Here is a 57,671-nt window from a genome sequence, read left to right as displayed (position 1 = left end):
CCGCAGCCGTTGCGCATCTCGCCAATATGGTGGCTGATCCCGACGCCGGCGTGCGCCAGCAGGTGGCGATGGCACTCGGGGAGTTCGATGGACCGGAAGCGGCAAGTGCGCTGGTGAAGCTGTTGGTCGATCCGGAAAGGATCGTCGCGGCGGCGGCCGCCGACAGCATGGCCGAGTTCAAGGATACCGCCTGCGCCAATGTCATCCTGCCGCTCGTCAAGCATGCCCACGCCTTCGTGCGCATGGGCGCATTGCGTGCGCTGAAGGAGTTGCGCTGCAAGGATACGCTCAAGCCCGCGCTGGAAGCGCTTCAGGACCCGGATGCTGCCGTTCGCGTGCAGGCGATCGGCGTGATCGGCTTTCTAAAGTTGGAAGAATCCATCCCCGCGCTGACGGCATTGATCAACGATACCGACGCGCATGTGCGCCGCGCTGCGGTGAGCGCGCTGGCGTTCTCGCAGATGAAGCCTGCTGCCGAGATGATCACTCGCGCACTGAAGGACTCGGACTGGATGGTGCGCGAGATGGCGGCCGAGACTTTGGGTCTCAACACCAATGGTTCGCTCGCAGCAGACCAGCTCGTTGGCGCGCTCGGCGACGAGTTCTGGCAGGTGCGGCTGAAGGCGATCCGCAGCCTCGGCAGGATGAAGGTCGAGCGCGCGGTGCGTCCGATCGGCAATTGCGTCAATCATGACCAGGCGAATTTGCGGAAAGAGGCGGCCGCCGCGCTCGGCGAGATCGCCCATCCCGACGGTGAGGCCTTTTTGGCCGTCATCGCCGACGATGCGGATCCTGATGTCCGCAAGAACGCACGCTGGGCACTGCAGCAGATCGCGGCCCGCAAGGCGCGCGCAGGCGCATAAAAGGCGAGGGCAGGGACATAGCGGCGGGGCACCTGCCGCTATGGACTTCCCCCGCCAGACGTTTATTTGTCTTCGCCAATGGGATCGGCCACTTGCGAAAGTGACCGATCCGAAAAACAGCGAGGACGCCGGCCATGACGAATTTGACGGTTAAAGACCTTCTCCCCGAGGATGGAACGAAGGGAACGCTGGTCGGCCGCGTCTGGCTGCCGCAGGCGAACGGTCCGGCCGTGGTCGCGGTGCGCGCTGACGGCGTCTTCGACGTCACCGCAAAATTTCCGACCGTCAGCGCCCTCTGCGAGGAGGACGATCCGGCCAAGGCGCTTGCCGCGACCAAGGGCGAGCGGATCGGCGATCTCGAAGCCATCGTCGCCAATACAGCGCCTGATGGACGCGATTCAAAGAAGCCCTGGCTGCTCGCGCCTGTCGATCTCCAGACCCTGAAGGCGGCCGGTGTCACCTTCGCGATCTCGATGTTGGAACGCGTGATCGAGGAGCGCGCCAAGGGCAACCCGGCCTCGGCCGAAGCCATTCGCAAGGAAGTGACGCGGCTGATCGGCGACGATCTATCGAAGCTCAAGCCTGGCTCTGACCAGGCGATGCATCTAAAGCAGGTGCTGATCGACCAGAACGCCTGGAGCCAATATCTCGAAGTCGGCATCGGCCCGGATGCCGAAGTCTTCACCAAGGCGCCGACCATGTCTTCCGTCGGCACCGGCATGGATGCCGGCCTGCATCCGAAGTCGACCTGGAACAATCCCGAGCCGGAGCTCGTGGTGTTCGTCTCGAGCCGCGGCAAGATTGTCGGTGGCGCGCTCGGCAACGACGTGAACCTGCGCGACTTTGAGGGCCGCTCGGCGCTGCTGCTATCGAAGGCCAAGGACAACAACGCCTCGTGCTCCATCGGTCCGCTGCTCCGTCTGTTCGACGACACCTTCACGCTCGATGACGCGCGCAAGCTCGACATCAGCCTGAACGTGACCGGCACGGACGGTTTCGTCCTCGATGGCCATTCCTCGATCAGCAAGATCAGTCGCGATCCGACCGATCTCGTCGCGCAGACCATCGGCAAGGTGCATCAATATCCCGATGGTTTCGTGCTGTTCCTCGGCACGATGTTCGCGCCGGTCAAGGATCGCGATGCGCCGGGGCAGGGGTTCACCCACAAGCGCGACGACATCGTTACCATTGCCGCTCCCCAACTCGGCAAGCTCGTCAACCGCATGCGGACCAGCGACGAGTGCGAGCCCTGGACCTTCGGCATCGGGGCGCTGATGAAGAACCTCGCGCAGCGGAAGCTGATCTAGCCTTTTCGCTTGCCTGCTGCCCGCGGCGACCGATCGCAGACGCGAATTTCCATGAAATCGTCATGCCGGGACGGGCCCGGCCATGACAACGCCGCCCTGTCAAAAGGATGTCGTCTTTAGATTGTATAACATAATATAATATCGCAGGACGTGTAGCTCTCTTGCATCCACATCATTCCTCCAAATAGTCAAATAATATGACTATACGGACGCCGGCTTCCGTGAAATAGTCCCTCCCGCCGCGCTAAAGGCCGGCCTGAGGGTGTCATGATACCGTGGACGCCCCTGATAACACTTGGGAGACACACGCCTCATGACCCTCAAAGCCCTTTTTGCGGCCAGCGCCACCGCCGCGTTGTTGCTTGCACTGCCGGCGAATGCCGCAGAACTGACCGTCGGCTTCTCGCAGATCGGATCTGAATCCGGCTGGCGCGCAGCCGAGACCTCGGTCTCCAAGCAGGAGGCCACCAAGCGCAAGGTCAATCTCAAGATTGCCGACGCGCAGCAGAAGCAGGAAAACCAGATCAAGGCGATCCGCTCGTTCATCGCGCAGAATGTCGATGCGATCTTCCTCGCCCCTGTCGTCTCGACCGGTTGGGACGCGGTGCTGAAGGAAGCCAAGGAAGCCAAGATTCCGGTCGTGCTGCTCGACCGCGACATCGATCCCTCGGGCAAGGACCTCTATCTCACCGCCGTCACCTCGGACAGCGTCCATGAAGGCGCGGTCGCTGGCGACTGGCTGGCCAAGACTGTCGGCGACAAGGCCTGTAACATCGTCGAATTGCAGGGCACGGTCGGCGCCAGCGTCGCCGCCAACCGCAAGAAGGGCTTTGACACCGCGATCGCCAAGCACGCCAATCTGAAGATTGTGCGTAGCCAGACCGGTGACTTCACCCGCGCCAAGGGCAAGGAAGTCATGGAGAGCTTCATCAAGGCCGAGGGCGGTGGCAAGAACATCTGCGCGGTCTACGCCCACAATGACGACATGATGGTCGGCGCGATCCAGGCGATGAAGGAAGCGGGCCTCAAGCCGGGCAAGGACATCCTCACGGTGTCGATCGACGCAGTGCCTGACATCTTCAAAGCGATGGTTGCCGGTGAGGCCAATGCCACCGTCGAGTTGACGCCGAACATGGCCGGCCCGGCCTTCGACGCCGTCGCGGCCTTCAAGGAGAAGGGCACGGTTCCGCCGAAGTGGATCCAGACCGAATCCAGGCTGCTTACCGCCACCGACAATCCCCAGAAGGAATACGACAGCAAGAAGGGCCTCGGTTACTGAGGCGGGCGTCTTGCCGGACCACACGTTGTGGTCCGGCAACCCCCTTCGCAACCGTCGCGCGAACGAATAGGCTGGGCGTCCGCAACATAAGCGGGCGCCGGTGGGAGTGACGTCGTTATGGAGAACAGCCTTGATCCTGCTCCGCCCCTCCTGGAGGTGCGCGGGATCAGCAAGAGCTTTGGTGCGGTGCGCGCGTTGCAGGAGGTCGACTTCACGCTTCGCGCCGGGGAGATTCATGCGCTGCTCGGTGAGAACGGCGCCGGCAAATCCACGCTGATCAAGGTCGTTACCGGCGTGTTCCCGCGCGATGCCGGTGTTGTCAGGCTGGGCGGCGACGAGGTTGCGCCGCGTTCGTCCAAGGCAGCACTCGAGGCCGGCATTGCCACCGTCTATCAGGAAGTCAATCTGTTGCCGAACCTGTCGGTGGCGCAGAACCTGTTTCTCGACCGCCAGCCGATGCGCTTCGGCATCGTGCGCGAAGGCGAGATGCGTCGCCGCGCCAAAGCGCTGCTGACCGAGTTCGGCCTCGACATCGATGTCGCAGCGCCGCTCGGCAATTATTCGGTGGCCATCCAACATGTCACCGCGATTGCGCGCGCCGTCGATCTTTCCGCACGCGTGCTGATTCTGGACGAGCCGACCGCGAGCCTCGACCGTCACGAGGTCGAGATCCTCTTCGGCATCATGCGCCAGCTTGCCAAGCGCGGCATCGGCATTGTCTTCGTCAGCCATTTCCTCGATCAGGTTTACGAGATCTCCGATCGGATCACGGTGCTGCGCAACGGCCGCCTGGTCGGCGAGCGCGAGACGGCCTCGCTGCCGCGGCTCGAGCTGATCCGGATGATGCTCGGGCGCGAGCTCGCCGAGACCACCGGCGCGCGGGCGACGGCGAGCGACCGTCCGCCACGCGAGGTCTGTGCGAGTTTCGAGAATTACGGCAAGGCCGGCTATGTCGCGCCGTTCAATCTCGAGCTGCGCCATGGCGAGGTCGTCGGCCTTGCCGGGCTGCTCGGATCGGGCCGCACCGAGACGGCGCGGCTGGTGTTCGGCGCCGAGCGCTCCGATGGCGGGCAGGCGAGGGTGGAGGGCGCCCCCGTGCGACTGCAGTCGCCGCGTGACGGCGTACGTCACGGCTTTGGCTATTGCCCGGAGGAGCGCAAGACCGACGGCATCGTCGCCGAGCTCACCGTGCGCGAGAACATCGTGCTCGCGCTTCAGGCCAAGCGCGGCCTGCATCGGCCGCTGTCGCGCCGTGAGCAGGACGAGATCGCGAAACGCTACGTCAAAATGCTCGACATCCGCCCGCCCGATCCCGAGCGCCCGGTGGGCCTGCTCTCCGGCGGCAATCAGCAAAAGGCGCTACTGGCGCGCTGGCTCGCGACTTCGCCGCGGCTCCTCGTGCTGGACGAACCTACGCGCGGCATCGATGTCGGCGCGCATGCCGAGATCATCCGCCTGATCCGCGAGCTCTGCGACGACGGGCTGGCGCTGCTCGTGATCTCCTCCGAGCTCGACGAGATCGTGACCTATTCCGATCGCGTAGTCGTGCTGCGCGATCGCGCCCATGTCGAGGAGCTCGCGGGCGAGACCATCGACGTCACCAATATCCTCGCGGCCATCGCCGCCGATGGCGCAGCGATGCAAGAGGCTCGGGCATGACGATGCTGTTGCCGCGTCGCGGCCTGGCCCAGATCCTCGCGCTGATCGTCATCCTCGCGGTCGACCGCGTGGTATCGCCGCAATTCTTCGACCTCCGTCTCCAGGACGGCCGCCTGTTCGGCAGCCTGATCGACGTGCTCAATCGCGGCACGCCGGTGGCGTTGCTCTCGCTCGGCATGGTGCTCGTGATCGCAACGCGTGGCATCGATCTCTCTGTCGGCGCGGTCATGGCCATCTGCGGAGCGATCGCCGCGAGCCTTGCCGACAGTCACAGCCTGCCGGTCGTGCTGGCGGCCGCGCTCGGCGCCGGCCTCGTCTGCGGATTGTGGAATGGTTTCCTTGTCGCCGTGCTCGGCATGCAGCCGATCGTGGCGACGCTGATCCTGATGGTGGCAGGGCGAGGGATTGCCCAGCTCATCACCGAGGGACGGATCGTGACCTTTACCTCACCGGACCTGGTCTGGCTCGGTAACGGCGCCATTCTCGGCGTCCCGGTCCCGATCGCGATTGCGCTCGGCATGCTGATCCTCACTGGCGCGGTGGTCCGCGGCTCGGCGCTCGGCCTCCTGATCGAGGCAACGGGCGGCAATGCGCGGGCGAGCGAGCTTGCCGGCGTTGGCACCCGTGCGATGATCTTGGCGGTCTATGTCTGGTGCGGCGTCTGCGCCGCGCTCGCGGGCGTGATCGCCGCGGCCGACATCATGGGGGCAGATGCGAACAATGCCGGCCTCTGGCTCGAGCTCGATGCGATTCTTGCGGTCGTGATCGGCGGCACCTCGCTGTTCGGCGGCCGCTTCAGCCTCGTTTTGGCCGTGTTGGGTGCGCTGATCATCCAGACCATGAATACCGGCATCTTGCTGTCGGGCTATCCGCCGGAGTTCAATTTGCTGGTCAAGGCCGTGGTGGTGCTCGCGGTGCTGCTGCTGCAATCGCCAAAGCTGCCCGGCTTTGCCGGCATCATGGCGCGGCTGCGGAGGACGAAACCATGAAAGGCCTCCCGCCCGTCCTGATCACGGCCATTGTGCTCGTCGTGGGCTTCGCGCTCTGCGCGGTGCAATTTCCCAACATTGCCTCCACGCGCGTGGTCGGCAATCTCCTCACCGACAATGCCTTCCTCGGCATCGTCGCGACCGGCATGACTTTCGTCATTATCTCCGGCGGCATCGATCTCTCGGTCGGCTCCGTGATCGGCTTCACCACTGTGTTCGTCGCGCTGGCGATCGAACGCTGGGGCGTGCCGCCGCTGGTCGCATTCGTCGCCATCCTCGTGCTCTCGGCGGCCTTCGGAGCGGCGATGGGAGCGGTCATCCACGTTTTCGACCTGCCGCCCTTCATCGTGACGTTGGCCGGCATGTTCTTGGCGCGGGGTGCCAGCTTCCTGCTCTCGACGGAATCGGTGCCGATCACCGCGCCTGTCTATTCGACCGTGTCAGACTTTGCGTTGCGGATGCCTGGGGGCGGACGGCTGAGCGCGATCGCGATCATCATGCTCGTGATTTTGATCGGCGGCATCCTGTTGCTGCGTCTCACCCGGTTCGGTGCCAATGTCTATGCACTCGGGGGCGGCCGGGCGACCGCGAGCCTGATGGGCGTTGCGGTCGGCAAGATGACGATAAAGATCTACATGCTCTCGAGCCTGCTCGCAGGCACTGCCGGCATCGTGTTCTCGTTCTACACCAGCGCTGGCTATTCGCTCTCCGCTGTCGGCGTGGAGCTCGACAGCATCGCTGCCGTGGTGATCGGCGGCACGCTGCTCACGGGCGGGCAGGGCTCGGTGATCGGTACCTTCCTCGGCGTGCTGATCCAGGGCATGATCCAGACCTACATCAATTTCGACGGCACGCTGTCGAGCTGGTGGACCAAGATCGCGACCGGCATTCTGCTGTTCGCCTTCATCGCTCTTCAACAGGGCCTTGTCGCGCTGGCGCGCCGGCCGACGGCAGCGCGCGCGGGAGTAGCCTCATGACCTCGCGCATCGTCGTCATCCCGACACGACGGGCCCATTCCAACCACGCGGAGGTGTCCCGCTCGATCGGCGTCGACATCATCGCCGGCCGATATGCGGAAGGGGTGCGGCTTCCGGGCGATGCCGAGCTGACGGCGATGTTCGGCGTGTCGCGGCCGGTGTTGCGCGAAAGCGTGAAGACGCTGGTCGCCAAGGGCCTGCTCACGACCAAGGCGCGGGTTGGCACCGTCGTGCGCGGGCGCGCCGCCTGGAACATGTTCGACGCCGATGTGCTGGCCTGGCATCTCGACGCCGGCATCGACCGGCGCTTTCTCAACGACCTCGCGGAGATACGTCTTGCGGTCGAACCGCGCGCGGCGGCGCTCGCGGCCAGGCGCCGTTCAGAAGAAGACATCGCCGAGCTTCAGCGCAGCATGGACCGCATGCGGCAGGAGACGTCCGAGTCCGTCGACTTTGCCGAAGCGGACCTCGCCTTGCACCTTGCGGTGGCGCGCGCATCCGGCAATCCGTTCATGCGCTCCATCGGTCACGTGATCGAGGCTGCCTTGCGTACGGCGTTCATGCTCAGTGCACCTGCGGGGACGGAAGACCGCGAGATTACCTTGCTCTGGCACCAGAAGATCGTCGATTCGATCGCAGAAGGTGACGCCGACGCGGCGGCCGAGGCCATGGCCTTCGTCATTCACAACGGCATGCGCCGGCATAAGGGCACGGCGGCCGAGACAGCACCGGCCGCGCCTGCAGAATCTGGAGAACATCCGTGACAGCTCTTCGTATTGCCATCGTCGGCTTCGGCAAGATCGCGCGCGACCAGCATGTCGGCGCGATCGCCGCGACGCCGGGCGCCGTGCTTGCCGCCGTGGCCAGTCGTAACGCCTCGCTGCCGGGTTTGCCGCATTTTGCGACCGTCGAGGAACTGCTGGAGAAGGGTCCGGAGATCGACGCGGTGTCGCTCTGCACACCGCCGCAGGTGCGCCGCGCCCAGGCTGCGGCGGCGCTCGCCGCCGGCAAGCATGTCATGCTGGAGAAGCCGCCCGGCATCGGCGTTGCCGAACTCGATCCGTTGGTCTCAATGGCGGCCGATGCAAAGCGGACCTTGTTTGCGACCTGGCATTCGCGCCACGCCCCGGCGGTCGAGCCCGCCCGCGAATGGCTGGCGACGCGCCGGATCAAGTCCGTTCACATCATCTGGAAGGAAGACGTCCGCGTTTGGCATCCCGGCCAGACCTGGATCTGGGAGCCAGGCGGGCTCGGCGTGTTCGATCCCGGCATCAATGCGCTCTCGATCCTGACCCGCATCCTGCCAAGGCCGGTATTCGTCACCGCGGCCGAGCTTGCCTTCCCGGCCAATTGCCAGTCACCGATTGCGGCGAACCTGACGCTGACCGACATCGGCGGTCTGCCTATCAGGGCCGAGTTCGATTTTCGTCAGACCGGGCCGCAGAGCTGGGATATCGTCGCGGAAACCGATCAGGGCCAGATGACTTTGTCCCGCGGTGGAAGGATCATGGCGGTGGACGGCAAGGTTGTTGCCGACGCGCCCGATGAGGAATATCGAGAGCTCTACCGTCACTTCGTCAAGCTCGCGGCATCAGGCGCGAGCGACGTCGACCTGGCACCGCTTCGCCTCGTCGCCGACTCTTTCCTGCTCGGCAAGCGTAGTATCGTCGAACCGTTTGTGGACTAGATATGGCTGGTGCGAAAATAGCGAAGGACGTGTTCGGAACACTGCCGGATGGACGCAGTGTCGAGCGTGTCGTGCTGCGTGGGGAGGGCGGGTTTGAGGTCCGCATCATCACCCATGGCGCCGTGATCCAGACGCTGATCGCACCGGATGCCAAAGGCGGCACCGACGACATCGTGCTCGGCCATGACACCTTTGCCGGCTATCTCGCCGAACGGAAGTTCTTTGGCGCCACCGTGGGCCGCTACGCCAACCGCATCGCCAACGGCCGGTTTTCGTTGGACGGCGAGGCCTTCCAGCTTCCCGTCAACAACGGCCCCAATGCGTTGCATGGCGGCCTCGATGGTTTCGACCGCAAGCTCTGGGACATTGCTGAGATCGACGACGGCGCCAGCCCTGCGGTCACGCTGACCTATACGAGTCCGCATGGCGAGGAGAAGTACCCCGGCAAACTCGATGTGCGCCTGACCTATCGCGTCACAGGCCCGACCGAGCTGTCGCTGATCATGGAGGCACGAACCGACCGGTCGACAATCGTGAACCTCACCAATCACAGCTTCTTCAATCTGGAAGGCGCGACCTCGGGTGCGTCCACTCTGGATCACAAGCTAACGGTCAATGCCGACCACTTCCTCGCTATCGATCCCACCGCCATCCCGCTGCCGGAGCCGCCGCGCAGCGTGGCCGGCACGCCCTTTGATTTCCGCGAGGCTCACGCCGTCGGTGCGCGCATCCGCGAAGGCGATCAGCAATTGCAGAACGGCAGGGGCTACGATCACACTTATTGCCTCGCGCGCGACGGCAAGCTCGCGCTTGCTGCCCGGCTGGAAGCGCCGCTTTCAGGACGGATCATGGAGCTGTTCACCGACCAGCCCGGCCTGCAAGTCTATTCCGGCAACTATCTCGACGGCACGATCTCGGGCAAGGGCGGCAAGCTGATCCGGCAATCGGACGCGTTGTGCCTGGAGCCGCATATGTGGCCCGACTCGCCGAACCGGCCGGATTTTCCGAGCCCGCGCCTCGATCCCGGCAGCGTCTATCGACATCACACCGTCTATCGCTTCGCGGTGGGGGCGCCATGATGGAAGAGGTGCCGACGACCGTTCTCTCCGGCGAGCAGTGTCATCTCGGTGAAGGCCCGACCTATGACGCGGCCACCGACACCGCCTGGTGGTTTGACATTCGCGAGGGGAAGCTCTTCGAGGCTCACCTCGGCAGCGGCGCGATCCGAATCCACGCGCTGGGCCGGATGGCGAGCGCGCTGGGGCGGATCGATGCCGAGCGCCAGCTCGTTGTCGCGGAGGATGGCTGTTACATCCGCACACTCGCCGATGGCGCCATGACGTTGTTCTGCCCGCTCGAACCGGACAATCCCGCGACACGCTCCAATGATTGCCGGGTGCATCAATCCGGCACGTTCTGGATCGGGACGATGGGACGCAATGCCGAACGAGGTCTGGGGGCGATCTATGCGCTCCACCGCGGCAAGATCTCGACGCTGTTTCCGGGCATCAGCATCCCGAACTCGATCTGCTTCTCGCCGGATGGCGCCATGGGATATTTCACCGACACCGCGCGCGCCGTGCTCTATGCGGTGCCGCTCAATCCCGACACGGGCTTGCCGCGCGGCGAGCCTGAGGTGTTGCTGCGCCACTCCGGCGTCGGCGGCCTTGACGGCTCGGTGTGCGATGCGGATGGACAGATCTGGAATGCCTGTTGGGGCGCCAGTCGCGTCGATGTCTATTCTCCGCAAGGCGAGCGCGTGCGCTCGCTGCATGTGCCGGCCAAGCAGGCAAGCTGCCCTGCTTTCGTCGGTCCTGATCTATCGCGCCTGCTGGTCACTTCGGCCTGGCAGGACATGGACGCAGAGGCGCGCGCCGCCGACCCACAGGCCGGCTGCACTTTTGTGTTACAAGCATCCGCGCGCGGTCGCGCGGAGCCCGACGTCAAGCTCGCATAGGAGACCCGAAACCGACCTTTACCGATGTACTGCACGACACTAACAAACAGTCTGACACCCAAAGGGAGTGAAGCATGTTGAAATTGAAGACGACATTTCTTGCGATAGCACTGGCCGGCGCCGCCACGATGGTTACAGGTCTCACCGCCTCCGCACAGGACAAGAAGACCGTTGGTATCGCCATGCCGACGAAATCCTCGGCGCGCTGGATTGCAGACGGCGACAACATGGTGAAGGTGCTGAAGGAGCGTGGCTACAACACCGACCTGCAATATGCCGAGGACGATATTCCGAACCAGCTCTCGCAGGTCGAGAACATGGTGACGAAGGGAGCTAACGCGCTGGTGATCGCCGCGATCGACGGCACCACGCTGTCCGACGTGCTCAAGCAGGCCAAGGCGAAAGGCATCACCGTGATCGCCTATGACCGCCTGATCCGCGGTACGCCGAACGTTGACTATTACGCGACTTTCGACAATTTCCAGGTCGGCGTGCTCCAGGCGCAATCGATCGAGAAGGGGCTTGGCCTGAAGGAAGGCAAGGGTCCGTTCAACATCGAGCTATTCGGCGGCTCGCCCGACGACAACAACGCCTTCTTCTTCTACAACGGCGCGATGAGCGTGCTGAAGCCGTATATCGACAGCGGCAAGCTGGTCGTCGCCTCCGGTCAAATGGGCATGGACAAGGTTGCAACCCTGCGCTGGGACGGTGCCACCGCCCAGGCCCGCATGGACAATCTGCTCAGCGCCTACTACGGCAACAAGAAGGTCAATGCGGTGCTGTCGCCCTATGACGGCATCTCCATCGGTATCATCTCCTCGCTGAAGGGCGTAGGCTATGGTAGCGCCGACCAGCCGATGCCGATCATCTCGGGACAGGACGCCGAAGTGCCGTCGATCAAGGCGATGCTGCGGGGCGACCAGTATTCGACCATCTTCAAGGACACCCGCGATCTCGCCAAGGTGACCGCCGACATGGTCGATGCCGCGCTGGCCGGCAAGCAGGTCACGGTCAACGACACCAAGACCTACGAGAACGGCGCCAAGACCGTACCCTCCTATCTGCTGAAGCCGGTCGTGGTGTATAAGGACAATTGGGAGAAGACCCTGATTGACAGCGGCTACTACAAGAAGTCGCAGTTCCAGTAAGACTCTCAAGTTTCCCTCTCCCCGTTCGCGGGGGGAGGGACGTAACGGATGGGACGCAATGCGATGACCGCCATGCTGGAAATGCGCAACGTCAGCAAGAGCTTTGCCGGTGTGCAGGCGCTGCGTGACGTCAATTTCTCGGTCGAAGCCGGGCAGATCCATGCCCTCGTCGGCGAGAATGGCGCCGGCAAATCAACCTTGATGAAGGTGCTGAGCGGGGTTTATCCGGCGGGCAGCTACGAAGGCACCATTGTCTTCGAGGGCGAGGAGCGCCGGTTCCGCGACATCAACGATTCCGAGGCGCTCGGGATCATCATCATCCATCAGGAATTGGCGCTGATTCCGCTGATGTCGATCGCGGAGAATATTTTTCTCTCGCATCCGCCGTCAAAATTCGGCGTGATCGATCGCGACGAGGTCTACCGGCGCACGCGCGAGCTGCTCGCGCAGGTCGGCCTGAAGGAATCGCCGGATACGCTGATCACCGATCTCGGCGTCGGCAAGCAGCAGCTGGTCGAGATTGCCAAGGCGTTGTCCAAGCGCGTCAGGATGCTGATCCTGGACGAGCCGACCGCGAGCCTGAACGAAGCCGATAGCGCGGCACTGCTCGAGCGCCTGATGAAGTTCCGCGATCAGGGCATCGGCTCTATCCTGATCTCGCACAAGCTCAATGAGGTCGCTCGCGTCGCCGACCACATCACCGTGCTGCGCGACGGACGCACCGTCGACGGTATCGACTGCCGCGCCGAGCCGATCCAGGAAGACCGCATCATCCGCAGCATGGTCAACCGTGACCTTGCCCATCGTTTCCCCGAGCGCAGCGCCAAGATCGGCGAGCCCGTGCTCCAGGTTTCGAACTGGTCAGTCTATCACCCCATCCATCCGGAACGGCAGGTGATCAAGAACGTCAACTTCGGCGTCAAGCGCGGCGAGGTCGTCGGCATCGCCGGGCTGATGGGGGCCGGTCGCACCGAGTTCGCCATGAGCCTGTTCGGTCGCTCCTGGGGTACCAATATCAGCGGCCGCATTGCCCTTGAGGGTCATGAGATCGTGCTGCCGAGCGTCGCCGCCGCGATCGACGCCGGCCTTGCCTATGTCACCGAGGACCGCAAGCAGCTCGGCCTGATCCTGGCCGACGACGTCCGCAAGAACATTACACTGGCAAGCCTGGACCAGGTCGCGCCCGGGCGGGTGATCGACGACATCGCCGAGCTGAAGGTCGCCAGCGACTACCGCAACCGGATGCGGATTCGCTGCTCCGACGTCTACCAGGAGACCGGCCAGCTTTCCGGCGGGAACCAGCAGAAGGTCGTCCTGTCGAAATGGCTGATGACCGACCCAAAGGTGCTAATCCTGGACGAGCCGACAAGGGGCATCGACGTCGGTGCCAAATACGAGATTTACTGTATTATCAACGAACTGGCGGAGGCCGGCCGCGGCGTCGTGGTGATCTCTTCGGAGATGCCCGAGCTACTCGGCATCTGCGACCGTATCTGCGTCATGAACGACGGCGCCTTCGTCGGCGAGTTCCCGGGCGCTGAGGCGACACAAGAAAGCATCATGCGCGCTATCATGCGCAACGAACGAAGCAACGGAAACGGCGCGGCCAAGGCCGCTGAGATGGGAGGATCGCAGCTATGACCGACAAGACGGTGTCGCTGCCTGAGGAGCGCCGGCACGGCAGCTTCATCAAAAACAATTTGCGCAACTACGGCATGCTGATGTCGCTGATTGCGATCATGCTGTTCTTCCAGGTCATGACCAGCGGCACGCTGTTGCAGCCGTTGAACCTGACGAACCTGGTGCTCCAGAACAGCTACATCGTCATCATGGCGTTGGGCATGCTGCTGGTGATCGTCACCGGCCATATCGACCTCTCGGTCGGATCGGTCGCGGGCTTCGTCGGTGCGGTCGCCGCTCTTCTGATGGTGACATACAAGGTCGACTACACGCTCGCCTTCCTTATCTGTCTCGCGGTCGGGGCGGCTATCGGCGCGGCGCAGGGCTATTGGGTCGCCTATTTCAAGATCCCATCCTTCATCGTGACCCTGGCGGGCATGCTGGTGTTCAAGGGCCTCGCGCTTGCCGTGTTGCAGGGCCAGTCGCTCGGGCCGTTCCCGTCGACCTTCCAAAAGCTGTCGTCGGGCTTCATTCCGGAGGTGCTGCCGGAGGCCGGCACGCTGCATCCCACCTCGATGCTGATCGGTGCGGTGCTGGCACTCGGTCTGGTCTACGCCAGCGCCAAGAGCCGCGCGCGCGAGGTGTCGCATGGCATCGAGGTTGAGCCCTACGCGTTCTTCCTCGGCAAGAGTGTCGTGCTCGCCTGTGCCGTGCTTTATTTCACCTATTTGATCGCGACCTATCGCGGCCTGCCCAACGTGCTCGTGATCATGAGCGTCCTGATCGCGCTCTATGGTTTCGTCACCCGCCGTACCGTGATTGGCCGCCAGATCTATGCCGTGGGTGGCAATGCGAAGGCGGCAGGCCTGTCGGGCATCAAGACCGAGCGGCTGACGTTCTTCACCTTCGTCAACATGGGCGTGCTCGCCGCGCTCGCCGGTCTCGTCTTCGCTGCGCGCCTCAACACCGCGACCCCGAAGGCCGGCCTCGGCTTCGAGCTCGACGTCATCGCCGCTTGCTTCATCGGTGGCGCTTCGGCCTATGGCGGCGTCGGCCGTGTCGGCGGTGCCGTGGTCGGCGCCATGATCATGGGCGTGATGAACAATGGCATGTCCATCCTCGGCATCGGCATCGACTACCAGCAGGTCATCAAGGGCCTGGTGCTGCTCGGAGCCGTGTGCATCGACGTCTATAACCAGCGGCGGTAGGCGCAAAATCACCTCGCGGGGGGAGGCTCCGGCGCCGCTACAATTTTCGTCAATTTCGATCACGGCGTCGCGATTAGAACCAGTGCCTCGCGATGACCATGATTTGGAGTCTAAATCCGGGGGGTGCCGAGCAGGGCACGGGCAGGGCAGCACCAGTGGCGGCTCATATCCACGAGATGACAGACGATGAATTTGAGGGGCGGCTTCGCATCCTCTTGCGCATCGTTTCCGTCTGCACCTTAGGGCTCTGCTCCTTCGCTGCAGGTTTGTTGATCGGCGCCTTTGTTCTGTTTTGAGCGAGGCGATTCACGCCAGAGCCATTAACACGATGACGCATGCCTTCTCTGGTGGCGGAACAGGGAAGATCGATGTCTCGCTCCGCGCAGCAGGCCATGGACATATCGAGCTGCTGTTCGCCGACGACGGTTGTGGCATGGCGCCCGACGTGGACCGGCGGGCCTTCGATCCCTTCTTTACCACGCGCCGGCATGACGGCGCGAGTGGCCTTGGCCTGCACATCGTGCACAGCATCGTCGTGGATCGATTGGGCGGACAGCTCCGACTCGAAAGCAAGCCCGGTGAAGGCTCGCGGTTTCAGTTAGTCCTGCCGAAACGGCGCCCGATCGGCGATCCCGGGCGAGCTGATCGCGCCCCCCGATCCGCGGCGTCCGGATTATTGTGTCGTGAACAGCACTGTCGCGATCGCGACGGAAAGGCTCACCGCCGATATGGTCGCAACGGTCGATAGCACCCCCATGCGCCGCAGCGCGATGGCAAAGACGATGATGATCGGCGTCGCGGTCACCAGTCCGAGTTGTGCTTCACTCATGTCATCATCAGCCGTTGTTCGGAGCCGTCATATCGATTCACGATATTATGGAGGGACCCGCGCAACGTTGCGGTAGCGCAAACGCGGCTCCGGCTGGTTGCACTGTTTGTGCGGCGACAAAGTCGGACCCGCGCCGGTGAGATATCGATTCGGCGTCTTGATGCGGAAATCAGATGTCGACGACGGATTGCGAGCAAGGAGAGACCGGCTGGGGCATCCTGGAAGGTCTTCCCGGGGATCCCATGATTTGGGTGTTGATCTTCAGCGAGCTCGCCGCCTTCGGCTTGTTTCTCGGCGCCTTCGTGGTCGCCCGGGCGATCCATCCCGCGATGTTTGCGGCGGGGCAGGCCACTCTTGATTCCCATCTCGCCGGGCTCAATACGCTGGTTCTGGTGACCAGCGGCTGGGCCGCAGCGCGTGCCACGGCCGCCGCGCGCGCTTCCCGCAGGCAGGCTGCGCGCGGTTGGCTGTTCGCAGCCATGGCGCTTGGCGCTTTCTTCATCGCGACCAAGCTGTTCGAATATGCCGGCGAGATCGTGCTCGGAAATGGTCTGGAGACCAGCCCGTTCTTCACGCTGTATTTTCTCCTGACCGGCTTCCATCTCATGCATGTCTGCCTCGGCATCGTGATTCTGGCCTTGGTTTCCCGGAGCGCCAGCGTGACCGGCGTAGAGACGGGAGCCGCCTTCTGGCACATGGTCGATCTGCTGTGGATCGTCATGTTCCCGATCATCTATCTGGTGCAGCAGTGATTCCGGATCGCATCGACATCGCCTGGATTGTGCTGCTCGGCCTCGCGCTTGCAACCCTTCTGGTTCCGCCGCTCGTCGCACGCCCGCTGCTCGGCAATGCCCTTCTGCTGATCTTCGCTGCGCTCAAGGGACGCCGTATCGTGCTCGACTTCTTCGATCTTCGAGCTGCGCCGGCGCTCTGGCGCGGTCTCGTCAGCGCCTGGGTCCTCATCGTCGTGCTGTTCGCCTGGCTCGCATCCGCGATCGTCGCCCTGGTTTGACCGCGATGCCGCGCATCGACGCGCTACTTGCTCTTCGTCAAAGAGCGATCGGTGGCAATTGGCAATAAATCACACGATCGCATTTCTTCAGGACTCAAACGGAAAGGATTGGCAATGGCTGAACGCCTGACCAAGTCGGCCGCTCGAAACGTCTTTTACGGCGGCTCGGCCTTTTTCTTCGCCATCTTCATCGGACTGACGGCGCACAGCCATTACTACATGACCACGACCTCTACGGACGCGACGACGCTGACGGCGTCGGTCGCCCGCGGCAAGCACGTCTGGGAGCGCAATTCCTGCATCAACTGCCACACGCTGCTGGGCGAGGGTGCCTATTTCGCTCCTGAAGTCGGCAACGTCTGGGATCGTTGGGGCGGCAAGGAGGATCCGGCCGCCGCCCGCGAGACGCTGAAGGCCTGGATGCAGTCGCAGCCCTCGGGCGCGCCGGGGCGGCGGCAAATGCCGCAGTTCAATCTCACCGACCAGGAGCTCAACGATCTCGCCGACTTCCTGCAATGGACCTCGACGATCAAGCGTCAGAGCTGGCCGCCGAACCAGGCCGGCTGAGCGCGCTGCTTCTTCTTTCAAGACAGAGAGAACCCGAGATGAAATATCAGACCCAGAAAGTCGCGATGCTGTATTTCTACGGCGCGCTGACCCTGTTCATGGCCCAGGTGCTGTTCGGCCTGCTCGCCGGGACGATCTATGTCCTGCCCAATACGCTGTCGGTGCTGCTGCCGTTCAACATCGTCAGGATGATCCACACCAACGCGCTGATCGTGTGGTCGTTGATCGGCTTCATGGGCGCGACCTACTATCTGCTGCCGGAGGAGACCGAGACCGAGCTGTACAGCCCGCTGCTGGCGAAGATCCAGTTCTGGATGTTCTTCGGCGCCGCAGGCGTGGCGGTTGTCGGTTATCTCTTCCACTATCATGAGGGCCGCGAATTCCTCGAACAGCCCTTCATCATCAAGGTCGGCATCGTCGTGGTCTGCCTGATGTTCCTGTTCAACGTGACCATGACGGCGCTCAAGGGCCGCAAGACCACGGTGACCAACATCCTGCTGTTCGGCCTGTGGGGGGTCGCGATCTTCTTCCTGTTCGCCTTCTACAACCCGGCCAATCTCGCGGTCGACAAGATGTACTGGTGGTACGTCGTCCATCTCTGGGTGGAGGGCGTCTGGGAGTTGATCATGGCCTCCGTCCTCGCTTATCTGATGATCAAGCTGAACGGCATCGATCGCGAGGTCGTGGAGAAGTGGCTCTATGTCATCATCGGCCTTGCGCTGTTCTCCGGCATCCTTGGCACCGGCCACCACTTCTATTGGATCGGCGCCCCTGGCTACTGGCAGTGGATCGGCTCGCTGTTCTCGACGCTCGAGGTCGCACCGTTCTTCACCATGGTGATCTTCACGGTGCAGATGACCTGGAAGGCCGGCCGCAAGCATCCGAACCGCGCTGCGCTGTTGTGGTCGGTCGGCTGTTCGGTGATGGCGTTCCTGGGCGCAGGCGTCTGGGGCTTCCTGCACACGCTGTCCTCGGTGAACTACTACACCCATGGTACGCAGGTGACCGCTGCGCACGGCCATCTCGCCTTCTTCGGCGCCTATGTGATGCTGAACCTGTCGGTGATGGCCTACGCGATCCCGCAGATCAAGGGACGTGCGCCCTATAACCAGTGGCTGTCCATGACGAGCTTCTGGATCATGTGCACGGCCATGATGGTGATGACCTTTGCGCTGACCTTCGCCGGCGTGGTCCAGGTTCATCTGCAGCGGGTGCTCGGCCAGAGCTACATGGACGTGCAGGACCAGCTCGCGATGTTCTACTGGGTCCGGCTCGGCTCCGGTGTGTTCGTCGCCATCTCCGCGCTGATGTTCGTCTGGGCGGTGCTGGTGCCCGGTCGCGAGAAGCGGGCGGTCATTCCGGCTGCGCTGCAACCGGCTGAATAAACGAGAAACGGCGGCCGCAGTTCGCCGCGGCCGCCCACTTCCTGGAAAGCCCGGAGAGACGTCATGAAACCTGCCCTTCACACCGTAAGCTCGGTCCCCGTGCTCCCGGCCTATGTCGCCAGCGGCAACGAATGTGCATTGTTCGAGCATGCCTGGCGAAATCAGCTTCCGGTACTGTTGAAGGGGCCGACCGGCTGCGGCAAGACGCGCTTCGTCGCGCACATGGCAGCGCGCCTCGGGCTGCCGCTGCACACCGTCGCCTGCCACGACGATCTCACCGCTGCCGATCTCACCGGGCGCTATCTGCTGAAGGGCGGCGACACCGTGTGGACCGACGGTCCGCTGACGCGCGCGGTGCGCGAGGGCGGCATCTGCTATCTCGACGAAGTCGTTGAAGCGCGCAAGGATGTCACCGTGGTGCTGCATCCGCTGACTGACGACCGGCGCATCCTGCCGCTGGAGCGCACCGGCGAGGAGCTTGCGGCCTCCAAAAGCTTCATGCTCGTGGTCTCCTACAATCCCGGCTATCAGACCTTGCTCAAGGCGCTGAAGCCGTCGACGCGGCAGCGCTTCGTCGCCATCGAGTTCGGCTTCCTGCCGGCCGAGCAGGAGATTGCCGTGGTCTCCGCCGAGAGCGGGCTGCCGCTGGATCGCATACGGCCATTGGTCACGCTGGCCGGGCGGCTGCGTGCGCTCAAGGGCCATGATCTGGAAGAGGGCGTCTCGACCCGGCTCGTTATCTATTGCGCGACCCTGATCGCCGCAGGCACGCCGGTCGCCGACGCGGTCCTTGCCGGCATGATCGAGCCTTTGACCGATGACGCCGACGTCAAGGCGGCACTGCTGGACGTCGCGCGTGCCGTGATCGGGTGACTCATGCTCGACTTCCTCGAACTGGAGGAGACGGTCGGCCGTGCCTGGCACCGGATGGTCGGCGGCACCGCAAGCTATCCAGTCCACGATGATGATGCGGTCTCGCTCAGCGAGGTGAGGGGCCGGATCGCGGTCATGTTCCGCGCGCTCGGCGGAGAAACGGGCGTGCAGATCGCGAGCGCCGGTGCGCGCAAGTCCGGGCATCGGCTCGGCTGGCGGCAACGCATCGGCCTCGGCGATGAGCGTCTGGAGCAGCCGGGCCGCGACGCCGCAACCATCTTCCTGCCCGATCGCATCGCGATCTTTGCCGACCGCGCGCTGAACGCCGTGCTCTATCGCTGGCTCGCTGTATGGTTCGCCGCCGCGCCGGTCGAGGTGATTGCGGAGGACGATCTGCTGCGGCGGGATCTTCTGGTGCTGCGTCGGGCGAGCGAGACGGCTGTCTGGGTGCTCACGCAATTTCCCGGGCTCATCGCCGACTATGCGCAACTCGCCGCGGCAACCGCGGCTGCCCGGCCGAAGCGCCCCCTGCCGCGCGTCGAGCAGGAGGTCGAGCAGATCGTGCTGGCCCTGCTCGGGGCCGGAAAGGCACCCGCAGGCAGATTGTGGCCGGCGATGATGGGAACTGGCCCGCTGCCGGACAAAGCGCCGCCGGGCTATCGTTCAATTCTGCCGTGTCCGCTCTGGGGCGATTGCTGGACGCGCGAGCTCTCGCCCGTGCATTCCGGAGACGACGAGTGCGCAGCTGCCTCGGAGGCCGCAACCCAGGACAATCGCAGGCGCTTTGCCGTGCGCGAACGCGAGGACAATACCACCCGCCGCGATCCCTTCGTGCTCAACCGCTTCGAGAAGATCCTGGCGATGGCCGAGATGGTCAACGTCGACCGTCCGGACGACGATAACGACGACGAGGACGCGCAAAAGGCTGCCGACGACCTCGAGGAAATCATGCTCAGCCGCCGCAGCGGCAAGCCGGCAAGCCGCTTCAAATTCGATCTCGACCTGCCGCCGGAAGCGCTTGATGCGTTGCCATTGAGCGCTGACTTGACCTATCCCGAATGGGATTATCGCAGCGGATCCTATCTGCCCGATCATTGCCGCGTGCTCGCGGGGACGGCCTCCGAGCAAGGCGAAAGCTGGGCGCCGGATGATGCCATGCGCCGGCGCGTCCGCCAGGTGCGTCGCCATTTCGAAGTGTTGCGGCCGCGTCATGAATTGTTGCGCGCCCAGACCGACGGATACGACCTCGATCTCGATGCGCTCGTGCGCGCGCGGTGCGACCTGCGTGCGGGCAGCAGCAATGGTGGTATGGATCGCGTCCACATGGCGATGCGACCGCAGGGCCATGATCTCGCCGTTACGCTGCTCGTCGACGTCTCGCTATCGACGGATGCCTGGGTCGACGGGTACCGCGTGCTCGACGTTGAGAAGGAGGCACTCCTGGTGCTCGCCCATGGGCTGTCGGCCTGCGGCGACCACCACAGCATTCTCACCTTCACTTCGCGCCGTCGCAATTGGGTGCGGCTCGAGACGGTCAAGGCCTTTGGCGAGCCGATGAGCGGGACAGTGGAGCGCCGCATCGGCGCACTGAAGCCCGGCTATTACACCCGGATCGGCGCCGCGGTGCGCCATGCCTCGGCCGAGTTAGCCCGTCAGCCGCAGCGCAAGAAGTTGCTGCTCGTCCTCACCGACGGCAAGCCGAACGACGTCGACCACTATGAGGGGCGCTTTGCGCTCGAGGATACCCGCAAATCCGTGCAGGAAGCGCGCCGGCTTGGCAGCTCTGTTTTCGGCGTGACGGTGGATGCCACGGCACAATCTTATTTCCCGACGCTGTTCGGCCGTGGCGGCTACGCCATCGTCGGCAACATCAGGCGGCTGCCCGCCGCGCTGCCGGCAATCTACCGGCAGGTGGTGTCCTGAGGTCGCAGGACAACCATCGAGGCATCATGTTCCCTCTGTGAACTATTGCTCATCTATTGGGTATATGATCGAATGACCGGATGGACCTGGGCCGCCCAAAACCCGATCTGATCATCTTCGATTGCGACGGCGTGCTCGTCGACAGTGAGCTGCTGAGCTGTCGCTGCCTGTCCGAGGTGCTGGCGGAGTTCGGCCTTCAGCTCAGTGTGGAGCAGGCGCTCCAGCTCTTTCTCGGACGCAGCACGAGGGCGATCGAGCAGCATTATCGCGACCTCGGCCAAGTTCTGCCCAGCGAATTCCTCCTCCGACTGAAGGCGCGCGTGCTTGAGACGTTTGCCGAGGCACTGCAGCCGATCCCCGGCGTCGGCACAGTGCTGTCCGAATTGAAGACGCCAAGCTGTGTCGCTTCGTCGAGCGACCTCGACCGGGTCTCGCTGTCGCTGGATGTTACCGGTCTCGCGCCGCATTTCAGTGACCGGCTGTACACCGCGCAGATGGTCAGGCACGGCAAGCCGGCTCCGGATCTCTTTCTCCATGCGGCGGGCAAGATGCAGGCCAGCCCTTCTCGCACGCTGGTAATCGAGGACAGTGTCAGCGGCGTCCAGGCCGCCAAGGCAGCCGGGATGATGGTCTGGGGATTTGTCGGCGGTGCCCATTATCGGAGCCGCGACGGTCGCGCTATATTGTCCGCCGCCGGGGCCGATCGGGTCTTCGCGCAGATGAGCGATTTCTAGGGGGCGTGAGGCCGCATGGCCGCCGAGAACGAAAAATCCAGGCTCGACGACGCCGCGCGCGCCGGCTGGCTCTATTTCATTGCCGGCCACACCCAGGACGAGATCGCAAAGATGCTTCAGGTGTCGCGCGCCTCGGCGCAGCGGCTGGTCTCGCTGTGCCTCGCCGAGCGTCTGATTACCTTCCGGCTCGAACATCCGATCGCGGCCTGCATGGAGCTGGCGGCGCGCCTGAAGGAGCGCTTTGATCTCGGCCACTGCGAGGTCGTGCCTACAGATCTAGCCGCGCCGCAGTCCAACGCCGGCATTGCCGAGCGTTGTGCCAATCTGCTCGATGCGACGCTGCGCTCGGAGACGCCCGTGATCGTTGCGCTCGGCACGGGGCGGGCAGTGCGCGCCGCGGTCGAGCGCGTCACCCCGATCGACCGGCCCAACCACCAGATTGTTTCGCTGGTCGGCAACATCTCCGCCGACGGCTCGGCGAGCTTCTACGACACCGTCGGCCGGCTCGCCGACCGCACCGGCGCACGGCACTATCCGATGCCGCTGCCGTTCCTGATGTCGTCGGAGGACGAGCGCAATAAGATGGTTCGCATCGAGCCGATCGCGAAGGTCAAGGCGGTCGCCGCCAAGGCGGATCTGCGTCTCGTCGGTATCGGCCAGATGGACCAGAAGGCTCAGGTCCATGTCGATGGTTTCGTCACGCGCGATGAATTGTTCGAGATGATGCGGCAGGGCGCGATCGGCGAGATCACCGGCTGGGCCTATGATTCCAAGGGCCGCCTGCTCAAGGCCGGCACCAACAAGCGCCTCACCAGTATCCCGCCGGAGGTGCCGGCGAAGACCACGACCATCGGAGCGGCGGTCGGTGCGGCCAAAGTGTCCGCGATCGCAGCGGCGCTGAACGGGCGCCTGATCAACGGCCTGATCACGGACGAGGCCACCGCAAGGGCGATTCTGGAGCGGTAGGGCGCCCGATCTCGCTACTTGCGCCGCTGTCATCGTCCGCGAAAGCGGACGATCCAGTACGCCGCGGCCCCCCTTAAGGCAAACCAGCCGATTGACGGAGTACTGGATGCCCCGCTTTCGCGGGGCATGATGGGGAAGGTTTGTCGCACCGCAACACTCATAAGTTGCCAAAACGCCCGCGGGCCTGCTTGACAAGCGCGGCACCTCAGCCGAACATACGCCCAACGCGTGGGCATATGCTCAACACGCGAGTTGAGGGAGGACACCGTGAAACGATTTCTGGGCGCCGTCTGCGGCGCGTCCGTACTGCTTGCCGTCCCTGCGATGGCCGAAACGACCCTGACGATCGCCACCGTCAACAATGGCGACATGATCCGCATGCAGGGGCTGACCGGTGAATTCACCAAGGCAAACCCTGATATCTCAGTGAAATGGGTGACGCTGGAGGAGAACGTGCTGCGCCAGCGGGTCACCACCGATATCGCCACCAAGGGCGGCCAATTCGACGTGCTGACCATAGGCACCTACGAGGTGCCGATCTGGGCCAAGAAGGGCTGGCTGGTGCCGCTCGCCAATCTCGGCGCCGATTATGACGTTGCCGACCTCCTGCCCAAGATCAGGGACGCGGTCTCCGTCGACGGCAAGCTCTATGCCGCGCCATTCTACGGCGAGAGCTCGATGGTGATGTACCGCACCGATCTTTTCGACAAGGCCGGCCTGAAGATGCCGGAAAAGCCGACCTGGGATTTCATCATCGATGCCGCCAAGAAGCTCACCGACAAGAACGGTGGTGTCTACGGCATCTGCCTGCGCGGCAAGGCCGGCTGGGGCGAGAACATGGCGTTCCTCTCGGCAATGGCCAATTCATATGGCGCGCGCTGGTTCGACGAGAAATGGGAGCCGCAGTTCAACACGCCGGAATGGAAGACCACGCTCACGACCTACGTCAATCTGATGAAGGACGCCGGCCCTCCCGGCGCGAGTTCGAACGGTTTTAACGAGAACCTCGCGCTGTTCAACGCCGGCAAGTGCGGCATGTGGATCGACGCGACGGTCGCGGCGTCCTTCGTCACCAACCCGAAGGACTCGAAGGTTGCGGACAAGGTCGGCTTTGCGCTGGCGCCCAACACCGGGCTCGGCAAGAACGCCAATTGGCTGTGGGCTTGGAGTCTGGCTATTCCCGCAGGCTCCAAGAAGGCCGACGCCGCCGAGAAGTTCATCGCCTGGGCAACGAGCAAGGACTACACCAAGCTCGTGGCCTCGAAGGAGGGCTGGGCCAACGTGCCGCCGGGTACGCGTACCTCGCTCTACCAGAACCCCGAGTATGTGAAGGCGGCGCCCTTCGCCAAGATGACCCTGGCCTCGATCGACGCTGCCGACCCGAACAAGCCGACCGTGAAGCCGGTGCCCTATGTCGGCGTGCAATATGCCGCGATCCCCGAATTCCAGGGCATCGGCACGCAAGTCGGGCAGCAGTTCTCGGCTGCGCTTGCGGGATCGATGACGGTCGACGCGGCGTTGGCTGCGGCCCAATCTGCCACCGAGCGCGAGATGAAGCGCGCCGGTTACATCAAGTGAACCCGAGCTCTCCCTGAGCTCAAACTTGCGGCCATCCACTCCTTGCGCGATGGATGGCCGCCTTCTTCCCGAAGTTTTATTTTGACGCGTTTTCTTTCCGCGAAGCCGCCGCCACTTCGCTCGAAAGCGCTCTGAGGGAGATCCCGAGGATGGCAACCCGGCAGACGCAGTTTCTTGCGCGATCGCTCCTGACCCCGGCCGTCGGACTGCTCTTCATCTGGATGATCGTTCCGCTCGCGCTGACGATCTATTTCTCGACGCTGCATTACAGCCTGCTCGATCCCGGTTCGGAATCGTTCGTCGGGCTTGAAAACTTCCGCTACTTCCTCACCGATCCGGCCTTTCTCGCCTCGCTCCAGAACACGCTGGTGCTGGTCGGCTCGGTGCTGGCGCTGACGATCCTGCTCGGGATTCCCCTGGCGCTGCTGATGGACCAGCCTGTGGTCGGTCGCAACTTCGTGCGCCTGATGGTGATCGCGCCGTTCTTCGTGATGCCGACGGTGAGCGCGCTGGTCTGGAAGAACCTGTTGATGCATCCGGTCTCCGGCCTGTTCGCCTGGCTCGCAAAACTGGTCGGGCTGATGCCGGTTGACTGGTTCAACGACGTGCCGCTGTTCTCGGTGATCCTGATCGTGGCTTGGCAATGGCTGCCGTTTGCGACGCTGATTCTGCTGACCGCGCTGCAATCGCTCGACGAAGAGCAGAAGGAAGCGGCCGAGATGGATGGTGCCAGCGCCATCTCGACCTTCATCTACATCACGTTGCCGCATCTGGCCCGCCCGATCACCGTGGTGATCCTGATCGAGACCATCTTCCTACTGACGGTGTTTGCCGAAATCTTCGTCACCACCGGCGGCGGACCGGGCCTGCAAACCACCAATATCGCCTTCCTGATCTATTCGCAGGCGCTGATCCAGTTCGACGTCGGCAGCGCCTCGGCGGGCGGCCTCGTCGCGGTGGTCATCGCCAATATCGTCGCCTTCTTCCTGGTCCGCATCGTCGGCCGCAACCTGGAAGCCTGAAATCATGGCGCGCAAGTCAACAACGCAGCGGGTGGTGATCTCGACGATCGGGGCGTGGTTCTTCGGCTTTCTGATCTTCTTCCCGATCTTGTGGATGGTGCTGGCGAGCTTCAAGACCGAGCTGGAAGCCTTCGCGATCCCGCCATCCTTCCTGTTCTTCCATTGGACCACGGAAAACTATGCGACCGTGCAGGAGCGCAGCGACTATTTCCACCATGCGATGAACTCGATCATCATCGCCGGCGGCTCGACGCTGATTGCGCTCCTGATCGCAGTCCCCGCTGCCTGGTCGATGGCGTTCTCGCCGACCAAGCGTACCAAGGACATCCTGCTCTGGATGCTTTCGACCAAGATGATGCCGCCGGTCGGCGTGCTGGTGCCGATCTACCTGATCTACAAGACCTTTGGCTTGCTCGATTCCCGCATCGGCCTCGTCTTCATCCTCTGCCTCGGCAATTTGCCGATCGTGATCTGGATGCTGTTCACCTATTTCAAGGAAATCCCGCGCGACATCCTGGAAGCCGCGCGCATGGACGGCGCTACGATCGGCCGCGAGCTCATCTACGTGCTGACGCCGATGGCGATCCCGGGGTTGGCCTCGACCATGCTACTCAATCTTATCCTGGCCTGGAACGAAGCGTTCTGGACGCTCAACCTGTCCACTTCGGAGGCCGCACCGCTGACGGTGTTCATTGCCTCCTATTCAAGTCCGGAAGGATTGTTCTGGGCAAAGCTGTCGGCGGCCTCGACGCTGGCGATCGCGCCCATTCTCGTCCTCGGTTGGTTCAGCCAGAAGCAGCTCGTGCGCGGGCTCACCTTCGGCGCGGTGAAATAAAGGGGCTGCCGGATCATGGGTCAGATCACACTTCAGGGCGTGCAGAAATCCTTCGGCCCCGTGCATATCATCAAGGGCGCCGATCTCGACATCGCCGACGGCTCCTTCGTCGTCTTCGTCGGCCCATCCGGCTGTGGCAAGACCACGCTGCTGCGGCTGATCGCCGGCCTCGAGGACGTCACCGGCGGCGCCATCCTGATTGACGGCAAGAACGTCGTCGACACGCCGCCGGCCAAGCGCGGGCTGTCGATGGTGTTCCAGTCCTACGCGCTCTATCCGCACATGAGCGTGCGCGGCAATATCGGCTTCGGCCTGAAGATGGCAGGTTTGCGCAAGGACGAGATCAACCGCAAGGTCGAGGCGGCCGCTGCGACGCTGAACCTGACGCCTTATCTTGACCGCAAGCCGCGCGAGCTTTCCGGCGGCCAGCGCCAGCGCGTTGCGATCGGACGCGCCATCGTCCGCGAGCCCAAGGGGTTCCTGTTCGACGAGCCGCTCTCCAATCTCGACGCCGCGCTGCGCGTGCAGATGCGCATCGAGGTGACGCGGCTGCAGAAGCAGCTCGGCACCACGGCGATCTACGTGACGCACGACCAGGTCGAGGCGATGACCATGGCCGACAAGATCGTCGTGCTCAACGCCGGCAAGATCGAGCAATATGGCTCGCCGCTGGAGCTCTATGAGCGGCCTGCCAATCTTTTCGTTGCCGGCTTCATCGGCTCGCCCAAGATGAATTTTGTCACCGGCGACAGTGCCGCGCAGAGGGGCGCCGCTACGATCGGCGTACGGCCGGAGCATCTCAAGATCGAGCGCGACGGCGGTGGCGGCTGGCAGGGCACGATCGCGGTCGCCGAGCACCTCGGCAGCGACACATTTCTTTATGTCGATGCCGGGCCGCTCGGGATGCTGACCGCGCGCTACATCGGCGAATTGAGCCTGCATGCCGGCGACCGCGTGTCGCTGGTGCCGGACCCCGCGCGCATCCACCGCTTCGACGCGAGCGACAATGCGATCAGGAACTGACAAGAAACGGGAATACGACCATGTACCTGGAAAAATTCAAGCTGAGCGGCAAGACCGCGTTCATCACCGGCGGAGGGCAGGGCATTGGGCTCGCCTGCGCGGAAGCGCTGGCCGAGGCCGGCGCCAAGGTGATCATCGGCGACCGCGATAGCAAGGTCGCTGGCGACGCCAGGGCCAGCCTGAAGGCGAAGGGTTTTGACGTCGAGACCGCCATCATGGACGTCACCGATACCAAGCGCGTCGCGGAGGTGGCGAACGATCTCGTCGCCCGGCACGGCAAGGTCGACGTCCTCGTCAACAACGCCGGCATTGCGCGTAGCGAAACCCCGGCCGAGACCGTGACCGACGAGCACTGGCTCAACGTCATCGACGTCAACCTTAACGGCACCTTCTGGTGCTGCCGCGAGTTCGGCAAGCACATGCTCAAGGTCAAGCGCGGCGCCATCGTCAATGTCGGATCGATGTCCGGCTTCATCGTCAACAAGCCGCAGGAGCAGTGCTTCTACAATGCCTCCAAGGCCGGCGTGCACCATCTGACCAAGTCGCTGGCCGCTGAATGGGGCGCGCGCGGCATCCGCGTCAATGCGGTCGCGCCGACCTACATTGACACGCCGCTCAACGCCTTCGTGAAGAGCACCCCGAAAATGTACGACGCCTGGATCGGTGGAACCCCGATGGCGCGGATGGGGCAGGTCGAGGAGATCGCCTCGGTCGTCCTGTTCCTGGCATCCGAGGCCGCGAGCCTGATGACCGGCAGCATCGTGCTGGTGGATGGCGGCTACACTTGCTGGTAGGCTTGCCGTCAAAACTGACGGAAGCCACCGGGAGCGACAATGCCGCGAGCGTATATCGGCGTCGATGTAGGGACCACGAGCACGCGGGCAGGGGTGTTTGACGAGGCGGGAACGCTGCTTGCGACCGCCAAGCACCCGATTCGGATCTGGCATGAGGCCGGCGACATCGTCGAGCAGTCGTCTCAGGACATCTGGGAGGCCTGTGTCAAATCTGTGCGGGCGGCGATGGCGGAGGCGGCCATCGCACCCGACAGTGTCGGCGGTATCGGTTTCGACGCGACCTGTTCCCTGGTGGTGCTCGACCGCGAGGGCGAGCCGGTCACGGTCAGTGCCTCCGGCGAAAAGCAGCGTAACGTCATTGTCTGGATGGATCATCGTGCCGTCGCCGAAGCGCGTCTTATCAACCAGACCGCCGATGATGTGCTGCGTTACGTGGGCGGCTCCATCTCACCCGAGATGGAAATGCCTAAGCTGTTGTGGCTCAAGCGTCATCTGCGCGCGAGCTTCGATGCCGCCGGGCATTTCTTCGATCTGGCAGACTATCTGACTTGGCGCGCGACCGGATCGCTCCAGCGCTCGACCTGCACCGTCACCTGCAAATGGAACTATCTCGCGCATGACGGCGGCGGCTGGAGCGCGCCGTTCTTCAAGCGTATCGGCCTCTCCGACTTCGTTAACGAAAGATACGCCCGCATCGGCACCGAGATCGTCGCCCCCGGCACGCGGCTCGGCGCCGGCCTCACCCGCGCGGCTGCCGCCGATCTCGGCCTGCCACCGGGGATTCCGGTCGGCGCCTCCCTGATCGACGCCCATGCCGGCGGCATCGGCGCGATTGGCGGACGCGACGGACCGGGCGGAACGACTGACGTCACCGATCGCATGGCCTACATCATGGGAACGTCGGCCTGCATCATGGCGACGACGAAGGAGCCGTGCTTCGTCCCTGGCGTCTGGGGTCCCTACTACTCCGGCATGGTGCCGAACTTCTGGCTCAACGAGGGCGGCCAATCGGCCGCGGGCGCGGCGATCGACCATCTGCTCAAATCGCATCCAGGCCACGCCGAGGCGAGTGTGGCGGCGCGCAGCGAGGGCGTTGACCTCATCGAGTTCCTCGAGCGCCGCATCATCGCGCGCGCCGGCGATGCCAGCCGCGCAGCGCTGCTCGCCCGCGACGTTCACGTGCTCCCCGAATTTATCGGTAACCGCTCGCCTTACGCCGATCCCGATACACGCGCCGTGATCGCCGGCCTCGATCTCGACACCGATGTCGGCTCGATGGAGCGGTTATTCGTCGCCGGCCTGTGCGGACTCGCTTATGGGCTCGCCGAGGTGATCGAAGCCTTTGCCGCGCATGGCGTTCATGCCGGCATCATGATCATGGGCGGCGGCGCTAGCCGCAGCCCATTGGTGCGGCAGATCATGGCTGATACCACTGGCCTCACCGTCGCGTTGCCGCAAACCAGGGAGCCGGTGCTCTTGGGCGCCGCGATGCTCGGTGCAGTCGCCGGCGGCGCCTATGCCTCGATTGGCGAGACCATGGCAAAGATGTCGGCGCTGGGACGTAAGAGCGAACCGACTGCGCCCGACATGGCCGCATTTCACATCAGGAAGCGTGAAGTGTACAAGCTGCTGCGCGAGGTCGATCGCGGCAGCCGGGCGGTGATGCGCGACATCGCCAGAAGTTAGAAGGACGCGTTGAGAGACATGCTGATTTCTTGCGGCGATGCACTGATCGATTTTGTGCCAACGAAAAATGCCGACGGCCGCGAAGCGGTGATGCCAGCGGTCGGCGGCTCCTGTCTCAACGTCGCGATCGGGATCGCGCGGCTCGGCGCCCCGACCGGTTTTGTCGGTGGCATCTCGAACGACATGTTCGGGCGTATGATCGCCGACCATGCGGCCGGGTCGAATGTCGAGCTTGGTTTCGCCACGCGCAGCGATCACCAGACCACTCTCGCTTTTGTCCGCATCGTCGCCGGCGAGTCGCACTATGCCTTCTACGACGCCGAGACCGCGACGCGGAATTGGACGTTTCGGCGCGCGACCATTCCGTTCGACACGGTGGAAGCTGTTCATGTCGGCTCAACCACGCTTGTCAACGATCGGGGCGCCGCCGAGACCAAAGCTTTAATTGCGGACGCGAGGGCGACGTCGACGATCTCCTTCGATCCGAACTGCCGGCCCAATCTGGTCAAGGATAAACCGGCCTATCTCGCCCGCATGGCGGAGTTCGCAGGCAGCGCCGATCTCATCAAGATGTCGGATGTCGACTTCTCCTATCTCTTCGGCGAGGAGCCGTATCAGCAGCGCGCGGGCGCGATGCTGGGGCAGGGCCCGAGCCTTGTCGTCATCACCCGCGGCAACAACGGCGCTATCGCCTGGCATGCGAAGACGGGTCAGATCGAGGTCGAGGCGCCGAAGGTCGTGGTCGCCGATACCATCGGCGCCGGTGACAGCTTTCAAGCCGCATTGCTGTTCGCGCTGTACAAACAGGGCCGTCTCGCCAGACAGCAACTCAAGGACATCAGCACCGACGAGCTTCGTCGGGCGTTGTCCTTTGCCGCCAGGTGCGCCGGCCTGACCTGCACCCGTCCGGGCGCCGATCCGCCCTGGAGCCACGAGATCAGCTGGAGTTGATTAGTCCGCGTTACAGGCGCGCGACGACCTTCTCCGCACATTTCAGAAACCTTGGGATCAGCGGGCTCTGCGAATCCCGCCGCCAGCACGCGGCGATGTCGATGGTATCTGTGGCATCGCGCAGCGGCCGGAACACAATGCCGCGCGGCGCGCCGAGCTTGGCGCAGGCCGGCAGGATCGCAAGACCTTCACCGGCGAGAACCAGACTCATTGCCGAATTCACCGTCTCTACCCGGCTTGCGATCGGCATTACGATTTGATGCCGCCGGAGCAGGGCTGCGACTGCGGAGGAGGCGGGATCGCGCTCCGGCGGCGGCAGCGCAATCAGCGGACGGCCCTGCAATCGTGCCATCGGCACGGCGCCGATCCGCGCAAGCGGCGAGCGGTTCGGCAGCGCAAGCATGAAGCGCTGGGCACCGATCCGTGCAACCTGGATTTCGGGATGGTGGATCGCTGGCATGCACAGTGCGACCGTGGCGCTGCGATCCAGTAGCCGCGCCTCGCGCGTCGATGCGGTGAGGTCGACGAAGTCGAGATCGACGCCGGGCATGGATCGCCGCAACTCCGGGATCAGCCGCGGCAGCACAGCGTTGGCCAGCACGAACATGTAACCCACCGAGATCCTGCCGCGTCGGCCGGCCGCGACCGCGCGCGCGGCTTCGATGCCGTCGGCCGCAAGCGCCAGCGCCTCGCCGGCCCGCGTCAGCAGGGCCTGGCCCGCCTCTGTCAGGTCCATGCCGCGCGTGCCGCGGTGGAATAGCGGCGCGCCGATTTCGGCTTCGAGCTTGCGGATCTGGACCGAGAGTGGCGGCTGCGCCATCCGCAGCCGTTCAGCGGCCTTGCCGACGCTGCGCGCCTCGGCCACGGCGACGAAATAGCGGAGCCGGCGAAGATCCATAGGCATACCGAAATCGTATGGGTTGACCACCAAAAACGTATTGGACCTCGAGTTAACAAAACTGTCATTCTCAATGTCAATGCATTGGGCCAACGGCGGTCCGCTTCGGAGCATGATGTGACGATGAACGGCGATCCCTGCCTGCTGTCCGCAAGCGAATTGCGTCCGCTGATTGCGAATAAGCAGATTTCCCCCGTCGAGGTCGCCCGCGCCGTGCTTGCGCGCGCCGAGGCGCTCCAGCCCAAGTTGAACTGCTTCATCACGCTATGCGGCGACGAAGCGATGGAAGCAGCCCGCCAGGCCGAGCGCAAGGTCATGTCAGGCGAGCCGCTTGGCCTGCTTCATGGTATCCCTGTTACTGTCAAGGACATCGTCAACACCAAGGGCGTGAAGACCACCTTCGGCGCTGTTCCTTACAAAGACAATGTGCCCGCCGAGGATGCCGTCGCGGTGGCAAAGCTGCGCAGCGAAGGCGCGATCTTGGTCGGCAAGACGACGACGCCAGAGTTCGGCAGCAAGTGCCTGACCGATTCCCCCCTGTTCGGCCGCACCCGCAACGCCTGGAGCGCGGAGCGCTCGTCCGGCGGCTCCAGCGGCGGCGCGGCTGTGGCGGTCGCGAGTGGCATCGCGCCCTTGGCGATCGCGACCGATGGCGGCGGCTCGACGCGGATTCCCGCCGCCTGCAACGGCGTGGTCGGCCTGAAGCAGAGCAACGGCGTGATCGCGCACAGCCAGGCGCTGGACGTGTTCAGTAACCAGACCTATGTCACGCCGACCACGCACACGGTCGCCGACACCGCCCTGATGATGCAGGCGATGGCCGGTGAGGATGCTTGCGATCCCTGGTCGATCGGCATGCCCGCGCCCGATTTCATCGGCTCCGCTGCCCCGCGCGGCGATTTGCGCGGACAGAAGATCCTGTTCTGCGCTTCGCCGCCCGGACGTCCAGTATCCATCGATGTCGCCGCCGCCTTCAAGGCCAGCCTCGACCGACTCGCTGGCCTCGGGGCTGAACTTGAGGAATTCTCCGGCGCGGGCTTTGATATCGAGCCGATCTGGCGTGCCATCAACCACACGGTCTGGCGCACGCGTTTCGCCAAGCTCGTGGCCGAGCATGGCGAAGTGCTCAGCGAGGCCTTCGTCAGGCAGGTCGCACTTGCCACCAATGTCAGCGGCGTCGCCTATCAGGAGGCGATGTTCGCGCGCACGGCGCTGTTCCGCCGGGTGCAATCCCTGCTTGCGCGCGGGCATCTGCTGGCGATGCCGACGATCACCCGCACCGCGCTGCCGATCGACCAGGACCTGTTCGGCAAAATCGAGATCGATGGGGTGCAATTTGACAGCGTCCGGCCGCACTGGTTCCCCTGGACCATGCCGTTCAACATGACCGGCCACCCAGCGATCAGTCTGCCCTGCGGCTTCGGCCGCGACGGGCTGCCGATCGGGCTTCAGCTCGTCGGCCGCTTCCGGGACGATGCGGAATTGCTGCGGGCGAGCGCGCTGTTCGAGGCCTCGCACGATCTTCTCGCCCGCCGGCCGAAATGACGGCATGCGCCGGCCAGCAAAGGACTTGCGTCCGGCGTCCGGACATGTTGATCGTGCCCGCTGATGAGCCCTGAGCCCGACCGCGCATGAGCGTATTTGTCCTCCGACGTGTCCTGACGCTGCTGGCGACGCTGGTCGGCGCATCCGTGATCATTTTCCTGGTGCTGGATGCGCTGCCGGGCAATGCCGCGCAGATGCTGATGGGCGCAGATGCGTCGGCCGACGCGGTCCGCGCGCTCACTGTCAAGTTCGGGCTCGACCAGCCGCTGGCGGTCCGCTACCTGCAATGGATCAAAGGGCTCGTCGTCGGCGATCTCGGCAATTCCTATGTCTACGGCACACCGGTCGCCAGCCTGATCGCTGAGCGGCTGGTGCTGACCATTCCGCTCGCGATCATGTCGATGCTGATCACGGTGGTGCTGGCGCTCTCGGCCGGCATCTACACCGCCGCCAATCACAACAAGCTCGGCGATGTCGGTGTGATGTCGTTGACCCAGATCGGCATCGCGCTGCCGAATTTCTGGTTCGCGATCCTTCTGGTGCTGCTGTTCGCTGTGCGGCTGCAATGGCTCTCCGCAGGCGGCTTTGCCGGCTGGGACGACGGCATCTGGCTTGGCGTCAAATCGCTGCTGCTGCCGTCGATCTCGCTGGCCGTGGTGCAGGCCGCAATCCTTGCCCGCGTCACCCGCTCAGCCGTGCTCGAAGTGTTGCGCGAAGATTTCGTCCGAACGGCACGTGCGAAGGGACTCGGCAAGCGCGAGGTGCTGTGGAGCCACGTGCTGCGCAATGCCATGATCCCCGTGATGACGGTGATGGGCTTGCAATTCGCCAACCTGCTGGCCGGCACCATTGTGATCGAGAACGTGTTCTACCTGCCGGGCCTCGGCCGGCTGATCTTCCAGTCGATCGCCAACCGCGACCTCATCGTGGTGCGCAATTGCGTTATGCTGCTGGCGGCCATGGTGGTCATCGTCAATTTCGTGGTTGACGTGCTCTATGCCTTTATCGATCCCCGCATCAAGGTGCACGACCTGTGAGCTCGCCCCTGACCACATCCATTGATGCGCCGGTCGCAACGCGCCCCTTGGCGGCGAGGGGCTTCTGGGGTCGTGCGCTGCGCCATCGCAGCTTCGTGCTGGGCGGAGCGCTCAGCCTCCTGGTAGTCGTATCGGCGCTGCTCTCGCTGGTGTGGACGCCGTGGTCGCCGTACGAGATCGACATCGCCTCGAAGCTCCGGCCGCCGTCGTCGGCGCACTGGCTCGGCACCGATTCCTTCGGCCGCGATATCGTCTCGCTGCTGCTCGCAGGCGCCCGCTCGACCATCCTGGTCGGCATCATCGCGGTCAGTATCGGTCTTTCCTTCGGCGTCTGTCTCGGCCTGATGGCCTCGGCCAAGCGTGGATGGACCGAAGAGATCATCATGCGCTTCTCCGACTTCACCTTTGCCTTTCCGGCAGTGCTTTCGGCGATCATGCTCGCCGCCGTCGCAGGGCCGGGCATGGTGACCTCGATCATCGCGATCGGCATCTTCCAGATCCCGACCTTGACCCGGCTGACGCGCGGCTCGGCGAATGCGATCTGGGCGCGCGAATTCGTGCTGGCCGCGCGCGCCTCAGGGAAGGGGGCGTTCCGCATCACCATCGAGCATGTGTTGCCGAATATTCTCTCGATCCTGATCGTGCAGGCGACCATCCAGTTCGCGCTCGCGATCCTTGCTGAAGCCGCTTTGTCCTATCTCGGCCTCGGCACGCAGCCGCCGCAGCCGTCCTGGGGCCGCATGCTGAACGATGCGCAGACCATGCTGTTCCAGTCGCCGATGCTGGCGGTCTATCCGGGCGCGGCGATCGCAATCGCGGTGCTCGGCCTCAATCTGCTCGGCGATGGATTGCGCGATCTGCTCGATCCCCGGCTGGCGCGGGAGCGGTGACGATGGCTGATCCCGCAAGCCTGATCGAGGTCGACAATCTCGGCGTCCGCCTCAACACCAGCCGCGGCCCGGCACAGGCCGTGCGCGGTGTCAGCTTTGCGCTGAAACGCGGCGAGACGCTCGGGCTTGTCGGCGAATCCGGCTGCGGCAAATCGGTGACGGCGCTGTCGCTGATGGGATTGCTGCCTGAGAGTGCAGTTGTCACCGGCAGCGTCAAGCTTGATGGTAACGAGCTCGCGCGGCTGCCGGATGCGGATTATTGCAAGTTGCGCGGCAATCGCATCAGCATGATTTTCCAGGAGCCGATGACGGCGCTCAACCCGATGCACACGATCGGCCATCAGGTTGCAGAACCTTTGCGGCGGCACAAGAGATATTCCGCCGCGCAGGCGCGCAAGGAAGTGATCGCGTTGCTCGACCGCGTCGGGCTGCCCGATCCCGCAAAACGCATCGATGCCTATCCGCACCAGTTCTCCGGCGGCCAGCGCCAGCGTGTCACCATCGCGATGGCGCTCGCGTGCGAGCCCGATCTGTTGATCGCGGACGAGCCAACCACCGCGCTCGACGTCACCATCCAGGGCCAGATCCTCGACCTCATCGCCGACCTCGTCGAGGAGCGGGGCATGTCGATGATCCTGATCTCGCACGATCTCGGCGTCATCGCCGAGAACGTGCAGCGCATGATGGTGATGTATGGCGGCACGGTCGTCGAGAGCGGGCCGACCGACGAGGTGTTCCGCCGCATGGGCCATCCCTACACGCAGGGCCTGTTCCGCGCCCGCCCAAAGCTCGGCGCGCGCAAGGGGACAAGGCTGACGACGATCTCGGGCACGGTGCCGGAGCTCGCCGATCTGCCTGTCGGCTGCGCCTTCGCTGATCGCTGTCCACTGGCAATCGATCAGTGTCGCGCCGCGATGCCGCCGATGATTAAGGTCGGGGCCGGTCACGTCGTGCGCTGCACCAGGACTGATGTCTCCATGGCTGCGAATGTCGGGGCGCTCTCCGCATGACCGCCGCACCGCTTCTTGATGTCAAGGATCTCGAGCAGCGCTACACGCTGCCGCGTGAAAGCCTGTTCCGTCCGCCCGGCCAAGTGCGTGCGCTCAACGGCGTCAGCGTGCAGGTCCAGGCCGGCAGGAGCCTCGGCATTGTCGGCGAATCCGGCTCGGGCAAGTCGACCTTCGCGCGGGTGGTGATGGCGCTCGAGCGGCCGACTGCGGGCGAGGTCACGCTGCTCGGTCGCGATCTCAACCGCATCTCTCCTGACGAGTTGCGCCGTGCCCGGCGCGATTTCCAGATGGTGTTCCAGGACCCTTACGGATCGCTCGACCCGCGGCAGACCATTGCGCGCATCGTCGCCGAGCCGCTTACGGTGCTCGACGATGCCGACCGCACGACGTTCCGCGCCCGCGTTGCCGCGGTGTTGAAGCAGGTAGGTTTGCGCGATGCGGACATGGACAAATATCCGCACGAATTCTCCGGCGGCCAGCGCCAGCGCATCGCCATTGCGCGGGCGCTGATCACGCAACCCAAGCTGATTGTCGCCGACGAGCCGGTCTCCGCGCTCGACGTCTCCGTGCAGGCACAGGTCCTCAACCTGATGCAGGACCTGCAGGAGCAGTTCGGCCTCAGCTACATCCTGATCAGCCACGACCTCGCCGTGGTCGATTATCTCTGCGACGAGGTCGCGGTGATGTATCTCGGCCGGGTCGTCGAGCAGGGGCGGCCGGAGGATCTGTTCGAGCGCTGCGCCCATCCCTATACGCGGGCGCTGCTGGATGCCGTGCCGCGGGCACGACCCGGTGGCGGCCGGCGGCGGCGCGGCGCCCAGGCGATCGCCTCGCAATCGGCGGCTGCGACCGGATGCCCCTATGTGGCGCGCTGTCCGCTCGCGGACCAGCATTGCCGCGAGGTTCCGCCCTTGCTACGCAGGGTGGGCGAGGGACATCTCGCCGCCTGCCACAAGGCGGAGGCCGTGATGGCATTGCCGCAGGCGGCCATGGAAGGTTAGTGTCGGCTACGGAATTGGCGTAGTCTCAAAAGCACAGAAGAAGGCCGGGGAGTTGGGCATGTTGAAGAAGCTATCGATCGTCGCATTTGCCGCAGCGTTGGCTGCGGCGCCGCTGCCGGTGCTGGCGCAGAGCAAGAAGGACAGCGTCGTTATGGGCATGACGCTGGAGCCGCCGGGGCTCGATCCCACCAACGCGGCCGCCGCCGCGATCGCCGAGGTCACGCTCTACAACATCTACGAGACCCTGACCAAGATCAACGAGGACGGCTCGGTCTCGCCGCTGCTCGCCGAGAGCTGGACCGCATCGCCCGACCTGAAGACCTATACGTTCAAGCTGCGCAAGGGCGTCAAATTCCAGAACGGCGAGGCCTTCGATTCCGCCGCGGTGAAGTTCTCGTTCGAGCGCAACGCGGCCGCGAACAGCACCAACAAGGACAAGAGCCTGTTCCAGGCGATCGAGAAGATCGACGCGCCTGACGCCAACACCGTCGCGCTCACGCTGAAATATCCCGAGCCGAACCTGCCGTTCCTGATGGGGCAGGCGAGCGCCTCCATCGTCGAGCCGAAGAGCGCGGCCACCAACGTGACGCAGCCGATCGGCACCGGGCCGTATCAGTTGGGCGCATGGGTCAAGGGCTCCTCGCTCACGCTGAACAAATGGGCCGATTATCGCAACGCCTCGGCGATCAAGCTGTCCAAGGTGACGATCCGCTTTATCGGCGATCCCGCCGCGCAGATCGCTGCGCTGCTGTCCGGTGACGTCGATGCGTTCCCGCGCGTCACCACCCGCGGCGTTGCGCAATTCAAGAGCGATCCGCGCTTCACCGTGCTGATCGGCGGCTCCAAGGCCAAGACCATCGTCGCCATCAACGAGAAGAAGAAGCCGCTCGACGACGTCCGCGTGCGCCGCGCGATCCTCGCCGCCATCGATCGCAAGGCGATGATCGACGGCGCAGTCGAAGGTTTCGGCACGCCGATCGGCAGCTTCTACACACCGGGCTCGCTCGGCTATGTCGACACCACCGCGATCAACCCCTATGACCCCGAGAAGGCGAAGAAGCTGCTGACGGAGGCCGGCATCACCACGCCGCTCGAGCTCAGCCTGAAGCTGCCGCCGCCGCCTTACGCGCGGCAGGGCGGCGAGATCCTGGCAGCCCAGCTCGCCAAGGTCGGGATCAACGCCAAGATCGAGAACGTCGAGTGGGCGCAGTGGCTGTCGCAGGCGTTCGCGCCGAACGGTCCGCACAATTACGACCTCACCATCGTCTCGCATGTCGAGCCGTTCGATCTCGTCAAGCTGACCGAACCCGACTTCTATCTCGGCTACAACAACGAGGCGTTCAACGCGCTCTACAAGCAAATCGTGTCGACGCCTGACGAGGCCGGCCGCGCCAAGCTGCTCGGCGATGCCCAGAAGATGCTGGCGACCGATGCGGTGGCCGGCTTCCTGTTCCAGCCGCAATGGCCGACGGTCATCAACAAGAAGCTGAAGGGCGTCTGGAAGGAAGTTCCGCAGTTCGAGAACGATTTCTCAGCCTGGTCCTGGGAGTAGCGACCGCGTCGGCAGTCGAAGCTGTCGCTTCTTGCAAAGGCCTCTTCCCCCGCGGGAAGAGGCCTTTCGTTTGGCCCGCCAAACCATCGTTCGAAAACAACCCCATGCACCGTAGAGACGGGTTTGAAAGGGTTGGTAAAATTTCGGACTTAACGAAATTGCTTGCTCCGTCGGGCAAAACACCGGCATAATGCCACAATAGGAAATTCCGAACTGCGCGACCCCACTAACATTTGTTAGTGGCGAGCCGGTGCGCGAGCGGTTCCACGGCTGCTCGCGCAACTCTTCGTTGGCTGCTGATTCTTCCCGCACTTTCTGATTGCTGAAATGCCGAAAAACGATAGTGGAACAAAGTGGCCGGTACGATCTGTTTAACGAATTGCCGGTATTTTCATCACGATAACTCATCGCGCGTTACTTCAATTTTTTTTCGGTGTCGCAAATGACACCCTTCCTGGGGAACATTGGCATGCCGACGCAGGGCTCCCATCGGTCGCGGCTGCTCGCTGCGACTGTCGCATCTGCCGCACTCGGCGTTCTCGGTTTCGCGACGATCGGTTTTGGCGCCGCTGTGGTCGGCGAAAGCCGAAAGGTCGAGATCACGCAGAAGGCACCTGGTGGTGTCGATGCGCTCAAGGCGCTGTATCGCAGGCCGGCGACGATCCCGTTCCCCAAGGATAATGCTTTCACGCCCGAGAAGGCTGCTCTCGGCAAGAAGCTCTATTTCGACACGCGCCTCTCGGTGACATCGGCGCAGTCGTGCGCGAGCTGCCATAGCCCGGGTTTCGGCTGGGGCGACGGGCTTGCGGTCGGTGTCGGTCACGGCATGGCAAAGCTCGGTCGCCGTTCGCCGACCATTGTCAACGCGGCCTGGAGCGCGATCTACATGTGGGATGGCCGTCTGCCGACGCTGGAAGACCAGGCGCTGGGCCCGATCCAGTCACCCGGCGAAATGAACATGAAGCTCGACCAGCTCATGACGCGGCTCGCAAGCATTCCCGAATATAAGCCGATGTTCGACGCAGCCTTCCCGGGCGAAGGCATGAAGCCGAGGACGCTGGCGCAGGCGATCGCGACCTATGAGCGTACGGTCGTCTCGGAACGGGCACCGTTCGACGCCTGGATCGAAGGCAACGAGAAGGCGATTTCCGAAGAGGCCAAGCGCGGCTTCGCCGTGTTCAACGGCAAGGCGCAATGCGCGGCCTGCCACGAGGGCTGGAACTTCACCAACGAGGGTTTTCAGGACATCGGCCTGCCAAGCACCGACGTCGGCCGCGGCGAATATCTGCCCGGGGTCATCAAGATGCAGCACGCTTTCAAGACGCCGGGCTTGCGCGAGATCACTCGCCGCAGCCCTTACATGCATGACGGTTCGCTCCCCACGCTGGAAGCGGTCATCGATCACTATGACCATGCCGGTGTCGACCGGCCCAGCCGATCGGACCTCATGCGTCCGCTCGACCTGTCCGCGCAGGACAAGGCTGACCTTGTCGCATTCCTCAAGACTTTGACCAGTGAGCTCGGGCCGACGGCCGTGCCGGTTCTTCCACGCTAACCCTCGAAAGTTTTCTCACATGCGCACAATCGCTCTCTTCACCTGTGTCATCGTTGCCGGCTTTTCGGTCGGCGCCTATGCCGCGACCGAAATCATCCATCAGCAAGGCCGCGCCTTCTCCGCCGAGAGCATCACGGTCAAGAAGGGCGAGGCCGTCACCTTCCTGAACGACGACACGGTGCCGCACAACATCATGTCGGCCAGCAAGGGCAACGAGTTCAATCTGGGATCGCAGGCACCGGGCACCTCGACGGACGTGTCCTTCAAGGAGCCAGGCGATGTGCAGGTGATCTGCGCCATTCATCCGCGCATGAAGATGATGGTCAAGGTGACGGATTAGGATTGTCGTTTGACGCGTTTTCTTCACGCGAACCGGTATCCATTTCGCTCGAAAACGCTCTACCGAAGCGCCGGAGATTGATGATGTCGATACGCTACAAGATTTTCGGTGCCTTCAGCGTCGTGCTTCTGCTGGCTTGCGGCATCGCCTTCTACGGTATCCGCGCCATCGGCAATTCCGGCGACATGGTGGTCCGTCTCTATGACGGCCCATTGATGGGAATCAATCACGCGCGCTCCGCTCATGCGTCGCTGCACGACGCGCGGCTGGTGCTCCAGCGTGCCCTTGTCGCCGGCAGCTCCAGCGAAACCGTCTCGAAGTTCGAGGGGCTGATCCGCGACAGTGTCGAGGACCTGAAAGTGGTGCGTGAGCGCGCCGCAACGCCGAACGTTGCCGCCGCGCGCGAGAAGGCCGAAAAAGAGCTCAAGGATTGGTCGACCGCCGCGCTCAAGATCCTGAAGCCGTCGCCCGGCGGCGCGACGGAGATCCCGACCAGCTTCTTGCTTGCGCAGCAGGGCGACCGGCTGATGGCGTCGATCGACGATCTCGTCGAGCTCGTGGCGGCGTACGGCTATGAATATCGAATGGCGGCAGAGAGAGACGTGGATGCGGCCCGCACCACGATGCTATCGGTCGCCGTCGGAACCGTTGCGGTCGGGCTGTTGATCGCGCTTGCGTTCTCGTACTCGATGAGCCGGCCGATCTCCGCGGCTGTGCGTGTTGCCGAGCGCGTAGCCGCGGGCAATTTCACCGATGACATTGCGGTGCGTCGCCGCGACGAGCTCGGCCGTCTGCTGAAGTCGCTTGCCGTCATGCAGGCGAGCCTGAAGACCCGCGCCGATGACGATCACGCCCTGATCGCCGCCAAGGACCAGAGCAGTGCAGAGCAGGCCGTTCACCGGCGGCGTCTCGAAGCCGAGATCGATGCCTTCCGGTCCGCCTTCAGCGAGGTCATGAGCAACACCGCGCGCATGACCGGCGAGTTGACGGATACGGCACAGGGCCTCGCCTCCGTCGCACGCAATGCCGGCACGCAATCGAACGAAGCGGCTTCGACGGCGAAAGAGACTTCGGCCAACGTCCAGACCGTGGCGACAGCCGCAAGTCAGCTCGGCCAATCCGTCCAGGCGATCACGTCGCAATTGGCGGATGCGACCACCATCGTGCAGCGTGCATCCGGCATGGCGGAGGCGGCCAACCAGACAATCGGCAGGCTCGCCAGTGCCGCCCAGCAGATCGACGAAGTTGTCGGCTTCATCAGGACCATCGCCGGCCAGACCAATCTGCTCGCGCTCAACGCCACGATCGAAGCGGCGCGGGCCGGTGAAGCGGGCAGGGGTTTTGCGGTCGTTGCCTCCGAAGTGAAGGCGCTGGCGACGCAAACGGCAAAGGCGACCGAGGAGATTTCGAACCAGATCACCGAGGTGCAGTCGGCGACGCGCGAGGCGGTCGACAATGTCGGCGCCATTGCGTTGATCATCGGCGATATCGATGGCTTCACCGGTCGGATCGCGGCCGCGGTCAACCAGCAGAATGCGGCGGCCGGCGAGATCTCCAGGAATATCGGGCAGGCGGCCTCCGGCACCGCGCAGGTCGCGCGCAGCATCGCCGGGACGGCGGAGGCGACTGACAACGCCAACCGCACGGCCGACATTGTTCTTGCCACGGCGCACGACCTCTCCAGCCAGGCGACGCAGTTGCGTTCGTCGGTGGATCGCTTCCTGTCGAACGTGGCGGCGTAGGCCTCCCTCCAAAGGAGTCCGGCCGTGGTGAGGCAAATGCAAATGCCGTCGCCTCAATGCGTTCACATCGCTTTGGCGAGCGCGAACAGCCGGAAATCTTCGAGAGCTGCGTGCCGATGCGGGGCGACTTCGCGCCGATAAGTCTCGGTGTCGACGATCGAGCGGAAGGTGGCGAAATCGCCGTATTCATTGATCGCCGCTTCGTCCCAGCGCTCGCTCGGCGAGCCAACGAGGCCCGTTAGGACTGGTCCGGAAAATATCCGCACGAGCGGCTTACCGGCGGCGAGACGCCGGAATGCCGGCCTATAGCGTTCATGAAAGGCTTCGCGGCCCGAGCAGGGCGCGGCGTCGAACCCGTCCTCGTAACGCGCATACGCGCGGAAACACAGCAGATTGAGCATATAAACCGGCTGGCCGGGTGGAATCGCGCGCTCCGCTTCGTCAAGAGCTTGCAGGGTGATTTCGACGAGGTTCATGGGACTTCCCGCTTTTCCAGCGTCGCAGAATGCGCGCTAGCGCTGCCTGTCTAGCCGTTCGGGAATGGCTCTTGTAGTGACCACGTAGCCATGATTATGTGGACTGTATGTCCACAACGACATTGCCTCCCGACGTCTCGCGTCTCCTCGCCTTTGTCCGTGTCGTCGAGGCGGGCTCCTTCGCTGAGGCCGCGCGGCGGGCGGGGACGACCACCTCTGCGATGTCCAAGGCGGTCGCCCGCTTCGAAAAGGCTCGCCGGTTGCGGCTTTTGCATCGCTCCACCCATTCGTTGGCGCTGACCGAAGAGGGCGACCGGCTGATGGCGGCGGGACGCGCATTGCTCGAAAGTCTCGCCCGTGTCGAATCCGCGCTTGGCGAAGTTGCGCGCGACGACGGCGGACGGGTGCGCGTGACTGCCCCTGCCTCGTTCGCGCGCGCTTGCATCCTGCCGCGACTGCCCGCGTTCCTGCGGGAACGGCCGGAAATCGAGATCGAAGTCAAATTTCGCAACGAGATTCTCGATCTCGCGGCGGAAGGCGTCGACATCGCAATCCGCTCAGGGCCCCTCGACCGTGCACCCGGCCTCAAGGCGCGGCGGCTTTGCACGTTCTCCTGGATCGCTTGCGCCTCGCCTGCCTATCTGAAGGCGCGCGGCGTTCCGACGAGTCCATACGAGCTTTCTGCGCACGACCACGTCGGCTTTCGGAATCCCGCGAGCGGTCAGATCCTGACCTGGCGTTTCACCGACCCGCACGGCAAGGGACCCATTCGCGTCACGCCCAAGCCCAAGCACATTTGCGACGACGCGCACGCTTCGCTCGCTTTGATCGTGAACGGGTTTGGGGTCGGCTGGGGGCCGGCGTGGCTCGTCGATGAAGACCTTCGCGCCGGCCGGCTGGTCGAAGTGCTTGCGCCCTGGCGCGCGTCTGGCGAACCCCTATGGATGCTGCGCACCTCCGGCGGCCGCCCACCCTTGCGCACACAGCGCGTCATGTCGTTCCTTGCCACGCTTCCCGCCGCGCTCGGCGACAAGGTGGTGTGAAGCGCGTAGGATGGGTTGAGCCCTTGCGAAACCCATCGTTCTTGTTTCGATCATGATCGCGTGCCATTCCGCAAGCACACTCTGACAAGCGCGTGCGCAATTGGGCGTCGTCTTCGTCCCACGCTCACTTCGATCTCGCTCGCTACCCCAGGGATGACGGGCGATCAGTCCAAGCGCGTTCTTCGATATGGTGCGGACGTCGGATTGAAGATGGGTTGAGTTCTTGCGAAACCCATGCCTGACGGCCGGAGCCTCGTCGATGCCATCCGATTGAGAGGACGAAAGTCTTGATGGGTTTCGCAAGGGCTCAACCCATCCTACGCGCTACTGGTTCAGGTGAAAACGGGGGCTCGGCGATTGCCGGCGCTCTGGATTTACGCGACCTTGTCGGCGAGCAGGCATCGGACATAGGGCATGTGCTCGCCTGTCTGCTCGGCTGGGGTGAGCGGACATTCGGCCCGCCTCAAGGAATGCCGCTTTGTGACCCGTTGCAGAAGTCGCTTCCATTCGGCAAGCTCCGCCTGGGATTTACGGTTCTCGAGAGACAGCGATGACGAGACCTCGTTACCTTATCGGGATAAATCCAATGCGCCGGAGAGACTTTATCAGCCTTACCGCAACTGCAGTGATCGGGCTGCCGCATATTGCGTACGGGCAGACGAAAGCCACGGTCCCTGTGATAGGGGTTCTCGCGCCGATCAAGGAGAATACTGACCTCGCGAGATTAAGATTAGCGGCACTTCGCATGGGGCTCAAGGATGAGGGCCTCATCGAAGGTACTAGCTATTCTCTGGCAGCCCGATTTCTCGAGGGCGACTTCAATCGCGTCGAGCCACTGGTGCAAGAATTGGGCTCACTTAAGCCGCGCCTCATGGTGATAGCGTCGATGGGGATAGGCGCGACCCACAAACTCTATCCGGACCTGCCAATAGTTTTCACGGCAGTCGCAGCCGATCCAATTTCGTTGGGCTTGGCTCAAAGCTACGTGCATCCTGGCGGATCAATTACCGGCAATGTCATGAACGCGGTAGGTGGCGAAGAGACGATGGCCCAGAAACGTCTGGGGTTCTTCAGAGAATTGATCCCCGGCCTGAAACGGATAGGCATCATAGGCCCATCGACCGGGCCATTGCTGATCAAGGAAAAGAAAGCCTTGCAGAAGGTCGCCGATCAGGCCGGTTTTGAAATCACATTCTACAATGTCCGCACTCCCGATGATCTGGAAGGTGCTTTCGCATCTGGTCGGCGGGATGAAGTTAGCGCGTTCTACATATCAGGCGAGCCAATATTGTTCAGCAACATGGCGCGTGTGATGTCGTTTGTGACGTTGTCGGGAAGGCCAGCTTTTGGTCCCTACCCCGAATGGGGACGAGCCGGCCTCCTCTTGTCGTACTCGACCGATCCTATGGAGGGTTGGCGCAACGCAGGGGCCTACGCGGGAAAGATTTTGAAGGGCGCCAAGCCCGGCGAACTGCCGATCTTGCAGGCAAGCAAGTTCGTTCTTGTGATCAACCAGAGGACGGCACGGTCGCTGGGCATTGCCGTACCTCCATCACTTCTTGCACTCGCCGATGAGGTTGTTGAGTAGAACTATTGAGCCGCATCGAGGTTCGATAGGTCTCTTATTGGGACTTTAGCAGGTATGCGCTCGTGAATCTTCGACGTTGGCTTTTGTGTGAACGCGGCCCCTTGTGATGCGCTGCTCCGAAGATGCGAAGCGGCGCATCGTCCAAAGACGATGCGCCGCCTCTCGCGTCATGCCGCCTTCGCCTCGACGCTGCCGATCCAGTTGCGGGCGAGCGTGACGTCGGCCTGCGACAGCTGGTGGCCTGCCGGCAGGACCTTGTGATCGACACGCGCGCCTGCTTCCGACAACAGCGCCGCAAGCCTGGCCGAATTGCTGGCCGGCACGATCGGATCGGCCTGGCCGGACAGCAACAGAACGGGCTTGCCGCCGAGCTCGGCCTTGGGCGGATCCGACAGCGGCACCATCGCGCGCAGCAGCACTGCACCTGCCAGCACGTCGGGCTCCAGCAGCAACAGCGCGGCTGCGATGTTGGCGCCGTTGGAGAAGCCGACCGCGATGGGCGCGGCGATGCCGTATTGCTTGCGCGCGTCGGTGACGAAGTCGCCGAGCTCGAGCGCCCGGCGGCGCACGTCGTCCTCGTCGAACACACCTTCTGCGAGACGGCGGAAGAAGCGCGGCATGCCGTGCTCGAGCACGCGGCCACGCGGCGAGAGCAGGGCGGAGCCTGGCGAGATCATCTTGCCGAGCCCGAGCAGGTCGTTCTCGTCGCCGCCGGTGCCGTGCAGCAGCAACAGAGGCGGGGAGCCCGCGCTGGTCGCGGGCTCGAAGCGATGGATGAACTCGGTCATGATGCGGTCGCTTCCAGGCTCGGCAGCACGCCCTCGATCTGCTTGCGGTGCTGTTCGAGGAAGCTCGGCAGCTTCAGGTCGCGTCCGAGCGTCGCGACGGGTTCGTCCACGGCGAAGCCGGGGATGTCGGTTGCGATCTCGAACAGCACGCCGCCGGGCTCGCGGAAATAGATCGAGCGGAAGTAGTTGCGATCGCGCTGCTCGGTCGGATGCAGGCCGTGATTGCTGACAAGCTTTTGCGCCATCTTGCCCTGCTCGGCATCATCAGCCGCGCGGAAGGCGATGTGGTGCACCGAGCCGCCGCCCTGATGGCCGCGCAGGAAGCCCTTGGCTTCATAGATGTCGACGACGCTGCCTTGGGCATCGCCCGGCGCCTTGAAACGGATCACGGAGCCTTCGCGGCCCGTCTCCTTGAAGCCGAACACGTCGGTGAGGACGGAAGCCGTCTTCGCCGCGCTGTCGAGCAGCAAGGTCACACCGTGGAAGCCGCGGATCGCATGCTCTGAAGGCACGTCGCCATTGCTCCAGCCCGGCTCGTTTTCGGCGCCGGGAATTCCGACCAGGGCCAGCGCCATGCCGTCAGGATCGGTGAACGGCAGCACGGACTCGCCGAAGCGCTTTTCGAGCGCCTCGTAGGCGATGCCCTTCTCGATGAAGCGCTGGGTCCAATAGCCGAGCGAGCGCTGCGGCACGCGAAACGCGGTCTGATGGGTCTCGCCGACGCCGCGGCGCCCTTGCGACACGCCGGCCCAGGGGAAGAAGGTCAGGATGGTACCGGGGCGGCCGGTCTCGTCGCCATAATAGAAGTGATAGGTGCCGGGATCGTCGAAGTTGACCGTCTTCTTGACGAAGCGCAGGCCGAGATCCCTGGTGTAGAAGCCGAAATTGCGGATGGGGTCGCCGGCAATTGCGGTGACATGGTGCAGTCCAGACATTGTCGTCCTCCAAAAATTCGGGGAGCGGTCTTGCTCTGGGTGGAAATATTGTTCCGCTTTGGATTGGAGACAATCCATGCAAATATGACGGCTATGTCTACGATTTGGAAACAATCGCCGAGGGCGGTCCTTGGATAAGGTCGCCAGCCTCCGGGCCTTCGTGAAGGTGGTCGAAAGCGGCAGCTTTGCCGAAGCCGGGCGGCAGCTGCGGCTGTCGCGTTCGGCGATCAGCAAATACATCGCCGACCTCGAGGAGAGCCTCGGCGTCCAGCTTTTGAACCGGACCACGCGACACGCCAGCCCAACCGAGAACGGCCAGCGCTATTTCCAGCGCGCGGTCGTCATCCTCGCGGAGATCGAGGCGGCTGATCAGGCGGTGACGCAGGCCCAATCGGCGCCGCGGGGACTGCTGCGCGTCAACGCGCCGATGTCGTTCGGCACGATGCGGCTCGGGCCCGTGCTCGCGGACTTCATGGCGCAATATCCCGAGCTGCAGCTCCAGATCGTGCTCAGCGACGATCTGCTCGATCCCGTGCAGGACGGCTTTGACGTGACGCTGCGGATCGCGGACCTGGAATCGTCGAGCCTGATCGCGCGGAAGATCATGCCGGTGCCGCGCATGATCTGCGCCTCGCCTGAGTATCTCGCGCGCCACGGCACGCCAAAGCATCCGCAGGATCTACGGACGCATGCCTCGCTCACCTACGGCTTCCTGCTGACAGGCAATCAGTGGAAGCTCTCAGGCGCCGACGGCGACCACTGGATCCAGCCGGCCTGGTGGCTCTGCGTCAACAACGCCGAGGTGTTGCGCGACGCCGCGATCAAGGGCAGGGGGCTCGCGCTGCTGCCGGAGTTCATCGCGGCGGAGGCTTTGCGGAAGGGCGAACTGCGGACGGTGCTGGACGACTATTCCGCGCCGCCGCTCGCGCTCTACGCGGTGTATCCGCCGACGCGGCATCTGTCGGTGAAGGTGCGACTGTTCATCGATTTTCTGGTGGAACGGTTTGGACCGCGTTGACAGGTCTCGCATCGACATGCAGTCGTCAGGGATGACATTCCGCAACACAATTGAACCCTACTCTGCGACTGCCGCGTACAGGTGTCCGTGCTGTCAATTCCGGACATTGCACGAGCGGGGCGGCTTTGAGATTTGCCCTGTGTGCTTCTGGGAGGACGATGGGCAGGACGATCACGATGCAGGCAATGTCCGAGGTGGTCCCAACGGTTCGTTATCGCTTATCAGAGCGCGACAAAACTTTAAGCAATGCGGTGCTTCAGATGCGGACATCGCGCGTCTGTTCGACCTCCCACAGAAGAAGAGCGCTAGCTGGTAGGATGGGTTGAGCCCTTGCGAAACCCATCTCTTCGCGATCGCCGCAGGCCATCACCTGACTGATCGCGCTGCGCGAGATTGTCATAGCGCGACGCTATCACGAAAAATGTGCGATGGGTTTCGCAAGAGTTCAACGCCATCCTGCGAGCTGCTACGCTGCCTCAGCACGAATCAGGGTTGAGCGGCCGCGATGTATATCCTCAAGCAGGGCATAAAGGGGGATCCGCATCGGCGGTGGTCGCTGCCGGACCGCATCTTCTTTGGATACGGCGCCTGTCATATCCTTGCTGGCGTTTTCCTGGATCAACCTCCGCTTCCCGGTTTTTACGCCGAGCGAATTATCCCGGCGGAAGGTTTCCTGGGATTTCATGTCTACATGACCAACGGCGTCATCGTATTCGATTATCACGGCTATTCCATCCGCGACCGGCTCCTGGAACATCACAGGCGGGTCTGGACGAGCCAACATGGCGGCTGGTTCTGTGCAATCGAGAGAGTCGATTTCGACCTTCTCTCGACAGCTGAATTGAACAAGCGAAAGATGCGAGGACCAGATCAGTATCTACACGATCCGGTCCCTCGCGCTCGCAGGTTCATCGAGCGACGAGATCACGCCAGTGCATCGGCCAAAGCGCTTGCGACCGCGTAGCTCGTAGGATGGGTTGAGTTCTTGCGAAACCGATCTCTTCACGATCGCCGCAGGCCATCATCTGACTGATAGCGCTCCGCCAGATTCTCATGGCGCGACGTCATCACGAAAAATGTTCGATGGGTTTCGCAAGAGCTCAACCCATCCTACAGGCTTCTACTTCTTCCCGTCGATGAACTCGCGCATTGAGAGACATATCACACCTCTGGACTCCCCCCGGTCGCCGTTGATTGCAGAACAGGCCGCTCAGAGCGGCATTCCGCAACGCTTCCTGCAGGTCCCGTAAGGCAGCTTTTCCCAGAGCCCCTTGGCTCTCAGATCTTTCTCGCAAGCCGAGCGGCATGCCTCGCCTGCGGGTTTGACTGCCCTCTTGTCAGTCTCGGCGTTCGCAGCCGTCGAAACTGACGCGGACGTCAGGATTGCGAGAACGATCCACGTCGTTGCCCTAACAAGATGCATGATGGTTCTTCCTCGGTTGTTGAGTCCAACAGGAGCTCACAGGATGGGTTGAGCCCTTGCGAACCCATCTCTTGCGATCGCCGCAACCGCGGCCATCATCCCACTGATAGCGCTCCGCCAGATTGTCAGGGCGCGACGTTATCACGAAACAAGTGCGATGGGTTTCGCAAGAGCTCAACCCATCCTACGAGTTCCGGCTGGCCGAACGCTGCTCTGCTGGCGCGAGCATATTGTCCAGCGCGCACATCGAGACCTCGCGCAGCGCCGCGAGTTCGCGCGCGGCGCTCTGGCAGTCGGGCGCGGACATCGACGGCGCTGCCTCTTCGATCTCGCGGCAGCGCTCGAACAGGCTGACAAGGCCGAGCGCGCTCGCCGCGCTGCCGAGCTGGTGCGCGGATCGCGCGAGCTGCCTGGGATCGGCGGCCGCGGCGGCCGCTTTGATGTCGGCAATCAGCTTTTCGCTGGTCTCTCTCAGCAGATGATGCAGCTTCGTGATCTGGCTGGTGCCGAGCAGTTCCTTCTGGTCGTCGAGAAAGTGCCGATCGATCAACGCCCCTGATACGAGCGGCGCGTCGGTCGCGCCGTGTTCGGGCTCGTCCTCGATCGCCTCGCGGAGCGCATTGATCAGGATCGGCTTGCTGACGACCTTGGTGATATCAGCGCTTGCGAGCCGCTCGCGGGTGCTGGGCGACGCGTCGGCGGTCACGACGATGATCCGTGGCATGGGCCGCAAGGGAAGCTGCCGAATGCGCGTGGCCGCCTCCACGCCGTCCATGTCGGGCATGTGCAGGTCCATCAGGACGACGTCGAACGGCTGGCTTCCGGCGAGCGCGACGGCGGCCGCGCCATTCCTTGCGATTGCGGCGCGGTGGCCGAGCCTGATCAAAATCGCTTCGCCGACCTCGCAATTGACGGGGTCGTCGTCGACCAGCAGCACGCGCAGCGGTCGCGAGGGCGGCGGCAACGCGCCCTGCACAATGCTGCTTCCCGCGGCGCCAAGCGGCACGACAAGCGTAAACACGCTGCCGTTGCCCGGCATGCTCTCCACCGTCAAGTCGCCGCGCATCAGCCGCGTCAGCCGGCGCGCGATCGCAAGGCCAAGGCCGGTGCCGCCGAACCGCCGCGCGATGCTGTCGTCGGCTTGCACGAAGTCCTCGAATATCCGTTCGTGCATGTCGGGCGCAATGCCGATGCCGGTGTCGCGAACGACGGCGCGCAGCAGCGCTTGGTCGTCACGGCGCTCGATCGTTGCACGCATGGATATCCCGCCGCTCGGGGTGAACTTAATGGCGTTGCCGATCAAATTGAGCAGGATGCGGTTGAGCCTGACGGGGTCGCCGTGGACTGACGTGCTGACTGACGGATCGCAGGAAAGGTCGAAGGAGAGGCCCTTGCCGAACGCCTGCGGACGCATCAGATCGGCCGCCGTCTCGATCAGCTGGTCGAGGCGGAAGTCGCGCGTCTCCAGTGTTTCGGCGCTGGCCTCGAGGCGGGCATATTCGAGAATGGCATCCACCAGTGCGATCAGTGTTTCGCCCGAGGCGGCGGCGGTCGCGAGGTGGCGGCGCTGGACTTCACTGAGCCTGCCGTCGTCGAGCAGCTGCAGCACGCCCATGACCCCGTTGAGCGGCGTGCGCAGCTCGTGGCTGACCACGGCGAGGAAGCGCGATTTGGTTTCGTTGGCCGCAACCGCGACGCTGCGCGCCCGCTCGGCCGCATCGTGCTCGGCAAGCGCGTGATCGCGCGCCTTTTCGAGCTCGGAGGTGCGTTCGATCACCTTGCGCTCGAGCGTTGCATAGGACTCGCGCAAATGCGCCGCCATCCGGTTGAACTGGTCGCCCAGCGCCTCGAGCTCGTCGCCGGTCTTGATGGCGAGCCGCTGTTCGAGATCGCCGCTGCCGATTCGCCGTGCACCCTGGGTCAGCATCTGGATCGGCACGGTCATGCGCCGGCTGAGCCAGAGCGATACCAGGGCCGCGACAGCGAGCAGGACGATGAGCAGGAACGTCGAGCGTCCGATCGAGGCGTAGATCGGCGCATAGGCTTCGCTGAGCGGAAGCTCGACGAACACAAGCCAGCCGAGCGAGGGGACCGTCGCATAGGTCGAAAGCACGCGCTGACCGGACAGATCTTCCTTGATCAGGCCGCCCGAGGGCGGCCCGACGCCGTCGAGAGCGGCGCGCACGTCAGGTTGGCCGGAGAGATCGCTGCGGCGCAGCGCCGGCCACAGATCGGGATGTGCGATCAGCACGCCGAGGCGGTCGACCACATAGGCCTTGCCGGTATTGCCGACCCTGATCCCGGCGACGAGGTCCCAGATGAAACGCAGATTGACCTCGGCGATCACCACGTTGGGCTCGCGGCCGGTCCCGCGCAGGGCGATCGTCATGAAAGGCTCGGTGTCGGCAAAGAAGTAGACCGGTCCGTAATAGGCTCGGCTTTCATTGGCGCCCCGGAAAGCGGCAAGGGAGGAGCGGTCGATCTTGCTGCCGACCCTGTCGGCGACACGACGCGAGACGTGCACCTGCTCGCGGCCCTGTGCGTCGAGCTCGGTCAGTTCGGCGATCGCAGGCGACAGACGCAGCAGGCGGATGGCGTTCAGGCGCTCATCCTCGTTGGTCGAGAGCTCCGGAGGCAGACGGGCGAGCCATCTGATCTGGTTTTCGATCTGGCCGATGAACTGGCCGATCTGGATTGCGGCGCTTGCCGCCTGCTCGCGCTGGGTTGCTGCGAGGAGCAGCTTCTGCTCGCGATAGGAGAACCAGACGTCGAAGCCGGTGTTGATGGCGAGCGCAGCGAAGGCAAGTGCGACGATCGAGTAGAGATATTTGCGGAACAGCCGTCCGGGAGGCGTCCGCAATTGTCCCTGGTCGACCTGTTCATTCACTCGCGAATCTCGTCGGCGCGCGCCAGCAGCGTATACGGGATCTTCAATCCGAGCGCGCTCGCGACGGTGCGGTTGATCAACAGCTCGTATTTGCGCGGCGACTGCACCGGCAGGTCGCCGGCCTTGGTGCCGCGCAGGATGAGGTCGACGTAGTCGGCCGAGCGCACCTCCAGCGTCGGCCCGTAGCTCATCAACCCGCCGGCATCCATGAAGTAGTGGAACGGATAGATCATGGGCACGCGATACTTCGCCGTCGTCGCGACGATGGCTTGCCGATTGACCACCAGGAAGCTGTCAACGAGCGAGATCATGGCTGCCTTCGGAGGCTCGGCGAAGCGCGCGATCGCGCCGTCGATTTCCGCTGCCGTGCCGATGGGCGCAAGATCCACCTTGACGTCCGATGTCGCCGCCTCCTGCTCGAGCGAATCGAGATAATAGCGCCCGGCGCGCGGCGTGCTCGCCGGATTGAACAGGACGCCGATGCGCTGGATGTCAGGCACCGCCTCCTTGATCAGCTGAAGCCATTTGCCGCCCATCTCGGGGGCGCCGCTGGTGAAGCCCGTGACATTGCCGCCGGGGTGGGCGAGGCTTTGAACGAAGCCATTGCCGACGGGATCGTTGGAGGTCGCGAACACGATCGGGATCGTGGTGGTGGCCGCCATGACGGCCGCGGTCTCGACGGTCGAGCCGGTCAGGATAACGTCCGGCTTGAGGTCGACGAGCTCCTGCACTGCGGTTCTCATCTTGTCCGGGCCGCCGAAGCTCGAACGGACCTCGAAACGATAATTGACCCCTTCGACCCAGCCGCGCTGTCGCAAGCCTGCGATCAACGCACCGAGGCGTGAGGTCGAGCTCTCGCTCATGTTGCGTTTGGTCAGCTCGTCGTCGAGCGGCAGGACCGTGATCGAGGCGACGATTCGCATGCGATCCGGCGTTGCGCCGAGCGCAAAAAAACCTGCGGCAGTTGCGCCCGCAAGCCGGATGAAATCGCGGCGGGCGACCGCCGCCACGACACAGGCAGGAGCAGGCCGCACAGTCATGAAATGTTTCGCAAAAGTTGTCCCTGGCGATGTGCATAACGCGAAAGGACAACAACCACAATTGATGAAAAAATGCGCGTGTGAATGTTCATTCGCAGCCACGGGCAGCCCGATACCGTATTGCTACGCAAATCGCTGGCTCGATCGAAGTCCGGTCCGTGATGCTTTGCAAGGCCTTCTGGCATTGCAACATCTCCCTTCCTGACGAGGCGGTGTTTCGGGAAAACCGATTGAGCGAACTGCCGATTTTTGAGCCGTTGTTTCAGGTTTGTTTTCGAAGGTCTACGATGCGCAAAATCTATCTCGTGCCGGCCCTGGTTGGCCTTTTCACCACTGTTGCGGCCGGGCCGCTGATGGCCCAGGGGGCTCAAGGCGCGGCTGCCAAGCAAAAGGCCGCGGCCGCGCCGAAGGCGGTCGCGGCAGGTGCGCCGCCGGCCGCAGCCGCCCCTGGCGCCGCCGTACAGCCAGCCCCGAGCGAGGGCGCCACCGCCGACGACAAGACCAAGGCGATCGACGGTTTCCGCTCCGCCAAGTTCGGCATGAACGAGGCCGACGTGCGCGCGGCGATAACCAAGGACTTCAACCCGAAGGCCGACGCCATCAAGGCCCAGGACAATCCGTCCGAGCTGACCCACAGCGTGCTGATGTCCGTTCCGGATCTGTTGCAGAACGGCGGCACCGCCGAGCTCTCCTACGTGTTCGGCTACAAGTCGAAGTCGCTGATCCAGGTCGGCGCGGTCTGGTCCAAGTCGACCGATGCGGCCATGACGCCGGAGAAGCTGTTCTCCAACGCCAACATCCTGCGCGCTCATTTCCTCAGCGAGGGCTTCAAGCCCGATTCCATCGCGGTCAACATGCCGGTCAACGGCGGCATCGTGATGTTCCGCGGCAGCGATTCCAAGGATCGCTCGGTGATCCTGCTGCTCCAGGGCACGTTCGAGAACAAGGAGAACAACCAGCGCGTGCTCACGCCGACGAGCCTGCTGCTGTTCTACGTTGCCGACGCCAAGAGCCCTGATGTCTTCAAGCTTCCGCCCGGCCAGTTCTGATCCCGAACTTTCTCACGTCGTTCTCCACCCGGTTGTGGATCGGCGCAAATGCCGATGAAGAGGATCTGAAATGCGCGGACCGTCTGCGAGGCGAGCCAACAACGAACGGATGCTGCAAGGCCTTGCACGCTTCCGTTCGATGTCGCTGCTTTGCGCGATGCAGATGGTCTTCCTGCCGGTGTTCAGCGTCCGTCTCCAGGCGCAGACGGCGAACGTCATCGTCCCGGACGGACGCACCGGGACCGCCTTGCACACGTCCGGCAGCGTCACCAACGTCACGACCTCGACGGTGGCGGGTGCGAACGCCTTCAACTCGTTCTCGCAGTTCAACGTCGGGCAGGGCAACACCGTCAATCTGCAGCTGCCTAGGGGTACGCAAAACCTCGTCAACGTCGTCCGCGACGCGCCTGTCTATGTCAACGGCACGCTGAACTCCTACATGAACGGGGCGATCGGGGGTAACGTCTACTTCGCCGATCCCAAGGGCTTTGTCGTCGGCCGCAGCGGCACGGTGAATGTCGGCAGCCTCAACGTCTCGACGCCGACGCGCGAGTTCACCGACAGCCTGATCGGCCCGGGCGGAGCGATCAACGGCACGGCGGTGGGCAATTTGATGGCGGGCTCGTTCCCGGTCTCGCCTGACGGCAATGTCAGGATCTACGGCCGGATCAATGCCGTCGACGGCGTTCGCCTGACCGGGCAGAACGTTCTTGTCGGCGGCGCCAGCCAGCGCGACATCGCCAATCTCGATCATGCCGCGAAGTTCGCAGCCTCGGTCAATTCGAAGGGCCTGCACAGCGCCAGCGCCATCACCGTCAGCAACGGCTCGATCCATATCGGCGCCGTCAACAAGGCGACGGTCAATGGCCGCCTGACGGCGCGCAGCAAGACGACGACACCGAGCAACATCACCGTCACCGCCGGCAACGGCATCGAGGTCGGCAGCGACGCCAGGCTCGTCACGGCGAGCCGAACCGGCGATGCCGGCAACATCACGCTGAAGACCCAGGGCGACCTCACCGTCAAGAGCGGCGCGAAGATCAATGCCAGCTCCGTCAAGGGCAATGGCGGCGTGGTCGACCTCAGCGCCGATGGCAAGTTCGATGTCGGCGACAAGGTGAAGATCAATCTGGCGGCGCCGAACGGCAAGCAGGGCACGCTGGTCCTCGATCCCGTCGACATCGTCATCGGCGGCGCTGGCGATGCCAATGTCAACATGTCGAACGCGACGGTCGCGGCCGCGATCGCGGCGTTGAACGGCACCGGCACCTTCACGCTGCTGGCGAGCAATTCGATCACGATCGAACAGCATGGCCGGGTCGACGCCGGCGCCAGCGGCGTCAACGTCACCTTGAGCGCGCCGACGTTGACCCTGCTGGCCGGCAGTTACGTGCGCGGTGATACGGTATTGCTGAATTCCGGCGCGAACGGCACCATCAACGTCAACGCTGCCGCCAACGGCGGTGCCCAGCTGGTGAGCAACACGGCGCTGCAATTCGTCGCCGCACACCTGATGCTGACCAGCACTGCCACCGCGTTCGTCGGCGACGGCACCGGTTCGGGCAACAGATCCGGATCGGGATTCATCTCGAATGCGACGATTGCCAGGTACGCCGCCGCAATGAACGGGGCGGGCGACCTGACCGTGAGTGCGGCAACCTCCATCACGGTGGACGCCACCGGTATCGTCGACACCCGCGAGATCAGCAACGGCCTTTCCACCGCCAGCTCACTCGGCGTGACGCTGAAGGCGCCGACCATCATCGTTCAGGACGGCGGCCAGATCCTGACCAAGGCGGTCAACGATTCCAACTCGGCCTTCACGACCGGCGACATCACCCTTGATGCCACCAGCGTGCTGACCGGCACCGTTTCGCTGGCAGGTACGCTGGCTGGCGGCGTCACCACGCTCCGGGCCGGCGCCTCGGTCACGCTGGGCACAACGGCCGTCATCGACACCCGCATTCGCGATTCCAATGGTTTTGCCGCCGCGAACTCGCAAAACGTCGTGTTGAACGCCCCGTCGATTACCGCATCGCAGGGCAGTCAAATTCTCGCCGGTGCGGTCAATGCCGACAGCACGACGACCTATGTCGGTGGCAACGTCAGGTTCGACGCGACGAGCTCGTCGAGCGGCGTCGTCGCGGCCAACGGCGCGATTGTCGGCGACAATGTCGACCTCTGGGCCGGTTCAACCGTCAATGTCGGCCCGCAGGCCACGATCGCCGCGTCAGTTCCGTTGGGTACGGCAGCGATTACGCTGCAGGCGCCGAGCATCTCGGTCGCCGCGGGCGCAGCATTTTCGGCGCCGGGCGTCTACGGCGGCGACCCAGTCGCGGGGGCAGTGGTCAACTACAATCTGCAGTCGGCATTCTCGGTCAACGATTCCGCGACGAACGCGACCGTGCAGCAGTACGTCGCCGCGCTCAACGGCAGCGGCAAGATGACATTGTCTTCGACGGTCTCGCTGGCCGTCGGCTCGGCCGGCGCCATCACAGGCGGCAATGTGGACGTCGCGCTGAGCGCACCGTCGATCACGCTCTCCGGCGGCAGCAGCGTCAGCGGCAATGCCGTGTCTCTGCTGGCCGGCAGCGACCTCAATATCGACGCCAGCCGGACCGGCGACGCCCAGATTTCGTCCGTGACCCCGCTGCACTTGTCCGCGCTCACGTTGAATCTCACCAACAGCGCCGCCGCCGTCGTTGTCGGCGATCCCAGTGCGGATGCCGCCGTCAATCTGACGAATTCCACGATCGCGAATTATCTCGCCGCGGGTCCGATCGGGACGCTCAAGATCTCAGGCGCATCGTCGATCGCGGTCGATGCCAGCGGCATTATCGACCTCCGCCATCAGAGCGGAGGGGTCACCAATGGAGTGTCGGCGAACATCGTCCTTGCCGCGCCGACCATCAGCATTGCCACCGGCGCGTCCATACGTTCGGATGTCGCCAATACCAGCAGCACGTTCTATACGGCCGGCGA

General features: G+C 63.8%; 52 protein-coding genes (2 of these 52 running past the window's edge). 45 read left to right on the top strand and 7 right to left on the bottom strand.

Going from position 1 to position 57,671, the window contains the following annotated elements:
* The 14 genes from L6637_RS07775 to L6637_RS07710 all read left to right on the top strand — a co-directional run.
* Positions 1–863 carry the 3' portion of a HEAT repeat domain-containing protein gene (locus L6637_RS07775; RefSeq protein ID WP_237869853.1) on the top strand. The gene continues 115 nt to the left of window position 1, outside the view, so only the last 863 of its 978 coding nucleotides appear in the window; its start codon lies off the left edge, out of view; its stop codon occupies positions 861–863.
* 134 nt (positions 864–997) lie between these two features.
* Positions 998–2,170 (top strand): fumarylacetoacetate hydrolase family protein, encoded by a 1,173-nt coding sequence (locus L6637_RS07770; RefSeq protein ID WP_237869851.1) that lies wholly within the window; start codon positions 998–1,000, stop codon positions 2,168–2,170.
* 313 nt (positions 2,171–2,483) lie between these two features.
* Entirely contained in the window at positions 2,484–3,449 is a 966-nt protein-coding gene (gene ytfQ, locus L6637_RS07765; RefSeq protein WP_237859186.1) for a galactofuranose ABC transporter, galactofuranose-binding protein YtfQ, read from the top strand.
* Between the two features lie 117 nt (positions 3,450–3,566).
* Positions 3,567–5,108, top strand: a complete 1,542-nt coding sequence (locus tag L6637_RS07760; RefSeq protein WP_237859184.1) for a sugar ABC transporter ATP-binding protein — start codon at positions 3,567–3,569, stop codon at positions 5,106–5,108.
* On the top strand, positions 5,105–6,097 hold the full coding sequence (locus tag L6637_RS07755; RefSeq protein ID WP_237859183.1) for an ABC transporter permease: 993 nt from the start codon (positions 5,105–5,107) through the stop codon (positions 6,095–6,097). The genes L6637_RS07760 and L6637_RS07755 overlap by 4 nt, the downstream gene beginning before the upstream one ends.
* Entirely contained in the window at positions 6,094–7,074 is a 981-nt protein-coding gene (gene yjfF, locus L6637_RS07750) for a galactofuranose ABC transporter, permease protein YjfF (protein WP_237859182.1), read from the top strand. The genes L6637_RS07755 and yjfF overlap by 4 nt, the downstream gene beginning before the upstream one ends.
* A complete protein-coding gene (locus tag L6637_RS07745; RefSeq protein WP_237859181.1) occupies positions 7,071–7,838 on the top strand; it encodes a FadR/GntR family transcriptional regulator in 768 nt (255 codons plus the stop codon). The genes yjfF and L6637_RS07745 overlap by 4 nt, the downstream gene beginning before the upstream one ends.
* On the top strand, positions 7,835–8,761 hold the full coding sequence (locus tag L6637_RS07740) for a Gfo/Idh/MocA family protein (RefSeq protein WP_237859180.1): 927 nt from the start codon (positions 7,835–7,837) through the stop codon (positions 8,759–8,761). Before L6637_RS07745 ends, L6637_RS07740 begins: the two co-directional genes overlap by 4 nt.
* Before the next feature lie 2 nt (positions 8,762–8,763).
* Complete coding sequence (locus L6637_RS07735; protein WP_237869849.1) at positions 8,764–9,840, top strand: aldose epimerase family protein; 1,077 nt, start codon at positions 8,764–8,766, stop codon at positions 9,838–9,840.
* Positions 9,840–10,718: an SMP-30/gluconolactonase/LRE family protein gene (locus L6637_RS07730; RefSeq protein WP_237859458.1), complete on the top strand. Its 879-nt coding sequence runs from the start codon at positions 9,840–9,842 to the stop codon at positions 10,716–10,718. The genes L6637_RS07735 and L6637_RS07730 overlap by 1 nt, the downstream gene beginning before the upstream one ends.
* A 74-nt stretch (positions 10,719–10,792) precedes the next feature.
* Positions 10,793–11,866, top strand: coding sequence for a multiple monosaccharide ABC transporter substrate-binding protein (gene chvE / locus L6637_RS07725; RefSeq protein WP_271605027.1), 1,074 nt, complete (start codon positions 10,793–10,795; stop codon positions 11,864–11,866).
* 63 nt (positions 11,867–11,929) lie between these two features.
* Entirely contained in the window at positions 11,930–13,507 is a 1,578-nt protein-coding gene (gene mmsA, locus L6637_RS07720) for a multiple monosaccharide ABC transporter ATP-binding protein (RefSeq protein WP_237859455.1), read from the top strand.
* A complete protein-coding gene (mmsB, locus tag L6637_RS07715) occupies positions 13,504–14,694 on the top strand; it encodes a multiple monosaccharide ABC transporter permease (protein WP_237859178.1) in 1,191 nt (396 codons plus the stop codon). The genes mmsA and mmsB overlap by 4 nt, the downstream gene beginning before the upstream one ends.
* Positions 14,695–15,022: 328 nt before the next feature.
* Entirely contained in the window at positions 15,023–15,442 is a 420-nt protein-coding gene (locus tag L6637_RS07710; protein ID WP_237869847.1) for a sensor histidine kinase, read from the top strand.
* On the opposite strand, the gene L6637_RS07705 is transcribed toward L6637_RS07710, so the two are convergent.
* Entirely contained in the window at positions 15,368–15,523 is a 156-nt protein-coding gene (locus tag L6637_RS07705; RefSeq protein WP_237859173.1) for a hypothetical protein, read from the bottom strand. The genes L6637_RS07710 and L6637_RS07705 overlap by 75 nt on opposite strands.
* A 173-nt stretch (positions 15,524–15,696) precedes the next feature.
* Between L6637_RS07705 and L6637_RS07700 the strand changes: the two genes are divergently transcribed.
* The 15 genes from L6637_RS07700 to L6637_RS07630 all read left to right on the top strand — a co-directional run bounded on the left by L6637_RS07700 (position 15,697) and on the right by L6637_RS07630 (position 30,872).
* A complete protein-coding gene (locus L6637_RS07700) occupies positions 15,697–16,275 on the top strand; it encodes a cytochrome c oxidase subunit 3 family protein (protein ID WP_237869845.1) in 579 nt (192 codons plus the stop codon).
* On the top strand, positions 16,275–16,535 hold the full coding sequence (locus L6637_RS07695) for a cytochrome C oxidase subunit IV family protein (protein WP_237859452.1): 261 nt from the start codon (positions 16,275–16,277) through the stop codon (positions 16,533–16,535). Before L6637_RS07700 ends, L6637_RS07695 begins: the two co-directional genes overlap by 1 nt.
* Before the next feature lie 114 nt (positions 16,536–16,649).
* Positions 16,650–17,102: a c-type cytochrome gene (locus L6637_RS07690; protein ID WP_237869843.1), complete on the top strand. Its 453-nt coding sequence runs from the start codon at positions 16,650–16,652 to the stop codon at positions 17,100–17,102.
* Between the two features lie 38 nt (positions 17,103–17,140).
* Complete coding sequence (locus tag L6637_RS07685) at positions 17,141–18,487, top strand: cbb3-type cytochrome c oxidase subunit I (RefSeq protein WP_237859169.1); 1,347 nt, start codon at positions 17,141–17,143, stop codon at positions 18,485–18,487.
* A 63-nt stretch (positions 18,488–18,550) separates the two neighbouring features.
* On the top strand, positions 18,551–19,360 hold the full coding sequence (locus L6637_RS07680) for a CbbQ/NirQ/NorQ/GpvN family protein (RefSeq protein WP_237859168.1): 810 nt from the start codon (positions 18,551–18,553) through the stop codon (positions 19,358–19,360).
* 3 nt (positions 19,361–19,363) lie between these two features.
* Entirely contained in the window at positions 19,364–21,283 is a 1,920-nt protein-coding gene (locus L6637_RS07675; RefSeq protein WP_237869841.1) for a nitric oxide reductase activation protein NorD, read from the top strand.
* Between the two features lie 80 nt (positions 21,284–21,363).
* Positions 21,364–22,017, top strand: coding sequence for an HAD family hydrolase (locus tag L6637_RS07670; protein WP_237859166.1), 654 nt, complete (start codon positions 21,364–21,366; stop codon positions 22,015–22,017).
* A gap of 15 nt (positions 22,018–22,032) precedes the next feature.
* Positions 22,033–22,983: a sugar-binding transcriptional regulator gene (locus L6637_RS07665; RefSeq protein WP_237869839.1), complete on the top strand. Its 951-nt coding sequence runs from the start codon at positions 22,033–22,035 to the stop codon at positions 22,981–22,983.
* Between the two features lie 324 nt (positions 22,984–23,307).
* Positions 23,308–24,561 (top strand): ABC transporter substrate-binding protein, encoded by a 1,254-nt coding sequence (locus tag L6637_RS07660; RefSeq protein ID WP_237859450.1) that lies wholly within the window; start codon positions 23,308–23,310, stop codon positions 24,559–24,561.
* 149 nt (positions 24,562–24,710) lie between these two features.
* Positions 24,711–25,583: a carbohydrate ABC transporter permease gene (locus L6637_RS07655; protein ID WP_237869837.1), complete on the top strand. Its 873-nt coding sequence runs from the start codon at positions 24,711–24,713 to the stop codon at positions 25,581–25,583.
* A gap of 4 nt (positions 25,584–25,587) precedes the next feature.
* Positions 25,588–26,418: a carbohydrate ABC transporter permease gene (locus tag L6637_RS07650; protein ID WP_237859162.1), complete on the top strand. Its 831-nt coding sequence runs from the start codon at positions 25,588–25,590 to the stop codon at positions 26,416–26,418.
* A gap of 15 nt (positions 26,419–26,433) precedes the next feature.
* Positions 26,434–27,441, top strand: coding sequence for an ABC transporter ATP-binding protein (locus tag L6637_RS07645; RefSeq protein WP_237869835.1), 1,008 nt, complete (start codon positions 26,434–26,436; stop codon positions 27,439–27,441).
* A 20-nt stretch (positions 27,442–27,461) separates the two neighbouring features.
* A complete protein-coding gene (locus L6637_RS07640) occupies positions 27,462–28,235 on the top strand; it encodes an SDR family NAD(P)-dependent oxidoreductase (protein ID WP_237859160.1) in 774 nt (257 codons plus the stop codon).
* Positions 28,236–28,274: 39 nt separating this feature from the next.
* Complete coding sequence (locus L6637_RS07635; protein WP_237859159.1) at positions 28,275–29,921, top strand: FGGY-family carbohydrate kinase; 1,647 nt, start codon at positions 28,275–28,277, stop codon at positions 29,919–29,921.
* An 18-nt stretch (positions 29,922–29,939) separates the two neighbouring features.
* Positions 29,940–30,872 carry a carbohydrate kinase family protein gene (locus tag L6637_RS07630; protein ID WP_237869833.1) on the top strand — a complete coding sequence of 311 codons (933 nt, stop codon included), beginning with the start codon at positions 29,940–29,942 and terminating at the stop codon, positions 30,870–30,872.
* A gap of 10 nt (positions 30,873–30,882) precedes the next feature.
* On the opposite strand, the gene L6637_RS07625 is transcribed toward L6637_RS07630, so the two are convergent.
* Positions 30,883–31,770 (bottom strand): LysR family transcriptional regulator, encoded by an 888-nt coding sequence (locus L6637_RS07625; protein ID WP_237859448.1) that lies wholly within the window; start codon positions 31,768–31,770, stop codon positions 30,883–30,885.
* A 123-nt stretch (positions 31,771–31,893) separates the two neighbouring features.
* Here L6637_RS07625 and L6637_RS07620 point away from each other — a divergent pair, with 123 nt between their 5' ends.
* The 9 genes from L6637_RS07620 (at position 31,894) to L6637_RS07580 (ending at position 42,442) form a co-directional block, all read left to right on the top strand.
* A complete protein-coding gene (locus tag L6637_RS07620) occupies positions 31,894–33,315 on the top strand; it encodes an amidase (protein ID WP_237870031.1) in 1,422 nt (473 codons plus the stop codon).
* 86 nt (positions 33,316–33,401) lie between these two features.
* Entirely contained in the window at positions 33,402–34,352 is a 951-nt protein-coding gene (locus tag L6637_RS07615) for an ABC transporter permease (protein ID WP_237869831.1), read from the top strand.
* Entirely contained in the window at positions 34,349–35,242 is an 894-nt protein-coding gene (locus tag L6637_RS07610) for an ABC transporter permease (RefSeq protein ID WP_237869828.1), read from the top strand. The genes L6637_RS07615 and L6637_RS07610 overlap by 4 nt, the downstream gene beginning before the upstream one ends.
* A 2-nt stretch (positions 35,243–35,244) precedes the next feature.
* Positions 35,245–36,252, top strand: a complete 1,008-nt coding sequence (locus tag L6637_RS07605) for an ABC transporter ATP-binding protein (protein WP_237859154.1) — start codon at positions 35,245–35,247, stop codon at positions 36,250–36,252.
* Positions 36,249–37,253: an ABC transporter ATP-binding protein gene (locus tag L6637_RS07600; protein WP_237869826.1), complete on the top strand. Its 1,005-nt coding sequence runs from the start codon at positions 36,249–36,251 to the stop codon at positions 37,251–37,253. Before L6637_RS07605 ends, L6637_RS07600 begins: the two co-directional genes overlap by 4 nt.
* A 58-nt stretch (positions 37,254–37,311) precedes the next feature.
* Positions 37,312–38,805 carry an ABC transporter substrate-binding protein gene (locus L6637_RS07595; protein ID WP_237859150.1) on the top strand — a complete coding sequence of 498 codons (1,494 nt, stop codon included), beginning with the start codon at positions 37,312–37,314 and terminating at the stop codon, positions 38,803–38,805.
* Positions 38,806–39,274: 469 nt separating this feature from the next.
* On the top strand, positions 39,275–40,360 hold the full coding sequence (locus L6637_RS07590) for a cytochrome-c peroxidase (RefSeq protein ID WP_237859149.1): 1,086 nt from the start codon (positions 39,275–39,277) through the stop codon (positions 40,358–40,360).
* Positions 40,361–40,379: 19 nt separating this feature from the next.
* Entirely contained in the window at positions 40,380–40,700 is a 321-nt protein-coding gene (locus L6637_RS07585; RefSeq protein WP_237859148.1) for a plastocyanin/azurin family copper-binding protein, read from the top strand.
* Positions 40,701–40,783: 83 nt separating this feature from the next.
* Positions 40,784–42,442 carry a methyl-accepting chemotaxis protein gene (locus L6637_RS07580; protein ID WP_237869824.1) on the top strand — a complete coding sequence of 553 codons (1,659 nt, stop codon included), beginning with the start codon at positions 40,784–40,786 and terminating at the stop codon, positions 42,440–42,442.
* A gap of 62 nt (positions 42,443–42,504) precedes the next feature.
* Here the strand turns inward: L6637_RS07580 and L6637_RS07575 are convergent, their stop codons facing one another.
* On the bottom strand, positions 42,505–42,918 hold the full coding sequence (locus tag L6637_RS07575; protein ID WP_237859146.1) for a hypothetical protein: 414 nt from the start codon (positions 42,916–42,918) through the stop codon (positions 42,505–42,507).
* A gap of 107 nt (positions 42,919–43,025) precedes the next feature.
* Here L6637_RS07575 and L6637_RS07570 point away from each other — a divergent pair, with 107 nt between their 5' ends.
* Together L6637_RS07570 and L6637_RS07565 are read left to right on the top strand one after the other, a co-directional pair.
* Complete coding sequence (locus tag L6637_RS07570) at positions 43,026–43,961, top strand: LysR family transcriptional regulator (RefSeq protein ID WP_237869822.1); 936 nt, start codon at positions 43,026–43,028, stop codon at positions 43,959–43,961.
* A gap of 586 nt (positions 43,962–44,547) precedes the next feature.
* A complete protein-coding gene (locus L6637_RS07565; RefSeq protein ID WP_237869820.1) occupies positions 44,548–45,549 on the top strand; it encodes an ABC transporter substrate-binding protein in 1,002 nt (333 codons plus the stop codon).
* Positions 45,550–45,716: 167 nt separating this feature from the next.
* Here L6637_RS07565 and L6637_RS07560 read toward each other — a convergent pair whose 3' ends face one another.
* On the bottom strand, positions 45,717–46,337 hold the full coding sequence (locus tag L6637_RS07560; RefSeq protein ID WP_237869818.1) for an alpha/beta hydrolase: 621 nt from the start codon (positions 46,335–46,337) through the stop codon (positions 45,717–45,719).
* Positions 46,334–47,272, bottom strand: a complete 939-nt coding sequence (locus L6637_RS07555) for a ring-cleaving dioxygenase (RefSeq protein ID WP_237859141.1) — start codon at positions 47,270–47,272, stop codon at positions 46,334–46,336. Before L6637_RS07555 ends, L6637_RS07560 begins: the two co-directional genes overlap by 4 nt.
* A 130-nt stretch (positions 47,273–47,402) precedes the next feature.
* On the opposite strand from L6637_RS07555, the gene L6637_RS07550 reads away from it, so the two are divergent.
* From L6637_RS07550 to L6637_RS07545, 3 genes are all read left to right on the top strand, one after another.
* Complete coding sequence (locus L6637_RS07550; protein ID WP_237869816.1) at positions 47,403–48,290, top strand: LysR family transcriptional regulator; 888 nt, start codon at positions 47,403–47,405, stop codon at positions 48,288–48,290.
* 16 nt (positions 48,291–48,306) lie between these two features.
* Entirely contained in the window at positions 48,307–48,606 is a 300-nt protein-coding gene (locus tag L6637_RS42785; protein ID WP_377802687.1) for a CPCC family cysteine-rich protein, read from the top strand.
* 189 nt (positions 48,607–48,795) lie between these two features.
* Positions 48,796–49,254 carry a hypothetical protein gene (locus L6637_RS07545; protein ID WP_237869814.1) on the top strand — a complete coding sequence of 153 codons (459 nt, stop codon included), beginning with the start codon at positions 48,796–48,798 and terminating at the stop codon, positions 49,252–49,254.
* 643 nt (positions 49,255–49,897) lie between these two features.
* Here the strand turns inward: L6637_RS07545 and L6637_RS07540 are convergent.
* Positions 49,898–52,600 (bottom strand): hybrid sensor histidine kinase/response regulator, encoded by a 2,703-nt coding sequence (locus tag L6637_RS07540; RefSeq protein WP_237869812.1) that lies wholly within the window; start codon positions 52,598–52,600, stop codon positions 49,898–49,900.
* A complete protein-coding gene (locus L6637_RS07535; RefSeq protein WP_237869810.1) occupies positions 52,597–53,640 on the bottom strand; it encodes an ABC transporter substrate-binding protein in 1,044 nt (347 codons plus the stop codon). The genes L6637_RS07540 and L6637_RS07535 overlap by 4 nt, the downstream gene beginning before the upstream one ends.
* Positions 53,641–53,927: 287 nt before the next feature.
* Here L6637_RS07535 and L6637_RS07530 point away from each other — a divergent pair, with 287 nt between their 5' ends.
* Both L6637_RS07530 and L6637_RS07525 read left to right on the top strand, forming a co-directional pair.
* Positions 53,928–54,689 carry a hypothetical protein gene (locus tag L6637_RS07530; protein ID WP_237859135.1) on the top strand — a complete coding sequence of 254 codons (762 nt, stop codon included), beginning with the start codon at positions 53,928–53,930 and terminating at the stop codon, positions 54,687–54,689.
* A gap of 70 nt (positions 54,690–54,759) precedes the next feature.
* Positions 54,760–57,671, top strand: partial view of a leukotoxin LktA family filamentous adhesin gene (locus L6637_RS07525; protein WP_237869808.1) — the 5' end (the start) only. It continues 21,943 nt past the right edge of the window; only the first 2,912 of its 24,855 coding nucleotides appear in the window; it begins with the start codon at positions 54,760–54,762; its stop codon lies beyond the right edge, outside the window.

The sequence above is a fragment of the Bradyrhizobium zhengyangense genome (genome assembly GCF_022012435.1).
GTDB lineage: Bacteria > Pseudomonadota > Alphaproteobacteria > Rhizobiales > Xanthobacteraceae > Bradyrhizobium > Bradyrhizobium zhengyangense.
The sequence above is the reverse complement of the archived record's forward strand: the minus strand, read 5'-3'. Positions and strand labels throughout refer to the sequence as shown.

Bases quoted from the DNA above. Each gene is read 5' to 3' on its own strand.
- chvE (WP_271605027.1), top strand. From the start codon at position 10,793: ATGTTGAAATTGAAGACGACATTTCTTGCGATAGCACTGGCCGGCGCC.
- yjfF (WP_237859182.1), top strand. From the start codon at position 6,094: ATGAAAGGCCTCCCGCCCGTCCTGATCACGGCCATTGTGCTCGTCGTG.
- L6637_RS07570 (WP_237869822.1), top strand. From the start codon at position 43,026: ATGTCCACAACGACATTGCCTCCCGACGTCTCGCGTCTCCTCGCCTTT.
- L6637_RS07560 (WP_237869818.1), bottom strand. From the start codon at position 46,337: ATGACCGAGTTCATCCATCGCTTCGAGCCCGCGACCAGCGCGGGCTCC.
- L6637_RS07585 (WP_237859148.1), top strand. From the start codon at position 40,380: ATGCGCACAATCGCTCTCTTCACCTGTGTCATCGTTGCCGGCTTTTCG.
- L6637_RS07535 (WP_237869810.1), bottom strand. From the start codon at position 53,640: ATGACTGTGCGGCCTGCTCCTGCCTGTGTCGTGGCGGCGGTCGCCCGC.
- L6637_RS07760 (WP_237859184.1), top strand. From the start codon at position 3,567: ATGGAGAACAGCCTTGATCCTGCTCCGCCCCTCCTGGAGGTGCGCGGG.
- L6637_RS07590 (WP_237859149.1), top strand. From the start codon at position 39,275: ATGCCGACGCAGGGCTCCCATCGGTCGCGGCTGCTCGCTGCGACTGTC.
- L6637_RS07565 (WP_237869820.1), top strand. From the start codon at position 44,548: ATGCGCCGGAGAGACTTTATCAGCCTTACCGCAACTGCAGTGATCGGG.
- L6637_RS07530 (WP_237859135.1), top strand. From the start codon at position 53,928: ATGCGCAAAATCTATCTCGTGCCGGCCCTGGTTGGCCTTTTCACCACT.
- mmsA (WP_237859455.1), top strand. From the start codon at position 11,930: ATGACCGCCATGCTGGAAATGCGCAACGTCAGCAAGAGCTTTGCCGGT.
- L6637_RS07605 (WP_237859154.1), top strand. From the start codon at position 35,245: ATGGCTGATCCCGCAAGCCTGATCGAGGTCGACAATCTCGGCGTCCGC.
- L6637_RS07755 (WP_237859183.1), top strand. From the start codon at position 5,105: ATGACGATGCTGTTGCCGCGTCGCGGCCTGGCCCAGATCCTCGCGCTG.
- L6637_RS07575 (WP_237859146.1), bottom strand. From the start codon at position 42,918: ATGAACCTCGTCGAAATCACCCTGCAAGCTCTTGACGAAGCGGAGCGC.
- L6637_RS07655 (WP_237869837.1), top strand. From the start codon at position 24,711: ATGGCAACCCGGCAGACGCAGTTTCTTGCGCGATCGCTCCTGACCCCG.
- L6637_RS07615 (WP_237869831.1), top strand. From the start codon at position 33,402: ATGAGCGTATTTGTCCTCCGACGTGTCCTGACGCTGCTGGCGACGCTG.
- L6637_RS07645 (WP_237869835.1), top strand. From the start codon at position 26,434: ATGGGTCAGATCACACTTCAGGGCGTGCAGAAATCCTTCGGCCCCGTG.
- L6637_RS07700 (WP_237869845.1), top strand. From the start codon at position 15,697: ATGTCGACGACGGATTGCGAGCAAGGAGAGACCGGCTGGGGCATCCTG.
- L6637_RS07745 (WP_237859181.1), top strand. From the start codon at position 7,071: ATGACCTCGCGCATCGTCGTCATCCCGACACGACGGGCCCATTCCAAC.
- L6637_RS07630 (WP_237869833.1), top strand. From the start codon at position 29,940: ATGCTGATTTCTTGCGGCGATGCACTGATCGATTTTGTGCCAACGAAA.
- L6637_RS07555 (WP_237859141.1), bottom strand. From the start codon at position 47,272: ATGTCTGGACTGCACCATGTCACCGCAATTGCCGGCGACCCCATCCGC.
- L6637_RS07600 (WP_237869826.1), top strand. From the start codon at position 36,249: ATGACCGCCGCACCGCTTCTTGATGTCAAGGATCTCGAGCAGCGCTAC.
- L6637_RS07685 (WP_237859169.1), top strand. From the start codon at position 17,141: ATGAAATATCAGACCCAGAAAGTCGCGATGCTGTATTTCTACGGCGCG.
- L6637_RS07640 (WP_237859160.1), top strand. From the start codon at position 27,462: ATGTACCTGGAAAAATTCAAGCTGAGCGGCAAGACCGCGTTCATCACC.
- ytfQ (WP_237859186.1), top strand. From the start codon at position 2,484: ATGACCCTCAAAGCCCTTTTTGCGGCCAGCGCCACCGCCGCGTTGTTG.
- L6637_RS07690 (WP_237869843.1), top strand. From the start codon at position 16,650: ATGGCTGAACGCCTGACCAAGTCGGCCGCTCGAAACGTCTTTTACGGC.
- L6637_RS07770 (WP_237869851.1), top strand. From the start codon at position 998: ATGACGAATTTGACGGTTAAAGACCTTCTCCCCGAGGATGGAACGAAG.
- L6637_RS07635 (WP_237859159.1), top strand. From the start codon at position 28,275: ATGCCGCGAGCGTATATCGGCGTCGATGTAGGGACCACGAGCACGCGG.
- mmsB (WP_237859178.1), top strand. From the start codon at position 13,504: ATGACCGACAAGACGGTGTCGCTGCCTGAGGAGCGCCGGCACGGCAGC.
- L6637_RS07735 (WP_237869849.1), top strand. From the start codon at position 8,764: ATGGCTGGTGCGAAAATAGCGAAGGACGTGTTCGGAACACTGCCGGAT.
- L6637_RS07705 (WP_237859173.1), bottom strand. From the start codon at position 15,523: ATGAGTGAAGCACAACTCGGACTGGTGACCGCGACGCCGATCATCATC.
- L6637_RS07620 (WP_237870031.1), top strand. From the start codon at position 31,894: ATGAACGGCGATCCCTGCCTGCTGTCCGCAAGCGAATTGCGTCCGCTG.
- L6637_RS07580 (WP_237869824.1), top strand. From the start codon at position 40,784: ATGTCGATACGCTACAAGATTTTCGGTGCCTTCAGCGTCGTGCTTCTG.
- L6637_RS07625 (WP_237859448.1), bottom strand. From the start codon at position 31,770: ATGGATCTTCGCCGGCTCCGCTATTTCGTCGCCGTGGCCGAGGCGCGC.
- L6637_RS07595 (WP_237859150.1), top strand. From the start codon at position 37,312: ATGTTGAAGAAGCTATCGATCGTCGCATTTGCCGCAGCGTTGGCTGCG.
- L6637_RS07670 (WP_237859166.1), top strand. From the start codon at position 21,364: ATGGACCTGGGCCGCCCAAAACCCGATCTGATCATCTTCGATTGCGAC.
- L6637_RS07710 (WP_237869847.1), top strand. From the start codon at position 15,023: ATGACGCATGCCTTCTCTGGTGGCGGAACAGGGAAGATCGATGTCTCG.
- L6637_RS07660 (WP_237859450.1), top strand. From the start codon at position 23,308: ATGGCCGAAACGACCCTGACGATCGCCACCGTCAACAATGGCGACATG.
- L6637_RS42785 (WP_377802687.1), top strand. From the start codon at position 48,307: ATGCAGTCGTCAGGGATGACATTCCGCAACACAATTGAACCCTACTCT.
- L6637_RS07650 (WP_237859162.1), top strand. From the start codon at position 25,588: ATGGCGCGCAAGTCAACAACGCAGCGGGTGGTGATCTCGACGATCGGG.
- L6637_RS07680 (WP_237859168.1), top strand. From the start codon at position 18,551: ATGAAACCTGCCCTTCACACCGTAAGCTCGGTCCCCGTGCTCCCGGCC.
- L6637_RS07730 (WP_237859458.1), top strand. From the start codon at position 9,840: ATGGAAGAGGTGCCGACGACCGTTCTCTCCGGCGAGCAGTGTCATCTC.
- L6637_RS07675 (WP_237869841.1), top strand. From the start codon at position 19,364: ATGCTCGACTTCCTCGAACTGGAGGAGACGGTCGGCCGTGCCTGGCAC.
- L6637_RS07665 (WP_237869839.1), top strand. From the start codon at position 22,033: ATGGCCGCCGAGAACGAAAAATCCAGGCTCGACGACGCCGCGCGCGCC.
- L6637_RS07545 (WP_237869814.1), top strand. From the start codon at position 48,796: ATGTATATCCTCAAGCAGGGCATAAAGGGGGATCCGCATCGGCGGTGG.